The 57088-nt window shown below is 66.2% G+C and carries 57 protein-coding genes and 3 pseudogenes (1 of these 60 cut by a window edge); 36 read left to right on the top strand and 24 right to left on the bottom strand.

The window, feature by feature from the left end; translation table 11 throughout:
• Both R4P95_RS29365 and R4P95_RS29360 read left to right on the top strand, forming a co-directional pair.
• Positions 1-34, top strand: partial view of an MFS transporter gene (locus R4P95_RS29365; protein WP_213577654.1) — the 3' portion only. It extends 1487 nt beyond the left edge of the window; only the last 34 of its 1521 coding nucleotides appear in the window; its start codon lies beyond the left edge, outside the window; the stop codon is at positions 32-34.
• 100 nt (positions 35-134) lie between these two features.
• Positions 135-1031, top strand: coding sequence for an AurF N-oxygenase family protein (locus R4P95_RS29360; protein WP_109333487.1), 897 nt, complete (start codon positions 135-137; stop codon positions 1029-1031).
• 1 nt (position 1032) lies between these two features.
• On the opposite strand, the gene R4P95_RS29355 is transcribed toward R4P95_RS29360, so the two are convergent.
• Positions 1033-3318 carry a bifunctional SulP family inorganic anion transporter/carbonic anhydrase gene (locus tag R4P95_RS29355; RefSeq protein ID WP_317747332.1) on the bottom strand — a complete coding sequence of 762 codons (2286 nt, stop codon included), beginning with the start codon at positions 3316-3318 and terminating at the stop codon, positions 1033-1035.
• 266 nt (positions 3319-3584) lie between these two features.
• On the opposite strand from R4P95_RS29355, the gene R4P95_RS29350 reads away from it, so the two are divergent.
• Positions 3585-3992, top strand: coding sequence for a DUF302 domain-containing protein (locus tag R4P95_RS29350; RefSeq protein WP_213576297.1), 408 nt, complete (start codon positions 3585-3587; stop codon positions 3990-3992).
• A gap of 17 nt (positions 3993-4009) precedes the next feature.
• On the opposite strand, the gene R4P95_RS29345 is transcribed toward R4P95_RS29350, so the two are convergent.
• The gene (locus tag R4P95_RS29345) at positions 4010-4468 is read right to left on the bottom strand and encodes a carboxymuconolactone decarboxylase family protein (RefSeq protein WP_317747333.1); all 459 of its coding nucleotides are present in this window, start codon (positions 4466-4468) and stop codon (positions 4010-4012) included.
• Positions 4469-4517: 49 nt separating this feature from the next.
• Here R4P95_RS29345 and R4P95_RS29340 point away from each other — a divergent pair, with 49 nt between their 5' ends.
• The 3 genes from R4P95_RS29340 (at position 4518) to R4P95_RS29330 (ending at position 8033) form a co-directional block, all read left to right on the top strand.
• Positions 4518-5927, top strand: a complete 1410-nt coding sequence (locus R4P95_RS29340) for a PLP-dependent aminotransferase family protein (RefSeq protein WP_317747334.1) — start codon at positions 4518-4520, stop codon at positions 5925-5927.
• 227 nt (positions 5928-6154) lie between these two features.
• Positions 6155-6691, top strand: a complete 537-nt coding sequence (locus R4P95_RS29335; protein ID WP_317747335.1) for an OsmC family protein — start codon at positions 6155-6157, stop codon at positions 6689-6691.
• 40 nt (positions 6692-6731) lie between these two features.
• Complete coding sequence (locus R4P95_RS29330) at positions 6732-8033, top strand: bifunctional o-acetylhomoserine/o-acetylserine sulfhydrylase (protein WP_213576293.1); 1302 nt, start codon at positions 6732-6734, stop codon at positions 8031-8033.
• 75 nt (positions 8034-8108) lie between these two features.
• On the opposite strand, the gene R4P95_RS29325 is transcribed toward R4P95_RS29330, so the two are convergent.
• Both R4P95_RS29325 and R4P95_RS29320 read right to left on the bottom strand, forming a co-directional pair.
• Complete coding sequence (locus tag R4P95_RS29325; RefSeq protein WP_317756820.1) at positions 8109-10385, bottom strand: serine/threonine-protein kinase; 2277 nt, start codon at positions 10383-10385, stop codon at positions 8109-8111.
• Positions 10386-10501: 116 nt separating this feature from the next.
• Positions 10502-11197, bottom strand: coding sequence for a TetR/AcrR family transcriptional regulator (locus R4P95_RS29320; RefSeq protein ID WP_213576292.1), 696 nt, complete (start codon positions 11195-11197; stop codon positions 10502-10504).
• A gap of 95 nt (positions 11198-11292) precedes the next feature.
• Between R4P95_RS29320 and R4P95_RS29315 the strand changes: the two genes are divergently transcribed.
• The 6 genes from R4P95_RS29315 to R4P95_RS29290 are packed head-to-tail and all read left to right on the top strand — an operon-like array spanning position 11293 to position 18077.
• The gene (locus R4P95_RS29315; protein WP_317747336.1) at positions 11293-12477 is read left to right on the top strand and encodes a lipid-transfer protein; all 1185 of its coding nucleotides are present in this window, start codon (positions 11293-11295) and stop codon (positions 12475-12477) included.
• Between the two features lie 40 nt (positions 12478-12517).
• Positions 12518-12949 (top strand): SRPBCC family protein, encoded by a 432-nt coding sequence (locus R4P95_RS29310; protein WP_109333505.1) that lies wholly within the window; start codon positions 12518-12520, stop codon positions 12947-12949.
• Positions 12950-12954: 5 nt separating this feature from the next.
• The gene (locus R4P95_RS29305) at positions 12955-13830 is read left to right on the top strand and encodes a MaoC/PaaZ C-terminal domain-containing protein (RefSeq protein ID WP_317747337.1); all 876 of its coding nucleotides are present in this window, start codon (positions 12955-12957) and stop codon (positions 13828-13830) included.
• A 12-nt stretch (positions 13831-13842) separates the two neighbouring features.
• Positions 13843-14712, top strand: coding sequence for an SDR family oxidoreductase (locus R4P95_RS29300; RefSeq protein ID WP_317747338.1), 870 nt, complete (start codon positions 13843-13845; stop codon positions 14710-14712).
• Between the two features lie 12 nt (positions 14713-14724).
• Positions 14725-16938, top strand: a complete 2214-nt coding sequence (locus R4P95_RS29295; RefSeq protein ID WP_317747339.1) for an acyl-CoA dehydrogenase — start codon at positions 14725-14727, stop codon at positions 16936-16938.
• The gene (locus tag R4P95_RS29290; RefSeq protein WP_317747340.1) at positions 16935-18077 is read left to right on the top strand and encodes a CaiB/BaiF CoA-transferase family protein; all 1143 of its coding nucleotides are present in this window, start codon (positions 16935-16937) and stop codon (positions 18075-18077) included. The genes R4P95_RS29295 and R4P95_RS29290 overlap by 4 nt, the downstream gene beginning before the upstream one ends.
• A gap of 11 nt (positions 18078-18088) precedes the next feature.
• Here the strand turns inward: R4P95_RS29290 and R4P95_RS29285 are convergent, their stop codons facing one another.
• Entirely contained in the window at positions 18089-18550 is a 462-nt protein-coding gene (locus tag R4P95_RS29285) for a PPOX class F420-dependent oxidoreductase (protein ID WP_213576286.1), read from the bottom strand.
• Positions 18551-18615: 65 nt separating this feature from the next.
• Complete coding sequence (locus tag R4P95_RS29280; protein WP_213576285.1) at positions 18616-19056, bottom strand: Lrp/AsnC family transcriptional regulator; 441 nt, start codon at positions 19054-19056, stop codon at positions 18616-18618.
• An 80-nt stretch (positions 19057-19136) separates the two neighbouring features.
• Between R4P95_RS29280 and R4P95_RS29275 the strand changes: the two genes are divergently transcribed.
• The gene (locus R4P95_RS29275) at positions 19137-19877 is read left to right on the top strand and encodes an AzlC family ABC transporter permease (RefSeq protein ID WP_213576284.1); all 741 of its coding nucleotides are present in this window, start codon (positions 19137-19139) and stop codon (positions 19875-19877) included.
• Entirely contained in the window at positions 19870-20199 is a 330-nt protein-coding gene (locus R4P95_RS29270) for a branched-chain amino acid transporter permease (RefSeq protein ID WP_249354348.1), read from the top strand. Before R4P95_RS29275 ends, R4P95_RS29270 begins: the two co-directional genes overlap by 8 nt.
• Here the strand turns inward: R4P95_RS29270 and R4P95_RS29265 are convergent.
• Positions 20200-21597: pseudogene (locus tag R4P95_RS29265) on the bottom strand (diguanylate cyclase domain-containing protein); the annotation flags it as partial.
• A 136-nt stretch (positions 21598-21733) separates the two neighbouring features.
• Here R4P95_RS29265 and R4P95_RS29260 point away from each other — a divergent pair.
• Entirely contained in the window at positions 21734-22621 is an 888-nt protein-coding gene (locus tag R4P95_RS29260; protein ID WP_213576282.1) for a DUF4436 family protein, read from the top strand.
• A 5-nt stretch (positions 22622-22626) separates the two neighbouring features.
• On the opposite strand, the gene R4P95_RS29255 is transcribed toward R4P95_RS29260, so the two are convergent.
• Positions 22627-22986 (bottom strand): Rv2640c family ArsR-like transcriptional regulator, encoded by a 360-nt coding sequence (locus R4P95_RS29255; RefSeq protein ID WP_109333523.1) that lies wholly within the window; start codon positions 22984-22986, stop codon positions 22627-22629.
• Positions 22987-23078: 92 nt separating this feature from the next.
• Here R4P95_RS29255 and R4P95_RS29250 point away from each other — a divergent pair, with 92 nt between their 5' ends.
• On the top strand, positions 23079-23504 hold the full coding sequence (locus R4P95_RS29250) for an ArsI/CadI family heavy metal resistance metalloenzyme (RefSeq protein ID WP_213576281.1): 426 nt from the start codon (positions 23079-23081) through the stop codon (positions 23502-23504).
• A gap of 64 nt (positions 23505-23568) precedes the next feature.
• Here the strand turns inward: R4P95_RS29250 and R4P95_RS29245 are convergent, their stop codons facing one another.
• Both R4P95_RS29245 and R4P95_RS29240 read right to left on the bottom strand, forming a co-directional pair.
• Positions 23569-24444: an amidohydrolase family protein gene (locus R4P95_RS29245; protein WP_317747341.1), complete on the bottom strand. Its 876-nt coding sequence runs from the start codon at positions 24442-24444 to the stop codon at positions 23569-23571.
• A gap of 49 nt (positions 24445-24493) precedes the next feature.
• The gene (locus tag R4P95_RS29240) at positions 24494-25012 is read right to left on the bottom strand and encodes a ribonuclease H (RefSeq protein WP_213576279.1); all 519 of its coding nucleotides are present in this window, start codon (positions 25010-25012) and stop codon (positions 24494-24496) included.
• Positions 25013-25094: 82 nt separating this feature from the next.
• Here R4P95_RS29240 and R4P95_RS29235 point away from each other — a divergent pair, with 82 nt between their 5' ends.
• The 9 genes from R4P95_RS29235 to R4P95_RS29195 all read left to right on the top strand — a co-directional run bounded on the left by R4P95_RS29235 (position 25095) and on the right by R4P95_RS29195 (position 31635).
• The gene (locus R4P95_RS29235; protein ID WP_317747342.1) at positions 25095-26021 is read left to right on the top strand and encodes a DNA-3-methyladenine glycosylase 2 family protein; all 927 of its coding nucleotides are present in this window, start codon (positions 25095-25097) and stop codon (positions 26019-26021) included.
• A gap of 113 nt (positions 26022-26134) precedes the next feature.
• On the top strand, positions 26135-26842 hold the full coding sequence (locus tag R4P95_RS29230; protein ID WP_317747343.1) for an energy-coupling factor ABC transporter permease: 708 nt from the start codon (positions 26135-26137) through the stop codon (positions 26840-26842).
• The gene (locus R4P95_RS29225; RefSeq protein WP_317747344.1) at positions 26839-27198 is read left to right on the top strand and encodes a PDGLE domain-containing protein; all 360 of its coding nucleotides are present in this window, start codon (positions 26839-26841) and stop codon (positions 27196-27198) included. The genes R4P95_RS29230 and R4P95_RS29225 overlap by 4 nt, the downstream gene beginning before the upstream one ends.
• 2 nt (positions 27199-27200) lie before the next feature.
• Entirely contained in the window at positions 27201-27965 is a 765-nt protein-coding gene (gene cbiQ / locus R4P95_RS29220; RefSeq protein ID WP_317747345.1) for a cobalt ECF transporter T component CbiQ, read from the top strand.
• Positions 27962-28774 (top strand): ABC transporter ATP-binding protein, encoded by an 813-nt coding sequence (locus tag R4P95_RS29215; RefSeq protein ID WP_317747346.1) that lies wholly within the window; start codon positions 27962-27964, stop codon positions 28772-28774. Before cbiQ ends, R4P95_RS29215 begins: the two co-directional genes overlap by 4 nt.
• A 37-nt stretch (positions 28775-28811) precedes the next feature.
• On the top strand, positions 28812-29876 hold the full coding sequence (locus tag R4P95_RS29210; protein WP_213576273.1) for a class I SAM-dependent methyltransferase: 1065 nt from the start codon (positions 28812-28814) through the stop codon (positions 29874-29876).
• A gap of 359 nt (positions 29877-30235) precedes the next feature.
• On the top strand, positions 30236-30661 hold the full coding sequence (locus tag R4P95_RS29205) for a hypothetical protein (protein ID WP_317747347.1): 426 nt from the start codon (positions 30236-30238) through the stop codon (positions 30659-30661).
• Between the two features lie 111 nt (positions 30662-30772).
• Complete coding sequence (locus R4P95_RS29200; RefSeq protein WP_213576271.1) at positions 30773-31243, top strand: MarR family winged helix-turn-helix transcriptional regulator; 471 nt, start codon at positions 30773-30775, stop codon at positions 31241-31243.
• Entirely contained in the window at positions 31240-31635 is a 396-nt protein-coding gene (locus R4P95_RS29195; protein ID WP_159923894.1) for a DUF5313 family protein, read from the top strand. The genes R4P95_RS29200 and R4P95_RS29195 overlap by 4 nt, the downstream gene beginning before the upstream one ends.
• A gap of 297 nt (positions 31636-31932) precedes the next feature.
• Here R4P95_RS29195 and R4P95_RS29190 read toward each other — a convergent pair whose 3' ends face one another.
• The 4 genes from R4P95_RS29190 to R4P95_RS29175 form a co-directional block, all read right to left on the bottom strand.
• Positions 31933-32304 carry a type II toxin-antitoxin system VapC family toxin gene (locus R4P95_RS29190; RefSeq protein WP_397517824.1) on the bottom strand — a complete coding sequence of 124 codons (372 nt, stop codon included), beginning with the start codon at positions 32302-32304 and terminating at the stop codon, positions 31933-31935.
• 5 nt (positions 32305-32309) lie between these two features.
• Complete coding sequence (locus tag R4P95_RS29185; protein WP_317747349.1) at positions 32310-32558, bottom strand: type II toxin-antitoxin system prevent-host-death family antitoxin; 249 nt, start codon at positions 32556-32558, stop codon at positions 32310-32312.
• Positions 32559-32646: 88 nt separating this feature from the next.
• Entirely contained in the window at positions 32647-33843 is a 1197-nt protein-coding gene (locus R4P95_RS29180; RefSeq protein WP_317747350.1) for a CaiB/BaiF CoA-transferase family protein, read from the bottom strand.
• 8 nt (positions 33844-33851) lie between these two features.
• On the bottom strand, positions 33852-34217 hold the full coding sequence (locus R4P95_RS29175; protein ID WP_213576268.1) for an ArsR/SmtB family transcription factor: 366 nt from the start codon (positions 34215-34217) through the stop codon (positions 33852-33854).
• Positions 34218-34379: 162 nt separating this feature from the next.
• On the opposite strand from R4P95_RS29175, the gene R4P95_RS29170 reads away from it, so the two are divergent.
• The 6 genes from R4P95_RS29170 to R4P95_RS29145 are packed head-to-tail and all read left to right on the top strand — an operon-like array spanning position 34380 to position 40344.
• Entirely contained in the window at positions 34380-35948 is a 1569-nt protein-coding gene (locus R4P95_RS29170; RefSeq protein ID WP_317747351.1) for a long-chain-fatty-acid--CoA ligase, read from the top strand.
• Positions 35945-37000 carry an MBL fold metallo-hydrolase gene (locus tag R4P95_RS29165; protein ID WP_317747352.1) on the top strand — a complete coding sequence of 352 codons (1056 nt, stop codon included), beginning with the start codon at positions 35945-35947 and terminating at the stop codon, positions 36998-37000. Before R4P95_RS29170 ends, R4P95_RS29165 begins: the two co-directional genes overlap by 4 nt.
• Before the next feature lie 10 nt (positions 37001-37010).
• Positions 37011-37772 carry a crotonase/enoyl-CoA hydratase family protein gene (locus R4P95_RS29160; RefSeq protein WP_317747353.1) on the top strand — a complete coding sequence of 254 codons (762 nt, stop codon included), beginning with the start codon at positions 37011-37013 and terminating at the stop codon, positions 37770-37772.
• On the top strand, positions 37769-38572 hold the full coding sequence (locus R4P95_RS29155) for an enoyl-CoA hydratase/isomerase family protein (RefSeq protein ID WP_317747354.1): 804 nt from the start codon (positions 37769-37771) through the stop codon (positions 38570-38572). Before R4P95_RS29160 ends, R4P95_RS29155 begins: the two co-directional genes overlap by 4 nt.
• A 4-nt stretch (positions 38573-38576) precedes the next feature.
• Positions 38577-39452 carry a LysR family transcriptional regulator gene (locus tag R4P95_RS29150; protein WP_213576263.1) on the top strand — a complete coding sequence of 292 codons (876 nt, stop codon included), beginning with the start codon at positions 38577-38579 and terminating at the stop codon, positions 39450-39452.
• Between the two features lie 4 nt (positions 39453-39456).
• Complete coding sequence (locus R4P95_RS29145; protein ID WP_213576262.1) at positions 39457-40344, top strand: LysR family transcriptional regulator; 888 nt, start codon at positions 39457-39459, stop codon at positions 40342-40344.
• A gap of 4 nt (positions 40345-40348) precedes the next feature.
• Here the strand turns inward: R4P95_RS29145 and R4P95_RS29140 are convergent, their stop codons facing one another.
• Positions 40349-41560: an acetyl-CoA C-acetyltransferase gene (locus tag R4P95_RS29140; RefSeq protein WP_317747355.1), complete on the bottom strand. Its 1212-nt coding sequence runs from the start codon at positions 41558-41560 to the stop codon at positions 40349-40351.
• 40 nt (positions 41561-41600) lie between these two features.
• Positions 41601-42341: a 3-oxoacyl-ACP reductase FabG gene (gene fabG / locus R4P95_RS29135; RefSeq protein ID WP_208960314.1), complete on the bottom strand. Its 741-nt coding sequence runs from the start codon at positions 42339-42341 to the stop codon at positions 41601-41603.
• 198 nt (positions 42342-42539) lie between these two features.
• Between fabG and R4P95_RS29130 the strand changes: the two genes are divergently transcribed.
• A complete protein-coding gene (locus R4P95_RS29130; RefSeq protein WP_317747363.1) occupies positions 42540-43703 on the top strand; it encodes an acyl-CoA dehydrogenase family protein in 1164 nt (387 codons plus the stop codon).
• 60 nt (positions 43704-43763) lie between these two features.
• Here the strand turns inward: R4P95_RS29130 and R4P95_RS29125 are convergent, their stop codons facing one another.
• Genes R4P95_RS29125 through R4P95_RS29110 form a run of 4 tightly spaced genes read right to left on the bottom strand, consistent with a single transcriptional unit; the run spans position 43764 to position 48675 of the window.
• The gene (locus R4P95_RS29125) at positions 43764-45371 is read right to left on the bottom strand and encodes a class I adenylate-forming enzyme family protein (protein ID WP_317747364.1); all 1608 of its coding nucleotides are present in this window, start codon (positions 45369-45371) and stop codon (positions 43764-43766) included.
• Between the two features lie 51 nt (positions 45372-45422).
• Positions 45423-46187 (bottom strand): SDR family NAD(P)-dependent oxidoreductase, encoded by a 765-nt coding sequence (locus R4P95_RS29120; RefSeq protein WP_109333685.1) that lies wholly within the window; start codon positions 46185-46187, stop codon positions 45423-45425.
• Between the two features lie 32 nt (positions 46188-46219).
• Positions 46220-47353, bottom strand: a complete 1134-nt coding sequence (locus R4P95_RS29115) for a thiolase family protein (RefSeq protein WP_317747356.1) — start codon at positions 47351-47353, stop codon at positions 46220-46222.
• On the bottom strand, positions 47350-48675 hold the full coding sequence (locus R4P95_RS29110) for an MFS transporter (protein ID WP_213576259.1): 1326 nt from the start codon (positions 48673-48675) through the stop codon (positions 47350-47352). Before R4P95_RS29110 ends, R4P95_RS29115 begins: the two co-directional genes overlap by 4 nt.
• Before the next feature lie 310 nt (positions 48676-48985).
• On the opposite strand from R4P95_RS29110, the gene R4P95_RS29105 reads away from it, so the two are divergent.
• From R4P95_RS29105 to R4P95_RS29095, 3 genes are read left to right on the top strand one after another with little or no spacing between them, the layout of a single operon-like run.
• A complete protein-coding gene (locus R4P95_RS29105; protein ID WP_109333691.1) occupies positions 48986-50179 on the top strand; it encodes an acyl-CoA dehydrogenase family protein in 1194 nt (397 codons plus the stop codon).
• 16 nt (positions 50180-50195) lie between these two features.
• Positions 50196-51353: an acyl-CoA dehydrogenase family protein gene (locus R4P95_RS29100; protein WP_317747357.1), complete on the top strand. Its 1158-nt coding sequence runs from the start codon at positions 50196-50198 to the stop codon at positions 51351-51353.
• 40 nt (positions 51354-51393) lie between these two features.
• The gene (locus R4P95_RS29095; RefSeq protein WP_317747358.1) at positions 51394-52158 is read left to right on the top strand and encodes a trans-aconitate 2-methyltransferase; all 765 of its coding nucleotides are present in this window, start codon (positions 51394-51396) and stop codon (positions 52156-52158) included.
• 60 nt (positions 52159-52218) lie between these two features.
• Here R4P95_RS29095 and R4P95_RS29090 read toward each other — a convergent pair.
• The 4 genes and pseudogenes from R4P95_RS29090 to R4P95_RS29075 form a co-directional block, all read right to left on the bottom strand.
• Positions 52219-53206 (bottom strand): annotated as a pseudogene (locus tag R4P95_RS29090) (TAXI family TRAP transporter solute-binding subunit).
• On the bottom strand, positions 53203-54621 hold the full coding sequence (locus R4P95_RS29085; RefSeq protein WP_317747359.1) for a HAMP domain-containing sensor histidine kinase: 1419 nt from the start codon (positions 54619-54621) through the stop codon (positions 53203-53205). Before R4P95_RS29085 ends, R4P95_RS29090 begins: the two are co-directional and overlap by 4 nt.
• A gap of 1 nt (position 54622) precedes the next feature.
• Entirely contained in the window at positions 54623-55282 is a 660-nt protein-coding gene (locus R4P95_RS29080; RefSeq protein ID WP_159923734.1) for a response regulator transcription factor, read from the bottom strand.
• A 16-nt stretch (positions 55283-55298) separates the two neighbouring features.
• The gene (locus R4P95_RS29075; RefSeq protein ID WP_317747360.1) at positions 55299-56666 is read right to left on the bottom strand and encodes an MFS transporter; all 1368 of its coding nucleotides are present in this window, start codon (positions 56664-56666) and stop codon (positions 55299-55301) included.
• Between the two features lie 242 nt (positions 56667-56908).
• Between R4P95_RS29075 and R4P95_RS29070 the strand changes: the two are divergent.
• Positions 56909-57088, top strand: a pseudogene (locus R4P95_RS29070) (hypothetical protein); the annotation flags it as partial.

Below are 57088 nucleotides of genomic sequence, written 5' to 3'. Positions count from 1 at the left end.
GGATGCCGCCGAGAGAACGGCCGACATCGACTGAATGAACGTTGCCCTTGTGACCCCAGTCATTGTATCGTTCAGTATCAGTAACACGCTGTCACACTTAATTGACCGCACCGGCCACTGATCAAGGGGTAGTCATGACCGCATCGATTGTCGTCTCCGACCGCGAAGAGACCGCTCAGCGCCTGCTGGCGTCCTCGGCCCGGAAGTCCTACGACCCGATGGTGGAGGTCGACTGGGAAGCACCCATTCCCGACGACAAGTTCGGGCTCACGCCCGAGTGGAGCACCCTGTACGGCACCGCGCTGTGGGACGAGATGACCGACGCGCAGAAAATCGAGCTCACCAAGCACGAGGCGGCGAGCGTCTCGAGCGTCGGGTTGTGGTTCGAGATCCTGTTGATGCAGATGCTGCTCCGCGACGTGTACGGGCGCGACAAGCACTCCCGGCACGTCCAGTTCGCTCTCACCGAGGTGGCCGACGAGTGCCGCCACTCGGTGATGTTCGCTCGCGCCGGCGAACGCCTCGACATGCCGAGTTACGGCCCGCACCCCGTGATCCACAAGCTCGGACGTATCTGGGGTGGCTTCTTCAAGGGCGCCAATGCGTACGCCAGCGTGATGGCCGCCGAGGAGATCCTCGACATGATGCAGCGCGACTTCATGAAGGACGAGCGGGTCCAGCCCGTCACTCGGACGGTGAGCAAGATCCACGTCCTCGAGGAAGCTCGACACATCCGCTTCGCACGTGAGGAAGTCGGACGACGCATCGAGGGCGCCAGCTGGGCACGACTGCAGCTGGAGCGCCTCAACACGGCCGTCGTCGTCTACTTCGTCATGAAGAGCATGATCCGCAAAGAGGTGTACTCGAATGCCGGCCTCGATCCGGAGCGCGCCATCGCGGAGGCCAAGCGGAACCAGCATTACAAGGACACCGTCCGCACGTCCGGTTCAAAGCTGATGCAGTTCCTCGACAGCGTCGGCCTCGTCGGCGGCCCGTCCAAGCGGCTATACAAGAAGGTCCACCTGCTCTGAGTCAGCTGGGCACAGTGTCCAGATAGGACACACCGGTCGAGGTGATTTCGAGTACGCGTGCAGAAGGGATGTCGAAGAACATTCCCGCCACGCGCACTCGTCCCTCGGCCGCTGCTGCGCCGACCACCGGATGCCGTTGCAGGGTCTGTAGCTGTACCGCGACGTTGACCATGCCCAACCGGTCCACTTCGTCGAAGCCGAGTTCCTCAGCCGCACGTGCCACCGGATGACCACTGAGGAGCGCCTTGTGGCTCGGCTGCGCGAACGTCAGCCACTGCTCGACGGGCCCCTGCTCGGTGAGGGAGTGATCGTCTCGTTGTCCTCCCTGTCCGAGTACAGCTTTCATGGCGCCGCAACCCGAGTGGCCGCACACGATGACGGAGCTGACGCCCAGTTCCTCCAATGCGAACGTCAGCCCGGCTTCGACCGACACGTCCTGTCGGCCCACCGGGACGAGATTGCCGACATTGCGCACCGTGAAGAGATCGCCCGGACCGCTGCTGGTGATCACGTTGGGCACGATGCGGGAATCGGAACAGGTGAGGAACAGCGAATCGGGGCTCTGACCGTCCTTCAGGTCATCGAGGTGCGACTGTAGGTGCGCGGCGTTGCGCCGGTGGTACTCGGCCACTCCCGCCAGCAGTGGGCGCAGGGCGACCGGCGTGGAGTCGTCTGCCCGAGAGTGCCGCGGCTGCCAGCTTTTCCAGGGGGCAAACCTCCGGGCGCTCGCCACTCCGACCCCGCGCTGTGGAGGCGCGTCACCGACGGAGTCCATGTCGACGGTGCCGAGAGCATCGATCACCACAATTCCACCCGACCGCTCATGGTGCCGCTTCCACTCGTCGATCGCCTCGAACATGGCGTGGTCCAGAAAGTCGACAGCCAATTCCACGGTGACGTGCGCACCGTCGGGCACCTTCGCGAGCAGCCCGGTCAATGCGGGCATGGACAGGAAGCTGCATGACCCCTCGACGGTCACGCGCCACCGACCGGAGTCCTCGGATTCGGAACCACCGATGGGCTCCGCGCGCATCTTCGGGTGGATGACCCGCCACAGCAGCAGGAGCACGGCGAGAGCCAGGCCCAGGAGCACTCCCTCGAGCAGGTTGAGGAAGACGACACCCGCCACGGTGACCCCGTACACCCAGAGGTCGCCGGTGCGCCGGGCCGTGCGCAGGTCGGCGAGCTTGACGAGTTGGATGCCGATCACAATGAGCAGTCCGGCGAGCGCGGCCATCGGGATCTGCTGGACCAGCGCGGTCAGCAGCGCAGCGAAGACGAGAATCCACACTCCGTGCAGTACCGCGGACGCCCGGGTTCGGGCACCCGCCGCGACGTTGGTGGAACTCCGCACGATCACACCGGTGACCGGCAATCCGCCGATCAGCCCCGAAACCATGTTGGCCGATCCCTGACCGACGAGTTCCCGGTTGAATTCGGTTCTTTCGCCGACGTGCATCTTGTCCACCGCGACTGCGGAGAGCAGGCTCTCGACACTGGCGATCAGCGCCACCGTGAGCACACCGGTTGCCACCGCCAGCCACGGGCCTTGTGGCATCGCAGGGCGCGACAGCGCGTCGAACAACGAGCCGTCCAACGTGATTCGATCGACGTCGAGCGGAAGAACCAGTGAGGCAAGGGTGGCCACCGCAACCGCGACGAGCGGTCCGGGGAGCATGCCGAACTTGCGTGGCACCTTCTTCCACAGCAACAGGATGGCGATCACGGCCGATCCGATGAGAACCTCGCCGTATCGTGCGGATGCGAGCTGAGACGGAAGCTGCGTGATGTTGGCCCACGTCGAGCTGTGTGATCCACCTCCGAGGAGAACGTGAATCTGCTGAAAAGCGATGGTGATTCCGATCCCGGCCAGCATTGCATGAACCACGACGGGGGCGATCGCCAAGGCAGCTCGCGCAATTCGACTGAGCCCGAAAATGATCTGCAGGAATCCGGCCGCGACGGTGATGGCACAGGTGGCGCGCCACCCGAAGGTACCTACCAATTCTGCTACTACGACAGTCAATCCGGCCGCCGGACCGCTGACCTGAAGGGGTGATCCGCCGATCGATCCGGCCACCACGCCGCCGACGATCGCGGCGATGAGGCCCGCCATGACCGGGGCATCGGATGCGATGGCGATTCCGAGCGACAGCGGCAGGGCGACAAGGAAGACGACGAGCGACGCAGGCACGTCGTACCGGGCGTTGCGTCGCAACCTCTCACCGAGGGTCGGTCCGGGGACGGCAGCGGATGGGGGCGCTTTCTCATTCTCGAGGATCGACATGTCGACACCTTACGGTGACGACCGGGCGAAACGCCCGAATCGGATGTCGCCCTGTGGCATGTGTCACCGACACTGAAGGTTTCGCGCGAACACAATGAAAACAACTGGACAACAGGCATATACATCGGGACCCTGTCGTCAGGCCCTCCGGCCGAGGCGGGACGTTCGCTCCGCCCACAACGTCTCACGGCGCCTCGTGCACCATATGCTTCGCCTACCGCGCGGGGTATCGTGGGAGAGGAAAGCAGCCCCGAGGGAGCACCATCATGAAGCTCGCACTGTCGACGACTTTGCACACCTCGTTCGATGACGCCGTCGAGCGCACCCGCCAGGCTCTGGCCGAGCAGGGGTTCGGAGTGCTCACCGAGATCGATATGAAAGCCACCCTGAAGGCGAAGCTCGGTGAGGATATGGAGGACTATCTGATCCTCGGAGCCTGTAATCCGCCGCTCGCGCACCGCGCGGTCGACGTGAACCGGCAGATCGGCTTGCTCCTGCCCTGCAACGTGGTGGTGCGCGCCGATACGTCCGCCGAGAACACGATCATCATCGACGCGATGAATCCGGCGCTGATGGTGTCCGTGGCCGAGGAGCAGGGCCTCTGTGAGGTCGCGGACGAGGCCACCACCAAGCTGCAGGCAGCCATCGACGCCCTCACCGCGCAGAACGTCTGACCACGCCGCCGACGAAGTCAGCGCACCTTCGGCGTCTTCCTCGTGCTCACAGCGATCCGATTCCAGGCATTGATCGTGAGAATCAGGGAGATGAGCTGGGCCAGCTCGGCCTCGTCGAAATGCTCCTCGGCCTGCTCATACACCGAGTCGGGGACGAATCCGTCGGTCAACACCGTGATCGACTCGGCCAAGGCGAACGCCGCCCGCTCTTTCTCGGTGTACAGGCCGTGCGCCTCCTCCCAGGCGTTGAGGAGAAACAGCTTCTGTTCACTCACCCCCATCTTCCTGGCGTCGGCAGTGTGCATGTCGATGCACCACGCGCAGTGGTTGATCTGGGAACACCGGGTGAGTACCAGCTCGACCAGCTCGGGGTCGAGTCCCTGACGAGCCGCGGCGTCGAGGGCGATCATTGCCTTGTATACGGCGGGCGCCTTCTTCGCGATGTCGACCCGCGTCTTACGTTCCGTTGTGGTCATAGGACAAGACTATGCGGCCAGTAGCCCAGGTTCGTGGTTCAATCCGGTCATGGAAAGTTGGGCCAATTCGGGCGTGGGACGGGATCTCCACCTCGACATGGTGTCCTCCTCCGGCACACCGTCGACCACGCCGCGCGCCGACCTGGTCGCGGCGCTGCGCACGGCCATCCGTTCCGGCCGACTCCTGCCCGGCACCGTCCTGCCACCGTCGCGCACCCTCGCGGCCGACCTCGGTCTCGCACGCAACACGGTGGCAGGCGCGTACGCCGAGCTCGTCGCCGAAGGCTGGCTCACTGCACGCCAGGGTTCGGGCACCCGGGTGGCGGACCGCGCCCGGGAGCCGCACCAAACCTCCCACAAGCGTCGGGGCGTCCCGCCTCCACCACCGATGAGTCTGATGCCCGGCTCCCCCGATGTCGCAGAGTTCCCGCGAACCGCCTGGACAACCGCGGTGCGACGCGCCCTGACAGCGGCACCCCATGACGCGTTCGGCCCCGGCGACCCACGTGGACGGATCGAATTACGCCGCGCGGTAGCCGAATACGTCACCCGCACGCGAGGCGTCCGCGCCGACCCGGAGTCGGTGGTGGTGAGCGCGAGTTCCGGACACGGATTGTGGCTGCTCGCCCGTGCTCTCGGCGGCCCGATCGGAGTGGAGAGTTACGGGTTACATCTGCACCGCGCACTCCTCGGTGATGCCGGGGTGGCCACCGTTCCGTTGGAACTCGACGATCGGGGCGCGCACCCTCCCGATGTGACAGGCCACTCTCTCACCGCGGCACTCGTCACGCCGGCGCACCAGTTCCCGACCGGTGGCCCGCTTCACCCCAGTCGGAGAACCGCTTTCGTGGACTGGGCGAGCAGTACGGGCGCGGTGGTGATCGAAGACGATTACGACGGCGAATTCCGCTACGACCGACAGCCCGTCGGTGCGCTCCAAGGTCTGGCGCCCGAACACGTGGTGTATCTCGGCACGGTGAGCAAAAGCCTGTCTCCCGCGGTGCGCGTGGGCTGGATGGTGCTCCCCGATCGGCTGATCGACGACGTGCTCGCGGTCAAGGGTGACTACGAAAGGTGGGTCAGCGCTACGGAACAGCTCACCCTCGCCGAGTTCATCGGGTGCGGCGGGCTCGATCGGCACGTCCGTCGGATGCGCACCCTGTACCGCCGACGCCGCGACACCCTGGTTGCCACCCTGGCATCTCGCGCACCGCACGTGCACGTCACCGGCATCGCGGCCGGATTGCACGTCGTACTCGAACTTCCAGCAGGAACGGAAGAGGCCACGATCGCACGCGCCGAGGCGCTGGGTCTGGCCGTCATCGGTCTGCGCACGTTCCGCCATCCGGATGCAGAAGACGATCGGCCGGACGGTCTCGTCGTCGGCTACAGCACACCGTCGTCCGCGCGCTTCGCCGCCACACTCGACGCGCTGTGCCGGGCGCTGCCCACCCGCTGAGCGCATTTCCTATAGGACTAGTCGGAATGCGTGTCTTCCGGTTACAGTCTGTTCCGTGACCGACTTCCGCGCGATCGATTCCGGCGAGCTGCTGACGCGGCGACGCCATGTCGATTTCGCGTTGGTGTGTACCTCAGGGTGTCCGAGTCTCTGATCGGACTCATCCCGGCGTGACGTTTTTCCTCCGCCGGGCCAATCCCGTACACCCTCCGTTCGAAGGATTCGTCATGTCTGCCACCGATACCGCGTCACTGTCACACCTGTCGTCCGTCATCGCCGCCACCTCCGACGCCGTTGCCCAGAATCCCGCCAACGCCCAGGTCGTGTTCCGCGCGTCCGCCCAGGCGCACGACGCTGTGGCCAGCACCGTCACCCTCGGCAAGTACAGCGTCGAGGTGGACGAACCGCCCGCACTCGGTGGTGACAACGCCGCCGCCAACCCTGTCGAGTACTACCTCGCGTCGCTGCTGTCCTGCCAGGTGGTCACCTACCGCTTCTGGGCCGACAAGCTCGGAATCCGAGTGGACGACATCTCCGCCCGGGCCGAGGGAGATCTCGACGTGCGTGGGTTCTTCGGCTTCGACGAGTCCGTCCGTGCCGGGTTCGGCGAAGTGCGCGTCGTCGTGACACTGACCGGCCCGGAATCGCGCGAGCGCTACCGCGAGCTGCAGGAAGCGGTGGATGCACACTGCCCCGTCCTCGATCTCACTCGCAATTCGACCCCGGTCCACACCGTGGTCGAAACACTTACCAGCGAAAACTGATTCACCACATCCACCTCACCGAATTCGGAGTACATCACTCGTGACCGAGAGCACCGACCCCAGCATCAACTGGTCGTTCGAGACGAAGCAGATCCACGCAGGGCAGACATCCGACGCCACCACGAAGGCGCGGGCACTGCCGATCTACCAGACCACCTCGTACACCTTCGACAACACCGATCATGCTGCCGCACTGTTCGGCCTGGCCGAGCCGGGCAACATCTACACCCGCATCATGAACCCCACCCAGGACGCCGTCGAGCAGCGCATCGCCGCACTCGAAGGGGGCGTCGCCGCGCTGCTGCTGTCCTCCGGGCAGGCCGCGGAGACCTTCGCGATCCTCAACCTCGCCGAGGCCGGGGACCACATCGTCTCCAGCCCATACCTCTACGGCGGCACCTACAATCTCTTCCACTACACGTTGCCCAAGCTCGGCATCGAGGTGTCGTTCGTCGAGGATCCCGACGACCTCGGGCAGTGGGCGTCGGCCGTCCGGCCGAACACCAGGGCGTTCTACGGCGAGACCATCGCCAACCCCAAGAATCACATCCTCGATCTGCCCGGGATCTCGAAGGTCGCGCACGACAACGGCCTTCCGCTGATCGTCGACAACACGGTGGCCACGCCGTACCTGCTCCAGCCGTTGAAGCACGGAGCCGACATCGTCGTGCATTCGGCCACCAAATACCTCGGCGGGCACGGCACGGCGATCGCCGGTGTGATCGTCGACGGCGGCACCTTCGACTGGACCCAGGGCCGGCACCCGAACTTCACCACCCCCGACCCCAGTTACCACGGTGTCGTCTTCGCCGATCTGGGTGCTCCCGCATTTGCACTGAAGGCGCGCGTGCAGTTGCTGCGCGACCTCGGTTCCGCGGTGGCCCCGTTCAACGCATTCCTCATCGCTCAGGGCATCGAAACGCTGAGCCTGCGTCTCGAACGGCACGTTGCCAACGCCCAGAAGGTCGCCGAATACCTCGAAGCCCGCAGCGAGGTGACGACGGTGGCCTACGCCGGTCTCGCGTCTTCACCCTGGCACGAGCGCGCACAGCAGCTGACCCCCAAGGGAGCCGGCGCCATCGTGACGTTCGAACTCGCCGGGGGCGTCGACGCCGGTAAGAAATTCGTCAATGCGCTCACCCTGCACAGCCATGTCGCCAACATCGGTGACGTGCGCTCCCTGGTGATCCATCCCGCGTCCACCACCCATTCGCAGTTGACTCCGGAGGAGCAGCTCGCCGCCGGGGTCACGCCCGGGCTGGTCCGCCTGGCCGTGGGCATCGAAGGGATCGACGACATCCTCGCCGACCTCGACGCCGGGTTTGCCGCAGCGAGCGTCTGATTCGGAAGACGAGAGGGTGCGGGTCGCTCGGCCCCGCACCCTCTCGCGTCGGATCGTCCGCGCTCGTGCGGACGCTCACTCGTGCCGGGGTACGCCCGACACCACGCGGGAAAGTGCGTGTAAGTCTTCCGTCAGCAGGCGAAACAGCCAGTACGCCGCGACGAACGCGAAGACACTTCCGACGCACAGCACACGTAGCGCGACCACCACGTGCGGTAGGTCTTCCGGGGGAATGAACGTTGCACCCGCGACACCGAGCAACGGCACCGCGGCGGCCGCGGCCAGGAAGAACATGCTGCGCCGACCCAGCCGGTGCAGCATGCGGGCGTCGGCAGCACTGATCTCCCCGTGCGGCAGGAAGACCGGGTACAGGCAGCGGACGGCATAGAAGTTGACGAAGAAGAACGGATAGACGACGGCGATGGCGCCGCAGACCAGTTGTGCGGCCGTGAAGTGGACGACCGTGTTCCACGGCACCTCACTTCCACTGATCTGCAGCGTGGCCGGGACGATGATGCCGGTCACCGCCCACAGTCCGAGACACAGTAGGGCGCATCGCTGTCCGAGCAGCAGGGTGTCTTTGCGGGCGCGGGCGAGGTGGCCGCCGTCATACGCCTTTCCCTTCCGTAGGCCGCCGGCAACCGTGGTCAGATACAGAGTCATCGAGACGGTGCCCACCACCCCGATCACAAATGCCGTGGCGTAGTCGATTCGCGTGATGCGCTCGAAACTGTTCTGCGCGGTGGGCGGTAGCTTGCTGATGATCAGCGTGGTGTTGTGTTGATAGCTGTACAGAATTGCCAGGAGATTCGGTACGGCGATGGCGAGGAACATGATCGGGTGCGTCCACCGTCGCATCCGCAACCGCCAACTTCCCGGTGGTGGATCGACGAGATCGCGGGCGTGAGCATCGAGACACACGTCGAACTGTTGGGACATTTCGGCGCCGGTGGAGAACCGATCCGTCGGCTCGGGCTCGAGCGACTTCAGCAGCACTCGCCGCAGCGCGCTCGGGCAGTCGTCCGGCAGGTCCGCGATCGCGGGTTCGTGACGGCCGCGGCGTCGTTCGAGCATCGCGTCGAGGGTGGTGCGATCTCCGGGCGGGTGCGTTGCCAGTTCCGCGTCGGTGCCGGTGTCACCGGAGGGCGTGTCGTCGAAAGGCTTTCTCCCGGTAAGCAGTTCCCACAGCACCACGGCAAGCGAGTACAAATCACTTCGGGTGTCGAGGTCTGCCGCGGTCCCCGGCCGATCTGGATGGATCGCCTCGAGCTGCTCCGGCGACATGTACGCGAGTGAACCACCGAAGTACGCGACCGGACTGGTTCCGGGAAGAGTCTCGCTGAAGCTGATGTTGAAATCGGCCAGCTTGGGGACGCCCTCTGCCGTCAGCAGCACGTTGGCGGGTTTGATGTCGCGGTGTAGAACACCGTGTGTGCCGGCGTAGTCGAGGGCCTCGGCCAATCGGCGGCCCAGCCACGCCACGGTCTCCGGCCACGACAGGGCTGCGACTTCCTGGCGTACCCGGGATTCACTGGGCCGTATCTCGCCCTTGCTGACCAACTCCCGATCGACTGCCTCGAGCAGCAGAAGTCCGGTACGCATGCCGGGCGCCGTCTCGCGCACTCGCGCGACCACCCCGAGCAACGTGCCACCCGGCACATACTGCATGTACAGCAATCGCAGCATTCGATCGGCGAGGAGGCGCTGATCGAAGACCCGGACGATGTAGTCGTGATCGAACTGGGCGAGGGTTTGCGGCTCGGTTCCGTGGTCCTCGGAAATCTTCACCGCGACCAGTCGTTGCATCGACCGCTGACGGGCGAGGAAGACCCGGGCAAACGCTCCCCGCCCCAGGACCGTCATCAAGTCGAAGTCGTCGACCCGCTGCCCGACGTCGAGATCGCCGAGTTCCATACTCCTCGGGGGCGGCGCCGCGGAGGTGTGTTCGCGGTGGTGGATCGACGTGCTGTGGTACTCGCCGGTGCTCAGCAATTCTTCGAGTTCGTCGGCCTGCGCCGGAAACGTCCGCGTGTATTCCGAGGCGTCGACCGGCTGACCGCTACGCCTGCGTAGATGGAATTCCTCGTAGATCAGGTCTGGCGGTAGTGGCCACCTGCCGAGCTCGGGAAGCTCGTCGCGATACTCGGCCAGCCGCTTCGGGTGGTCGCCGCGGCGCCACCGCTTTTCCAGATCGACCTTGATCAACTCGATCAGCGACACCCTGCGCAGCGCCGGATCAGCGGGCAGGTAATCGGTGAGGTCCGGAGCGGAGTCGGACGACTCCCACGCAGCCGCGAATCGCCCGACGATGTCTCCGACCGCGGTCGACTGTGGCGGCGGGCCGCTGGACACCGTCGCTTCCGGTGTCGGTCGGACCAAGCGCGTCACAAGCTTCTCGGACGCTAGCGGTCGTTCCGTGAACCTCGCCCGGAGAACATGCAGACCATCGTAGCCCGACGATCCCCGCGCTACTGCAGTTCGGATACGGGGGTGGTGAGGTCGATGTGAACGCCGATGCCCTGCAGGTTTCCCTGCAGCACCTGCCAGATCGAGACCTCGAGAAACTGCGCCACCTCGTCACTGCCCAGTGTCGACTGCGGATTGCTCAGCCATCGGTTGACGCTCGCATCCACCAGCCCCACCAATCCGAAGGCCAGCGGCTCCGCAAGATCTGCGTTGTCCGCCACCTTCTCCAGCACGGCCGCCAGCAGGCCGGCGAGCTGGAGTGCGATGGCGGTCTTCGTCCCGGTCACGACACGCGAACCGGTAGTGCGCCTGCTCGGCGACCCGGTGCCGAGGAATTGGTGCAGACGGGGGAATTCGACGATCCACGCCAGGTACGTCTCCACGGCCCGCGCGATGGCTTCACCTACCGTCCCCTCCGGGGTCAGCGTCGGCGCGAGGTCTGCCATCAGACGTTCGATGATGCGTCCGCGGAGCTGCTCGTCGAGGTCGCCCCGGTCGGTGAAGATGCGGTAGACCACCGATCGTGGGACGTCGGCGCGCTGCGCGATCTGCTGCACCCCGACGTCGGGGCCGTCCTCGTTGATGGCGTCCATCGCGGCATCGAGAATCCGGCTTCGGCGTTCCGCCTTGTGATCCTCCCAGCGGGTGGCGCGACCGTCCCCGAGGGGCGAGGTGGCGGTGTCGACTTTGTCCGGCATCCGCCATACGTTACTCACCACGTAGTTGACTGGACAGCACGTCTCACATACTTTTGGTGGACAGCGTGTCACACACACATTTCTCAGGAGCCGCAATGGGTAACAGGGTGTTCGTGGTCGGAGTCGGGATGACAAAGTTCGAGAAGCCCGGCGCACGCGAATGGGACTATCCGGACATGGCGCGGGAGGCCGGCGGCAAGGCCCTGGCCGATGCCGGAATCGACTATCCGCTCGTCGAGCAGGCGTACGTGGGGTATGTGTACGGCGAGTCGACGTCGGGGCAGCGCGCCGTCTACGAACTCGGCCTCACCGGCATCCCGATCATCAACGTCAACAACAACTGCTCGACGGGGTCGACCGCCCTGTTCCTCGCCACGTCGGCGATCCGAAGCGGTCAGGTCGACTGCGCACTGGCACTCGGCTTCGAGAAGATGCAGGCCGGTTCGCTCGGGTCCACGTACGACGATCGCGAACAGCCGATGATGCGCCACCTCCTCGCGCTCGCGGAACTGCAGGAGTTCGCGATGCCGCCCGCGCCGTACATGTTCGGCGCAGCCGGTAAGGAGCACATGGAGCGATACGGCACCACCGCGGAACAGTTCGCCAGAATCGGCGTCAAGAACCACCGCCACTCACAGAACAACCCCTACGCCCAGTTCCAGGACGAGTACACGCTCGACCAGATCCTCGACTCGAAGCAGATCTACGGTCCCCTCACCAAGTTGCAGTGCTCCCCGACGTCCGACGGCTCCGGCGCGGTGATCGTGGCCAGTGAAGACTTCGTCGAGAAGCACGACCTCGCCGGCCAGGCGGTCGAGATCGTCGGGCAATCGATGGTGACCGATCTCCCCAGCACGTTCGAGGACAGGAGTGCGATCAGCCTGGTCGGTGCAGACATGACCCGCACGGCCGCCGCTCGCGTCTACGAACAGGCCGGGATCGGTCCCGAAGACATCCACGTCATCGAACTGCACGACTGCTTCTCCACCAACGAATTGCTCACCTACGAGGCGCTCGGTCTCTGCGCCGAGGGCGAGGGCGGCAAACTCGTCGACAACGACGACACCACGTATGGCGGACGCTGGGTAGTCAACCCGTCCGGCGGTCTGATTTCCAAGGGACACCCGCTGGGCGCCACCGGACTCGCCCAATGCAGCGAACTTACCTGGCAGCTCAGGGGAACCGCAGACGCACGGCAGGTCGACGGCGCGAGCGTCGCCCTCCAGCACAACATCGGCCTCGGGGGCGCAGTAGTCGTCACCGCGTACCGCACTCTCTGAAATTCTTCCCACCCACCTCGAACACACCTAGGAGTAACTCATGGCTTCCGTTTCCGTCTCCGCTGCGCTTCCCGCCTCCCCCGACAAGGTGTGGGACGAGCTGTCCAACCTGTCCCGCTGGGAAGAGTGGCTCACGATCCACCAGTCGTGGAAGAGCGAGGTCCCCGCCGAGGTGGCACTCGGATCGAAGTTCACCGAGGTGGTCTCCGTGATGGGCATGGCCAACAAGATCGAGTGGACCGTCACCGAGGTGCAGGTGCCCGAAATGGTGAAGATCTCCGGCACCGGCATGGCCGGTGTCACCGTCGAATTCACGCTGAAAGTCGAGCCGGACGGCGCCGGATCCAAGGCGATCATCGACGCAAGCTTCACCGGCACGATGATCGTCGGCCCCATCGGGAAGGCCGTCGCCAAGAACGCGAAAGCGGATCTGGAGGCGTCCCTGGCCGGGTTCGCCGACATGGTGGGCTGATCCGCATGACCACCCCCACAGTCGAATTCGACACGAGTGGTCTCGGCGAGTGGACGGATCCGGAGCGGTTCGAGGTCACCGCCGAGCGCATCGCCGAGTACGCCGCGGCCACCAACGATCCCATCGAACGCCACCTCGCCGGAGAGGTCGCACCACCGGTGTTCGCCGTGGTACCGGCGTTCACCTCGATGGCGCCGGCCGCACTGTCCGTCGCCCCGGTCGAACTGCTCATGAAGCTCGTGCACGGGGAACAGGATTTCTCCTTCCACCGTCCGATCCGCCCCGGCGACAACCTCGTGGTCCGCGCGAAGCCGATCGGATTCGAGGGGCGGGCGAACGGTTCCACCGTCGTCGTGTACGTCGAAACCCGCACAGAGCAAGGCGAACTCGTCAACGAGCAGTGGATGACCGCATTCTTCCGGAAGGTCGATGCGGGAGCCGGACTCGGCGCGCAGGCACCTGTACACCGGTTCGACGAATCCCTTCGCGGGCAGGCGCCGGTAGCGTCGATCACCCAGCACATCGACGACGACCAGACGTTCCGGTACTCGCCTGCCTCCGGTGATCCGATGCCGATCCACCTGGACGACGAGATCGCGCGGATGTCCGGGCTCCCCGGAATCATCAACCACGGTCTGTGCACCATGGCGTTCACCTCGTGGGCGGCGCTCACCGAACTTGCCGACGGCCGGGTCGAACGTCTCCGCAGGCTCGCGGTGCGGTTCGCCAAGCCAGTCCTGCCCGGCCAGGACATCACCACGCAGTTCCGGCAGGTCGCCGAGTCCACAGGCGGGACAACGTCGTACGCCTACGAGACGACCGTCGGCGACGAACTCGTCATCAAGGACGGCCTCGCCGTCATCGCGGACACCGAGTCTTAGGAGTACGTACACATGGGAACACTCGACGGACGGGTAGCCATCGTCACCGGCGCCGGGCGCGGGATCGGGCGGGAGCACGCCCTGCTCTTCGCCCGGGAGGGGGCCGCCGTGGTCGTCAACGACCTCGGCGGTGCGAACGACGGTACCGGCGAGGACGCAGGCCCGGCCCAGCAGGTGGTCGACGAGATCGTCTCCGGCGGCGGCACTGCCGTGGCGAACACCGACAACGTGGCGTCCTGGGACGGTGCCGAAGCGCTCGTCAATCAGGCGGTCAGGGAGTTCGGCCGGCTCGACGTCCTGGTGAACAACGCGGGCATCCTGCGCGACGCCTTCATCGCGGGAATGTCCGAAAGCCAATGGGACGCCGTCATAGCCGTGCACCTCAAGGGACATGCCGCGACGCTGCATCATGCAGCGGTGTACTGGAAAGCGCAGACCAAGGCGGGCAAGACGGTGAACGCCTCCGTGATCAACACCGCGTCCGCGTCCGGCACGTTCATGCCCAACGCCGGGCAGGGCAACTACGGCGCCGCGAAGGCGGGTATCGCCGCGCTGACGCTCGTCGCAGCCGACGAGCTCGAGCGGTACGGCGTCCGGGTCAACGCGATCGCGCCGATCGCCCGCACCCGGCTGACGCTGGCCACTCCCGGTATGGGCGCATTGTTCGCCGAAGAGGTGCCGGAAGGTGAGTTCGACGCATTCAGTCCGGCCAACATCTCCCCGCTCGTCGCCCGGCTCGCGGATGCGGACTGCAAGATCACGGGCAAGGTGTTCGCGGTGCAGGGCGGAGCCATCTCCGAACTGGCCGGCTGGCACGACGTGAAGACCATCGAGAGCGACGGCCCGTGGACCGTCGCAGACCTCGCCGACCGGCTTGGCTGAAGGGTTTCGGACATGGCCAAGAATACGTATGAACTGGGCCTCGGGCTCACCGAGGAGCATCGCGCCCTCGCCGATTCCGTTCGGGCCTTCGCCGAACGCGCCATCACGTCCGAGCAGGTGCGTGCCGCGGTCGAGTCGAAAGGCGAGGACAAGTTCCCGCCGTTCTGGGACGCACTCGTCGGCCAGGACCTGTTGGGCCTGCATATCCCCGAGGACAAGGGCGGCCACGGTGCCGGGCTGCTTACCCTGGCCGTCACGCTGGAGGCGCTCGGCCGCACGGTGGCCCCCGGCCCGTTCGTTCCGACCGCACTGTCCGCCGCCCTCGTCGCGGCCGCGGATTCCAAGGTCGGAATCGAGCTGATCCCCGCCCTTCTCGATGGATCACGCACCGCCGCGGTCGCCTTGGGCACCGCGCTCCACGCGCAGGTGCACGACGGCGGATACCGGATCGTGGGAAGCACAGACGCCGTCCTCGGCGGCGAGCACGCCGACATCCTGCTCCTGCCGATCACCGTCGGCAACGACGTCCGCTGGGTCGTCGTCGAGTCGGCAGACGTCACCGTCACCGCGCAGGACAGCATCGACATACTGCGAGGCTCGGCAAGAATCACGGCAGACGTCGTTCACGTCGGCGCCGATCGGATCCTCGACGGACTGAGTGAACGACGCGTCCGATCGATCGCCGCCGTCGTGCTGGGCGCCGAAGCGATCGGCGTGATGTCGTGGTGTGTCTCCACTGCGGCCGAATACGCGAAGACCCGAGTGCAATTCGGGCGTCCCATCGGGCAGTTCCAGGGCGTCAAGCACAAGTGCGCCCACATGGGCATCGCCCTGGAGAAGGCCCGCGCCGTGTTGTGGGATGCCGCGTCCGCCCTCGACAACGGCGACGACACCGCAGATTTCGCCGCGGACATCGCCGCCGTCATCGTTCCCGATGCCGCGGTGCAGTGCGCGCAAGACTGTATCCAGGTCCACGGCGGCATCGGATTCACCTGGGAACATGACGCGCACCTGTATTACCGGCGGGCACTGGCCATCCGGGGGCTCCTCGGTACCCGCGAGGAGCGGGCTACCCGCGTCGCCGAACAGTCGCTCGCCGGCACCGCCCGCTCCTCCGAACTGGAACTGCCGGACGAGGCCGAGGCGATTCGGACGCAGGTACGGGCGGAACTCGCCCCGCTCGTCGACCTCGGCGAGGACGACCAGTTGATTGCCCTCGGCGACGGCGGCTGGGTGCAGCCGCACCTGCCGAAGCCGTACGGCCGCAGCGCATCCCCACTCGAACAGATCGTCATCGCCCAGGAGATCAAGGCGGCCGGAATTCCGATGCCGCAGCTGCTGATGGGCGGCTGGGCCGTGCAGGCCGTCGTCGCCCACGGCACCGAGTCGCAGAAGCAGGACCTCGCCGTCCCCACCCTGCGCGGAGATCTGGTGTGGTGCCAACTGTTCAGCGAACCGGGCGCCGGCTCCGACCTCGCGTCGCTGACCACGAAGGCGGAGAAGGTCGACGGCGGCTGGAAGGTGACCGGCCAGAAGATCTGGACCACCGTGGCACAGTTCTCCGACTGGGCCATGCTGATCGCCCGCACCGACCCGTCGAAGCCGAAGCACGAGGGCATCACCTACTTCGTCCTCGACATGTCGACACCGGGGGTCACCGTCCGGCCGCTGCGCGAGATGACCGGGTCGGCGCTGTTCAACGAAGTCTTCCTCGACGACGTGTTCATCCCGGACGAGAACGTGGTCGGGAACGTGAACGACGGCTGGAACGTGGCCCGCACGACCCTCGCGGGCGAGCGGGTGGCACTCAGCCAGAAGATGGAGGCCTACGCCACCGACAAGGACCTGCTCCACTTCGCCCGCGGGCGCAACCTCGGACCGTTGGCACGGTACCGCGTCGGCGAACTGGTGGCCGAAAGCCAGGCCATCGATTTGATCGGCTCCCGGATTGTGCTGAAGCAGTTGTCGGGGGCGGACGTGAGCACCACGTCGAGCGTCGGCAAGTTACTCGGCATGGGCCTCGGGCAGGCGATCGCCGAGTTCGTCGTCGCCGAATTGGGACCGGCCGGTGCCGTGAGCATTCCGGGTGAGCCGAGCGACAAGGCGATGGAGCAGTTGATCGCCGGCCGGGCCACCACCATCTACGGTGGCACGACCGAGGTGCAGCTCAACGTGATCGGGGAGCGCATGCTCGGACTGCCTCGCGACGCGCAGGGGGTGTCGTGACCGGCGGGCCGCTGAGCGGGCTGACCGTCGTCGAGATCGCGAGCCTCGCGCCCGCCCCGTTCGGCTGCATGATCCTCGCCGACCTCGGCGCGGACGTGATCCGCGTCGAACGGGCCGGTGACGGCGGCAGCGGGCTGATGGCACCCTCGGGTGTACTCGACCGCGGACGACGATCGATCGCCGTGAACCTGCGCACCCCGGAGGGGCTGGAAGCCGTTCTGGCACTACTCGAGTCAGCCGACATCCTCGTCGAGGGTTTCCGTCCCGGCGTCGCGGAACGGCTGGGCATCGGCCCCGACGACTGCCTGTCCCGCAACCCCGGCCTGATCTACGGGCGCATGACCGGCTGGGGTCAGGAGGGACCCCTCGCGGCGCGAGCCGGGCACGACATCAACTACATCGCGCTCGCGGGCGCGCTCGAACCCATCGGGCGCGCCGGCGAGCGGCCGGTGCCGCCGTTGAACCTGTTGGGCGACTTCGGCGGTGGCGGCCTGATGTTGACGATGGGGATCCTGGCCGCGCTGCACGAGCGTTCCCGGTCGGGCCGCGGACAGGTGGTGGACGCGTCGATGGTCGACGGGGCGGCGCTGCTGACGGCGTTCGTCCACGGCATGAACGCCGCCGGGCTGTGGCAGGAGGGCCGCGGGCGGAACGTCCTCGACGGCGCAGCCGCGTTCTACGACACCTACGAGTGCGCCGACGGTCTGCACGTGGCGGTCGGGTGCGTCGAACCGCACTTCTATGGTGAACTCCTCGACGTGCTGGGGTTGAGCGGCGAGGAACTGCCGTTGCAGTACGACCTCGATGCGGCGCCGGAACTGAAGAAGCGCCTCGCCGAGGTGTTCGCGACCCGACCGCGGGACGAATGGGCGGCACTGTTCGCCGATTCCGACGCGTGCGTGTCGCCCGTCCTCTCGCCGTGGGAAGCGCACGAACACCCCCACAACAAGGAACGGGAGACGTTCGTCGAGGTGGGTGGCATCCGCCAGCCCGCACCGGCACCGCGTTTCAGCCGCACCCCGGCGCCCGTTCCCCGGCCGGCGCCGCGGCCCGGGCAGGACACCGATGCGATCCTCGCGCAGGCCGGCTACGACGCGGCGGGCATCGAGCGCCTGCGCTCGGCGGGTGCCGTCGAGTAGGTGACGGGGACCTATCCGCGATCGGTATCCGGTGGGAAGCCACCGGTCGCGATGGGTCCCCACTCGTCGATGGTGATCCGGATGAGGGTTTTGTTCTGCTTCCGCATGGCGTCGCGGTACTCGTCCCAGTCGGGATGCTCGCCGGAGATTCCGCGGAAGTACTCGACCAGAGGTTCGAGCGCATCGGGCATGTCCAGTACCTCGGCCGTGCCGTCGATCTGCACGTAGGCACCGTTGAACTCGTCGGACAGTACGCACACGCTCACGGCGGGGTCGTGCCGCACGTTCGCGGCCTTGGCGCGCTGCGGGTAGGTGGAGACGACGATACGTCCCTCCGCGTCGAGTCCCGACGTGACCGGGGAAATCTGCAGGCCCCCGGACCTCTTGCGGGTGATCAGCACGCTCCGGTGCCGGGGACGGACGAAGTCGAGCAACTCCTCACGCGACACGTGCTGTGCGGTAGCGACGGCCATGGTGCACCTTCTCTTCTCGACGGGTCAGTGCCATCACCCTAGGCGGACCTGGTGACGGGAACTGATCAGTCGACGCTCTTGATCGTCTTCATCGTGATCAGCGAGGTGACCCGCGATACCGCCGGAAGTCCCCCGAGTTTCGTCACCATGAACCGCTCGTAGGTGGCAAGGTCGCGTACGGCAACGCGGATGAAGTAGTCGGGGATCCCGAACAGACGCCGACATTCGATCACCTCGTCGAACGCAGCCACACGCGACTCGAACTGCTCGATGGTGGCCTGGTCGTTCACCCCGATCTCGGCCGTGACGATCACCTGGAAACCACGATCGAGCGCTTCTTGACTGACGACCGCGCGGTAGCCGGTGATGATTCCGTCCGCCTCGAGCTTCTTGACGCGCCGCAGACACGGCGACGGAGTCAGGCCGACGAGATCGGCCAGCTCGGTGTTGGTCAGACTCGAGTCCCGGCGCAGATGCGACAAGATTGCGTGATCGATGGCGTCCATTGATCAATTATTGCGCACAAGCCACTGTATAAGCATTTGTTCGCAATCGCTCACCTCGACGATCGCTATACCTTTGCGTAGTGACCGAATCAGCACCCCACTCGACGGCCGTCGTTGCCGGCGCCGAGGCTCCGCCTTCCTCGGAAATACGCGGCGCACTCCGAGCCTCACTCCCCGTCGGAATCGGGCTGTTTCCCCTCGGTATCGCCCTCGGGGTCCTCGTCGTGCAACAAGGGCTGAGCCCGTGGTGGGCACTGGTCTTCACGTCACTGATCTATGCCGGTTCACTCGAATTCGTCGCCGTGGGACTGGTGACCGCGATGACGCCACTGCCCTACATCGCACTGACAGCACTGCTCGTGAATTTTCGGCACGTCTTCTACGCGCTCAGCTTTCCGCTCGAGACGATCAAGGGCAGGCCGGCACGCCTCTACAGCATGTTCGCGCTCACCGACGAGGCCTACGCCATGGCGGTCACCAGCGACCGCAAAACGGTGTCCGGGCGGATGATCGTGTACACACAGCTGTACCTCCACGCCTATTGGATCGGCGGCGCCGGGCTCGGTGCCGTTGCCGCGCAATGGATCCCGGACAATATCGTCGGCATGGAATTCGCGCTGACCGCGTTGTTCGTCGTACTGTCCATCGAGGCCGTCCGAGCGCAGCGTGGCCTCGCAGTTCCCCTGTTGGGCGTCACCTGCGCTGTGGTCGCGCGCCTGGTCGACGTCGATCACATGCTGCCGCTGGCAATGGGGGCATTCGTGAGTCTTCTCGTCCTTCGATACGTCCTCACTCCACAGAAGGGTGCCGCAGATGCCTGAGTCGGGTTACCTACTCGCCGCCGTGGCCATCATGGCGATTGTCACCTTCGCCCTCCGCGCCGTCCCGTTCGCGGTTCTCCACCCACTGCGTTCCTCGGCGCTGGTCGGATATCTCGGCGTGTTCATGCCGGCCGGAATCATGTCGATCCTGGTGGTCTACTCGCTGAAGAACGTGTCGATCAACGTCCCGGCGCACGGATTACCCGAACTGCTCGCCGTGGCAGCAACGGCTGTGGTGCACCTGTGGCGGAAGAATGCGGTGCTCTCGATCGTGGTCGGGACCGGACTGTACGTGATCCTGATGAACTGGGTGTTCGGCTGAGTAGAGGGCGTACCCGCCGGCACCTCCTGCCTTCGCCCGATACATCGCCGAGTCCGCGCGGCGAACCAACTCTTCCCGCGTGCAATCCGGATCCGAGAGGGCGATTCCGACGCTGCCACTGATCGGCAACTGGAGGTGTGCAACCTGGTTCAGCATCGTGAGGCTGTCGGTGATGCCCTTGGCGACGGCAATTGCCTCGTCGGCATCCGCCAGGTGCTCGCACACGACGACGAATTCGTCGCCCCCGATCCGCGCGACAGTGTCGTTCGGACGCACTGCCGAGCGCAGATGCTCGGCGAGGACGACGAGTACGTCGTCACCACCGGCATGGCCGAGGCTGTCGTTCTGGATTTTGAAGTCGTCGAGGTCGATGAGCAGCAGAGCCATGACCGTACTCTCGCGACGTGCCGCGTCGAGCGCCGAATCGATGCGTCTGCGAGCCAGCGTCAGGTTCGGCAATCCCGTGAGGGGGTCGTGCAAACTTTGATGCAGCAGTTGCGCTTCCGCCTCGATACGGCGGATCGCCGCCGACAGCACACCCGTCACCGAGCGGAGAAAGGACAGATCCCGGTCGGTGTAGTCGCGGGGGCGATGACTGTGCGCGGTGAGAACTCCCCACACGGGGTCGGCACCGATCGGTACACACACCCCGCTCTGTAGTGCACGCCTGGTCATCGCTGTGGTGGAGAAGCGGGTCTCCTGGGTTCTGTCGCGGCACACCACCACCGATTCGGCCGCGGCCGCATATCCAGGCTGTGAGCCCGTACCGGGTGCAAAGCTCGCCGGTCCCGGCGCCGGACCCCGGTACGCGAGAACGGTCAGTTCTTCCCCTCCGCCAGAGATCCGGGCAATGGAGGTACAGCGCACACCCATCAGCGCCGTAGCTGCCCTGGTCGCCGCGTCGAGAAGTTCGTCGAGGTTACCGTCGACGGCGAGTTGGCTCAGCTCGGCGATCGCCTGTTGCTCGCGGGCCCGGTACGCGGCCGCTTCGAGCGCGCTGTGCAGCCGGCGTTCTTCGATCTGCGCACTGCGGCGATCGTGCGCAATCGAGGCAATCACCGCCGGACCGGAGTTGTCGGATTCCACCACGAACGTCGAGATCAGCATGGGGATCGGCTCCCCGGTCACGAAGTGGCGGAGCTCAGTGAGCCCGGACCACTCCCCCCGTTCCACGAGTGCCGACTCCACTTCGGGCGCCTGCACGAGACCGACATCGGTGAAGAACTCCGCCGTCGTCCTCGAGTAGGCGTCGGCGGCGGTGGTGAAGCCCATGAGGCGGGCGCCCGCCGGATTGAGGAAGACGATCCGGCCGGAGACGAATTCCGACAGCACTACCAGCGTCGGGGCCTGCTCGAGGACTGCGAGAAGCATCTGTGAGTTCTGCAGTCGCGATTCCATTGCGGCTCCTCCCTAGCCAGTGGTGCCGTCCACGATATGTCGCAGGTACCCGCGCGTGACGACCGAGCCTGCTTCCGCATCGATCGAGACCACCGATCGACGAACCCGCCCACCCCAACGGCGGTATGTTGCGACGGTGGCAGCCGAGTCACCACTCCTCCTGCGTCACCGGCTCCAATGGGTCGCGGCGGCGCTTCTCCTCGCGCTCGTCTACGCCGCGTCCCTCACCGTCTACGGGTTGAGCAGCAACGCGATCGAGGACGACGCGCCATTCACCATCGACGACGACGTGATCATGGTGCTCGTCACCGCGAAGTCGCTGCAGCCGACGGTCGACCGGATGCAGGCAGAGGTGACGATCGCCGCCGGTCAGGATTACCTCCATGCCAACGGCGACACCCTCAACCGAGATATCACTCTCCTGCTCGTCCCCAGCACCAGCCACGAGCAGATCGTTTTCCGCGAAGGCACCGCGCCCACCACGTTCGACACCGAGTTCATCGCGAACGGCAACGCCGCCACGTGGCCCTTCGACCGGTTCGAGGTGAATCCGATGGTGGTCGAGGCCTACGAGGGCCTCGGCGCCCAACGCGAATTGGTACCCACGGGTGTTCTCCTGGACGGGCGGGTCGACGGATGGAAGGCGAAGGCCGAACCGGTCGCGGTCGACACCGACATCTCCCGGAACGGCATCGGCGTCGACGTGCGGTTGGCGCGCACAGGCGGAAACCTCATCTACGCCGGAATTCTCCTCCTGATGATGACGACCCTCGCCGTTCTCGCCGCCTTCGTCGCATTGCAGACGTTCCGGCGCAAGCGGGCAGTCGACACCGACATGCTCGGCTGGATGGCTGCAATGCTGTTCGCCGTCGTACCCCTGCGCGGGATCCTGCCGGGCAGCCCGCCGATCGGGTCGTGGGTCGACATTGCGCTCACGGTCTGGGTGGTGTCCACGCTGGTCGCGTCACTCGCACTGTTCGTGTTCTGCTGGTGGCGCGACAGCGAGCCCGCGAAAGGAACGTGACCGCGCTACGAGCAGCAGTTCGGATCCAGCACGAAGCGCAGCGCCTCGAGCGCGTCGCGTTGTGGACGGTAATAGACGTTCATTCCGCGCCGGGTGGGGACCACCATGCCTGCCTTCTTCAGTTGCCCCAGGTGATGACTGACGGTCGATTCGGATACACCGACACCGTCGGCGAGGTCGCACGTACAGACCTCACCCTCGCTGGCGGACAACAGGATCGACATCAGCTTGATGCGCACCGGATCGGCAAGAGCCTTGAGCCGCACAGCCACCTCGAGCGCCCCATCGTCCGAGATGGGCCCCGACGCGACCGGGGCGCAGCAGAGTGGTGACGTCGCATCGATCAGGGGCAAGGCCTTGGGCATGAATCCATTGTGCCCACCTTCTTGACATACGTCAAAAAGGTGGCGCATAGTGGAGAAGTAATTCGATATACATCGAAAAGGTGGAGGATCTCATGTCCCGCGTACAGCTCGCCCTCAACGTCGACGACCTCGGTCAGGCCGTCTCGTTCTACTCCAAGCTCTTCGGCACAGCGCCCGCGAAACTAAAGGAGGGGTACGCCAATTTCGCCATCACCGAGCCCCCACTCAAGCTCGTGTTGTTCGAAAACCCCGGTGCGGGCGGCACCATCAATCACCTTGGCGTCGAGGTGGAATCGAGTGATGCCGTGCACTCGGAAATCGCCAGGCTGACCGAGGAAGGGCTGTTCACCGAGGAAGAACTCGGGACCACCTGTTGCTTCGCCAGCCAGGACAAGGTGTGGGTCACCGGGCCCGCCGGCGAGAAATGGGAGGTGTATACGGTGCTCGCCGACAGCGACACGTTCGGCAATGCGCCCGCCCTCGAGCAGGACGCCCCGACCGCGTGCTGTGGGTCGTAATCCTTCAGCCTCCTCAGGGGTCTCCGATCCGCCGGCGCGAGCTCACCAACTCCCCGCCGGCGGATCAGGCGAGCGCGAACAGCGCCGCAGCGTTGTCGTGACACACCGAGCGAAGCCAGTCCTCACCGAGATCGAACCGGGTCAGACCCTCGAGTGCGTCCAGGTACGGATACGGGATGTTGGGATAGTCGCTTCCGAACAGGATGCGTTCCTGCAGGTCGGACAGCCGGTGTACAGCGTCACGCGGAAACGGGGTCGCCTCCTCGGTGTAATCGGTGAACGCCATCGTGGTGTCGAGGTACACACCGGAATAGCGTCCCGCGAGCTCGAGGAACTCCCGATACTCGGGCAAGCCCATGTGGGCGATGATCAGGCGGAGTCGGGGGTACCGCGCCAGCAATTCGCCGATCGGCTCGGGGCCGGTGTACTTGCCCGGCGCGGGACCGGATCCGCAATGGATGACCACCGGCACACCCGCGTCCTGCAACGCTGCCCACACCGGGTCGAGCAACGGGTCGCCCGGTGAATAGTCGCCCACCTGAATGTGGGATTTGAACACCCGGGTGCCCGACTCGATTGCCTCGGGCACGTACGCGGCCGCGGATTCTTCCGGATAGAACGTCGCCGTCCGGAGGCAGTCGGGCGTGTGGTGGGCGAAGTCGGCCGCCCACTGATTCAGCCACGCGGCCATCTCCGGCTTGTGCGGATAGATCATGGACGTGAACCGTCGAACCCCGAACGCACGAAGTTGCTCGACGCGCACGTCCTCCTCGTGCCGGTAGCGGATCGGCCACGCTCGCCCGGTGAGGGGGCCCACCGCGTCGAAGTACCGCCAGACCTTCTCCATCACGTTGGCGGGCATGAAGTGGGTGTGGACGTCGACGATGCCGGGCAACCCCAGCGCCCGCCAGAACTCCCGCACCCGCAGATCCTCGGTCACGACTTCTCCTCGATACAGACTTCTCCCGGTACCGGGTGAACCGACAGGATCAGAACAGGGTGAACGCTTCTTCGGCCTCCGCAGGGGCCGCGACCACGGGTGTAGCGGGAGCCGGAGGGGGCGCAGCTACCGGCTCACCGGATGCGACGGCCCGTGCCGCCTCACCGGCGAGTACGTCGGCCATCTCGTTGTAGTGGTTGCCGACGTGACCGCGTACCCAACGGAACCGCACGGGTCCGGAACGCTCGATGATGGCCTGGTCGATGGCCTGGACCAAAGGAAGATTCTTCACGGGGGCACCGGCCGCCGTCTTCCAGCCCTTCCGCTTCCAACCGGGCAGCCATTCCGATGCGCACTTGATGGCGTACTGGGAATCCGACTCGATCAGGAGCGGATCGGGTCCGGGATGCGCGGTGATCGCCTCGAGCAGCGCCCGCAGCTCGGCGATCTGGTTGGTTCCCGAGGGTTCACCACCGGATCGGCTGGGACCTTCGTGATTGACCCATGCCCAGCCGATCGCCCCACCGGGGTTACGCAGACAGGATCCGTCGGTACTCACGATGATCATGGCTGGGACTTTACGTGCGCGCCCCGACAACCGCCGGTAGCGGTGGCCGACATGTCGCCGGAGGGCGGATACGCTGCTTGCGATGACGGCTTCGCTGGAGGTGGTCGAGACCACCGTGACCGCGCGGCGTCCACTGGACGTCGCGATGACGTTGCACCCCCTTCAGCGCGGTAAGGGCGACCCCTGTCACCGGCGTGCGGTCGACGGCTCCATCTGGCGGACGTCGGTGCAACCGTCCGGTCCGGTCACCTATCGCCTCACGCAAAGCGACCGGCACACCGTCCACTGTCAGGCCTGGGGCGAGGGTGCCCGCGAGTTGGCGGATGGGCTGAACCGTCTCGTCGGCGAGCAGGACGAGTGCGAAGACTTCGCGCCGGAGCACCCGATCCTCGCCGAGGCCCACCGCCGCTTCCCGCACCTGCGTCTGGGGCGCACCGACCGGGTGATGGAAGCCCTTGTCCCGGCCATCCTCGAGCAGCGGGTCCACGGCATCGCCGCGTTCGCGTCGTGGCGGCGTCTGGTGTGGAAATTCGGCACACCCGCCCCCGGCCCGGCGCCCGACGGAATGCGGGTGCCTCCCACCGCGCACGTGTGGCGGCGAGTCCCGTCGTGGGAGTTCCACCGCGCGAACGTGGACCCCGGCCGTGCCCGCACCATCGTGCGTTGCGCCCAGGTCGCGGACCGCCTGGAGAAGATCGTCGACCTGTCCCCCGAGGAAGCGACCCGCCGCTTGATGTCCGTCCCAGGGGTCGGCATCTGGACCGCGGCCGAGGTGTCGCAACGTGCGCTCGGTGATGCGGATGCGCTGTCCGTCGGCGACTACCACCTGGCGTCGATGGTCGGGTGGTCGTTACTCGGCAAGCCCCTCGACGACGCCGAGATGGTGACGTACCTGGAACCGGTTCGCCCGCATCGTTATCGCGCCGTGCGGTTACTGCTGGTCAGTGGCAACGCGATCAAACCCAAGTTCGGACCGCGAACCCCCGTCGTGGACCACAGCTGGCACTGAGAGTTCGGTGGTGGCAGAACACAGCTGTCGCGGGACCCATGAACAGCTGTTCAAGTGTTCACACGAGAATCTAGACTGCAGAGACAGGACAGCTGCCGGCTGAGGAGGGTGACATGGAGTCCGTAGCCATGCACATGAGCGACGGGCTGATCAATGCCCCGACGTCGGTCCTCTTCCTCGCCGTCGCGGCGGTGGGGCTCGCGGTCGCCGCGTGGCGGGCCCGCTCCGAACTCGACGATCGCACCGCCCCCATGGCCGGTCTCGTAGCCGCCTTCATCTTCGCGGTGCAGATGGTGAACTTTCCCGTCCTTCCCGGTGTCAGCGGACATCTCCTCGGTGGTGCACTCGCAGCCATTCTCGTGGGGCCCTACACGGGTGCGCTGTGCATCGCGATCGTCCTGATCGTGCAGGCGCTGCTCTTCGCGGACGGCGGGCTGACAGCCTTGGGTGCGAACATCACGAACATGGCGATCATCGGGGTGACGGTCGGCTACGTCGTCGCGCTAGTCCTGCGCCGACTCGCGCGCCCCGAGGATCTTCGTCTCCGCGTGCTCGGCGCTCTCGCGTTCACCGCTGCGCTGGGCGGAACCGTCGCGGCGTCGATGGGCTTCGTCCTCGAGTACGCCATCGGCGGTCAGCCCGCTGCCGACGGCGCCACTGCGCTCGGCTCGGTGGCGGCCTACGTTCTCGGCGCCCACATCCTGATCGGAATCGGCGAAGGAATTATCACCGCCGTCACGGTCACGGCGGTTGCCCGGGCCCGACCCGACCTCGTGTACCTGCTCCGGACCGCGCCGCGCCACGTGGCGGTGGGCGCATGAGCGTGTCGACACGGTCGTTCCGCCGCTTCCTTCTCGGTTTCGCGCTGGCGGTACTGCTCATTGCCGGGGTGCTGTCCTCTCTGGCGAGCTCGAGTCCGGACGGCCTCGACGCTGCCACGACACGCGGATGCGACACCGTCGAGACCGACACCGGCGCGGCACTGGTCGGGGACTGCATTGCGAAGAACGCCGAGGACCACCACTTGTCGGCCTCCCCGCTCGCCGACTACACGGTGAGCGGACGATCGGGTTTCACCGGGGTGGCCGGAATCATCGGTGCGGCCGCGACCTTCGTCGTCGCAGCCACCGCTTTTCGGCTCCTCGCCCGCGGACGGCGTCACCGAGCCGGGCCCTGATCATGAGTTCCGGTCACGCGCAGCCGCTTTATCTCCACGGCACATCCGCAGTTCACCGTCTCCCCGTCGAGGTGAAGATCGTGTGTGCGGTGGTGACGGTGTTCGCGGTGGTGGCCACGCCCCGCGAGGCGTTCTGGGCCTTCGCCGTGTACCTCGCAGTCCTGGCGGTGGTATGGCACATCGCCGGAATCGCCCTGACCTGGCTCGCCCCGCGCATGCTGATCGAACTGCCCTTCGTCACATTGGCCCTGTTGTTGCCCTTCGCGGAGGGCGGCGAGCAGACGACGGTCCTCGGATTGTCGCTGTCGGTGGCCGGACTGCACGCCGCGTGGGGGATCCTGGTGAAAGGCACTCTCGGGGTGCTGGTGTCACTCACGCTCGCCGCCACCACCCCCGCCCGCGATCTGCCGGTGGGACTTGCCCATCTGCACGTGCCCGCCATGTTCACCACGATCGTGGTCCTCATGCTGCGGTACCTCGATCTACTCACCTCGGAGGTCGCCCGGATGCGCACCGCACGCTTGTCCCGGGGTGAAGATCCGCGGACACTTCGCCAGATCGGCGCCACCGCGCAGGGTGTGGGCGGATTGTTCGTCCGTTCCTACGAGCGGGGCGAGCGCGTACACCTGGCCATGCTGTCGCGCGGGTTCACGGGGACTGTTCCCACAGTCGGTGCTCCTCCGGCGTCCGCCGCGGCGTGGTCGGCCGGCCTCGTCCCCGCCGTCTGTTCGGCGGGTATCTGCCTCGCGGCCTGGACCCTCCGATGACGGCCGCCGTGCACCTCGAGGGTGTGTCGTATTCCTACCCGGATGGCAGGAAGGCACTCGACCGAATCGACCTCACCGTGAGCCCGGGCGAACGGGTAGCGGTTCTCGGCCCGAACGGTGCCGGCAAGACCACTCTGATGCTGCACCTCAACGGGATTCTGACCGCCTCGGACGGTCGAGTCACCATCGGTGGGGTACCGGTGTCGCGCAACACCGACCGGAACACGCTGCGCGAGGTGCGGCGGCGGGTCGGCATCGTCTTCCAGGACCCTGACGATCAGCTCTTCATGCCCTCCGTCGCGCAGGACGTCGCCTTCGGCCCGGCAAATTTCGGTGTCACCGGTGCGGCACTCGACGACCGGGTGCGCATCGCGTTGGCCGCCGTCGACATGATGTCGCATGCCGATCGCAATCCCGTTCATCTGTCGGTGGGGCAACGGCGCCGGGTCGCCCTGGCCACCGTCCTCGCGTGCGCTCCGGACGTGCTGGTACTGGACGAGCCGTCGAGCAACCTCGATCCGGTTGCCCGGCGTGAACTGGCCGAAGTCCTGCTCGGGGTGGACACCACCCAACTGCTGGTAACCCATGACCTTCCGTACGCTGCGCAGTTGTGCACGCGCGCGGTGATTCTCGACGAAGGCCAGGTAGTGGCGGACGGACCGATCCAAGACCTGCTCGCCGACACAGACCTGCTCGCTCGCCACCGCCTCGAGTTGCCGTGGGGTTTCCAGCTTCCCGGACGCTCGACCGACTCCGGCGCGAATGTGCACTGGGAGCAACCGAAACGGGGACATCGGCTACCGCGGTAGGTCACCATGAGGGGACCACCCACACCGGAGGTCAGCGATGCCCACACCCGGAGCCGACGCAGTGGCGCAACGCGTCTTCGACGCCTCCCTCGGCGCAATCGACATACTCTCCATTCATCTGGGAGATCGACTCGGCTGGTATCGAAGTCTCGCACATCAGGGCCCCGCAACAGCGGACGAACTGGCCGAACGCACCTCGACCCATCCGCGGTACGCACAGGAGTGGCTCGAACAACAGGCGGTGACAGGGCTGCTCACCGCAGACGGCGGCAGCCCCCGGAGATTCACGTTGGAGCCCGGTGCGGCCGAAGTGTTCACCGATGAGAAAAGCCTGGCCTACCTGGCGCCGCTGGCCCGGATTTTCGTCGCCGCCACCACACAGATGCCCGCGCTGATCGAGGCGTATCGCACGGGAGGCGGTGTGGGATGGGCACAGTACGGTGTCGATGCAAGGGAATCGCAGGCGGATATGAATCGGCCGTGGTACGAGCAGGTTCTGCCGGGAGCGCTCGCATCGGTACCCGAGGTCGACGCACTTCTGCGCACCCCCGGTGCCGCCATCGCCGATGTCGGATGTGGGGGCGCGTGGTCCACGATCGCCCTGGCGCGCGCCTATCCCGATGCCCGGCTGGATGGTTACGACATCGACGGCGCCACTGTCGAACTCGCGAAACACAACGTCCGCGATCAAGGGGATGTTGCCGACCGGATCACAATCACCGAGTCGGATGCAGCGGGCATTCCGGAGGGCGCCTATACCGCTGCATTCGCCTTCGAGTGCATTCACGACATGCCTGCACCTGTCGCCGTATTGACGGCGATACGCAAGGCTCTGGCACCCGGTGGAGTCATGATCGTCATGGACGAGGCGGTGGACGACGAGTTCTCGGCACCGGGAAGCGACATCGAGCGGTTGATGTACGGATTCAGCCTGACCGTGTGCCTGCCGGACGGAATGAGTTCCAGTCCGAGTGCCGCCACCGGAACGGTCATGCGTCCGAACACCTTGCGAAAGTACGCCGAAGCTGCCGGTTTCGGCTCGATGGACATCCTTCCCATCGAAGACTTCGGGTTCTGGCGTTTCTACCGGCTGACCGTGTGACACCTCGTGCCGGTGAGGCGTATGTAACGAATTTTGCGTAAACGCCGAAAAGTGGGATACCCGAAGGGGGAAGATGTTCAGCAAGCGACTAGGCATGGGAAGCACCATGACACTGCAGGATTGCACAGGGTTGGACACGCTCCTCATAGCCACGACGCGCGTGCCCTGCCCCCTTCGCCCCTCCACGCCGAGAGATGAATTCGGGAGGGCTATGGAGTAGGCGACTCACCGGGGAGCATCACCGCGCACCCACATATGCATGTAGCCGTTCGGTACTTCCAGCGAATATGGTCCACGCACAACAATGTTCGGTGCTCAGGTGGAGTCCGTGTTCGACCTACGACATGGTGGGAATTCTCATGAAACTTCTCAGAACTCTGGCATTGTCCATTTTCGTCGTCGCTGCGATGACAGTCGGCGCCGGGACGGCCTACGCCGATCCCGGCACGCAGGGAATCGACTGGAGCCAGCCCTTGATGACCCCGACCGCCGAAGGCAGTAGCCAGGTGGCTGAACAGTTCTTTCCGGAAAATGACGCCAAACAGGCAGCCTTCGACAACATGACCAGCGAGATCAACACCGGTTGGAACAACGCGGGCCTGCAGGGCATGGCCATCGGTTCCAATGTGGGCATGGCAATCGGGTGCGTCTCGATCTTCCCCAACTTCATCGCCGGATGCATCATCGGCGCCGTCGTCGGCACGATTGCAGGAGCCGTGATCGGTGTCGGTGTGGGAAATCCGAACGCCCAGCCCGCGGTGGAGCAGTTCTTCGCCACACCCTGAGCGAAGAGCGAACCGCAGCCCGGCCCTACACAGGCCGGGCTGCGGTGTTTTACCTCACCTTTAGTTAGTGGGCGATTGGTTAGTGCACTAACTATCGGTTACCCTGAGCTGGTGACCACGAACGTTGCCGAAGACCCCCTCGCACTCGACAGGCAGGTGTGTTTCGCACTGGCGGTCGCCAATCGAGCAGTCCTGGGCGTCTATCGGCCGATCCTCGAACCGTTGGGACTCACTCATCCGCAGTACCTGGTGATGCTGGCCCTGTGGGGTACCTCCCCCATGTCGGTCAAGGAGATCGGCAACGCCCTGCAACTCGACTCCCCCACGCTGTCGCCGCTGCTGAAGCGACTCGAATCGTCCGGGCTTCTCACCCGTACCCGCAGCGCGGACGACGAACGCCAGCTCGTCGTCGAATTGACCGACGCGGGCAAGGCGCTGCGCGCACAAGCCGAAAAAGTGCCACCCGCCGTAGTCGAAGCACTCGGAGTGGAACTGTCCGAACTGATGGAACTGCACAGCGTGCTGACCCGCATCAACGCCGCGGCCGTCAAGGCAGGCGCACTCGGAGGAGTGGACAAGTGACCAATCGAAGCCGCGGCGCCCGGAGCCGGCCGACGCCGTTTCAATGGCTCGGCTACGCGTTCGGACGCAGATTGCCCGACTCGATGCAGGACTGGGTTCGGAACGATCTGATCGGTGACTGGGCCGTGCCGCGACACCTCGTCCGCAGCATGGTGCCGTTCATCCCGGTGTTCGCGGCCTTCTTCCTCTTCCCCGGTCCCGTGTGGTTACGCGGTTCCATGGTGCTGCTCGGGGTGTTTCTCGCACTCTTCTACAGCGTCGCCTACATGGCGCAAAACCGATCACGCCGCCTCGAAAAGCACGGACTTCCGCCAGACTTGGAAAACCCGAAAGCCAGACGCCGGCATGACGCCGAACGGGCCGCGTACTACCGGGCCCACCCCCGGGCGTGAGAGCTGAGATCCTTCGGGGTGTCCTGATCGACGCCCCGCTTCCGGAGACGTGCCGATCAGCTCGAAGCTGTCACATAGCGCGCCCTGACAGCGCCCGATCGTCAACCGGTGAGGGATCGTCTACCGGCGACGGGCTCACTGCAGCGGTCGGTTTCAGAGTCGTGATCGCCGCGCCGATACGGCCAGGTTCGGTACAGGTATGCGAGGCAGTGTGGCGATGCCGCCAGCCCGCGACATCAACTTTTACGAGCCCGTCTGTACAAAATACGAATTCGCTTTACCGGTCACACGGTGTCGTCAGAGTGTGGCGACATCCAGCAGGTGTTCGATGCCGCGAAGGTCGTCGGCGTTGCGTGTCACGAGTCGGGCGTTGTTCGCGTGCGCGGTGGCGGCGATCATCAGATCGAGGGCTCGGGGCGGAGGTTTGCGGCCGTATGCTCGCACCGCTGCGGCCAACTGCCCGTAGCTTCGAGCGACACCGGCGTCGACGGGTAGGGGTTCGAATTTGCGTTCCACGGCGATCAGTCGCTGCAACCTCTGAGCACGCTGCAGCGCGGTGGTCGCGACCAGGAGTCCGAAGTGCAATTCGGCCAGGCTCACGGCACTGATCGCGACCTCCCCGTCAATGGGCGGGACATCGTTCACGATGAGGATGCTCGTATCGAGCACAGTCCTCACCGGGATGCCCAGGGGTCCGCGATCGGATCGTCGATCAGATTGAGGTCGGCTTCCCACGTCGGATCGGTATCCGTCTGGAAGATGTCGGCGACCTCGTCGAAGGCACACCACGTCTTCCGCCCGGCCGGGCCGAGGATTGCGCTCGGCCTGCCGGCGACCGTGATCAGCATCGTCTCCCCGGCTTCGGCACGTTTGACGTAGTCACTGGCGTGCTGGCGCAGTTCCTTCAACCCGAGACTCTCCACAGCCTCATGGTAGCACTAATGCTACTTTGACTTACCGGGTTGATCAGCGACTCATCGCCGATAGTCAGGACTCGGAGGCCCTACCACGTCAGCCGACGACGCCTGCCTTCCGCATCGCTGCGATATCCGCAGCCGAGCACCCCAGCTCACCGAGGACGTGATCGGTGTGCTCGCCGAGAGCCGGGATGTCACCCATCCGCATCTCCACGTCGGCGAATGTCATCGGTGGCAGCACTGCGCTGATCTGTCCCACCTCGCTGCCGACCTGACGCCAGCGGTCACGTTCCTTCAACTGCGGATGGTCTATCAATCCGCTCATATCGTTCAGCTCCGCTGCCGGAATTCCTGCATCCGCCAGTGCCTGATCGAGGGCCGCGCGGGTGAACTTCTTCGTCTCCTCGGCGACGAGGGCGTCCACCTCTTCGCGATGCTGGACCCGCAGCATGTTGGTCGCATAGCGGGGATGATCGGCGAGTTCGGGTCGCGCGAAGACCTCGGTGACCAACTGCCGCCACCCCCGATCGTTCTGGACCCCGATCAAGATGTTGCCGTCAAGGGTGGGGTACGCGTCGTACGGAACGATGGCGGCGTGTCCGAGTCCGACACGAGGGATCTGCCGGTCGGCGTACATCTTCATGTACATCGGGTGGCCCAGCCACTCCGCGGTCGCGTCGAACATCGACACGTCGATTTGCGCGCCCACCCCGGTTCGTTCACGTCGGAACAGCGCACTCAGGATCGACGTCAGCGCATACATTCCCGCCGCGATGTCGGACACCGGCACTCCGGTCTTGGTGGCCGTCTCGGGTGTTCCGGTCACGGAGATCATGCCGGTTTCGGCCTGCACCAGCATGTCGTACGCCTTGCGTTCCCGCCTCGGTCCCGCTGTCCCGTAACCCGACATGTTCGCCACGATCAGCGCGGTGTGTTCCGCGCGCAACGCCTCGGTCCCGAAACCGAGTCTGCTCGCCGCATCGGGCGCCAGGTTCTGCACGAACACGTCGGCACTCGCGATCAACCTCAGGACAGCATCCCGCCCCACCTCGGATTTGAGGTCGACACAGAACGATTCCTTCCCTCGGTTCAACCAGACGAAATGTGAGGCCTCGCCGAAGACGGCGTCGTCGTAGTTGCGTGCGAAGTCGCCTTCCCCGACGCGCTCCACCTTGATCACCCGCGCGCCCATGTCCGCCAGATGACGGGTGGCGAGGGGAGCGGCCACAGCTTGCTCGAGAGCGACGACGGTGATTCCGTCGAGTGGCAGCGTTCCGGGGTCGTTCTCCATGTGGGACTTCACCGTTCCGATTTCGATTCCGGGTGATCGTGATAGTGCGTGGCGCCGATCGCGTGCAGCAACTGGTGCACGGTGTCGTCCGAGAGCCGATAGCGCATCGAGCGGCCGTCGCGCGTGGCCGATACCCAGCCTTGGTGGCGCAGCAGCCGCAGTGCGTGCGAGACGGCGGTACCGCTCATCTCGAGCGCTGCCGCGAGGTCACCGACACAGATCCCCGGCGCGTGGTGCAGGCACAGCAGCAACCGGAGGCGGTTGCCGTCCGACAACAATTCGAAGCGGTTCGCCCACCCCTCGATGTCGGGGCTGTGCAGCGCCGCCGCAGCGCGCTGAACGTCCTCGGGGTTCAGCGCAGGAGTGGGAGCCACTCGGCCAGTCTACAAACGGCCTGACCGCGCCCATGTGCGCATACATAGGCGATCGCTAAGTGTCCGTGCGGTCACGCGTCTTTGTCACCGGCTCGGCGGGGTGGTCGACTGGCGGGACGTGGTACCGGGCGTCGGGTCCCCCAGTCTTCGAGGAGAGCATTTGTGAATGGGCTGCATCTTCCCCAACGCGTCCGGCACCATGCCGCCGAACGCCCCGACGCGCCGGCGGTGACGTGGGGAAACACCACCCTCACGTTCGCGGAGTTCGACCGGCGGACGACTCGCATCGCGGCAGCGCTGTCGTCGTTGGCATCCGGTACCGGTGCACGTGTCGGGGCGTTGCTGCGGATGCGCCTCGAGGGCGCGGAGTGCTTCGTCGCCGCCGCCAAGTCCGGGCTCGTGTTCGTGCCGCTGAATTGGCGCCTGCCCGCCGCCGAGGCTGCCGCGATCGCCGTCGACGCGGCGCTCGAGGTGCTGATCGTCGAGGCCGAGTTCGCGGAGACGGCCGAAGTAGTACGCGAAGCACTCCCCGGTCTGGTCGTCGTACTCGTCGACGACGTGTCGGAGGGAATCCTGCCCGGGGTGTGGACGTGGGATCGGCTCGCCGCTTCGGGCAGCGACACCGACCCGGGGCTGGGCGACGATCCGGACGCGGAGTTGCTTCAGCTGTATACGTCGGGCACCACCGGCGCACCGAAAGGTGTGGTCGCGACGCACCGTAATCTCCACAACGAGCCCGAGGCGCTGCGGATCTACCGGTGGCGCACCGACTCGGTGGCCCTCGACGCCCTCCCGTTGTTCCACATCGCCGGGGCCGGGTGGCTGAGCACCAGCCTGTCCGCGGGAGTGCACGTGGTTCTCCTCGGCGCCTTCGACGCGCGCCACGTCGCCGAACTCGTCGAACGACACCGCATCACCCATGCGTTCCTGGTCCCCTCGGCGATTCAGATGCTGCTGGACCTGCCGGGGCTGAGCGAGCGCGACCTGTCCAGTCTCCAACTGATCGCGTACGGTTCGGCGCCGATCACCCCCACCCTGTTGCGCCGCGCCATCGACCGGTTCGGCTGTGCCTTCGTGCAGCGGTACGGGATGACGGAGACGACGGGATCGGTCACGGCACTCACCGCCGAGGACCACGATCCGGCCGGTGACCGTGCCTACCTGCTGCGTTCCGCCGGCACGCCGATGCCGGGCGTCGAGCTGGCGATCCGGGACATCGCCACCGGCGCCGATCTCCCTGCCGGGGTGTCCGGCGAAATAGTGTGCCGCTCCCGCAACAACGTCGCCGGGTATTGGCACCGCCCGGACGAGACAGCGCGACTCTTCACTCCCGACGGTTTCTTGCGCACCGGCGACATCGGGCATCTCGACGCCGACGGATATCTGTTCGTCACCGACCGGGTGAAAGACATGATCATTACCGGGGGTGAGAACGTGTATCCGATCGAGGTCGAGTCGGTGCTGGCCGAGCATCCCGCGGTGGCGGAGGTCGCCGTGATCGGTGTTCCCGACCGGACGTGGGGTGAAGCCGTCACCGCCGTGATCCGGGTAGCCGAGGATGCGGACCCGACCGTCGCCGAACTTCTCGCCTTCAGCGCCGGGCGGCTCGCGTCGTACAAGAAACCGCGGCACATCCACTTCGTGACGGCGCTGCCACGCAACGCCGGCGGCAAGGTACTCAAGCGCACGTTACGCGAAAACCTCAGTACGGCGGAGGTGGTGCCGTCGTGATCGTCACCGAAGAGGTCGGCACCGTTCAGCGCGAGGCGTGGGCCCGCGGGGTGCTGCCACCGGTCGAGAGCGTGCGCCCGGGGTTGTGGTCGATTCCGGTGCCGATGCCCCGGAACCCGTTGCGCTACGTACTGATCTATGCGCTGGCTCTCCCCGACGGTCTCGCGCTGATCGACGTCGGCTGGGACTCCGAGGAGTCCTGGCTGGCTCTCTGCGACGGTATCGCACAGACGGGTCACCACGTCACCGACGTCCGGTATGCCGCCGTCACCCATCTGCACCCCGATCACTTCGGTCTCGCACCGAGACTGCGGGAGGTGAGCGGCGCCGCCCTCGCGATGCACGCTGCGGACGCCACACTGCTCGGCCACCGCACCCCGGACGACGACACCGCCGACGAACGGACGTGGGAACTTCAGCTCGACCGACTCGGTGCCCCCGTCGAGGTTCGCTCCGCCGCCCGTGTCGATCTGGTCCGATTCGGTCCCGGCGAGTACATCGACGTGGTGCTCGACGACGGCGCTCCGCTGAACCTGCCCGGCTGGGATCTGCAGGCGGTCTGGACACCGGGCCACACTCCGGGCCATCTGACCTTCGTGGACGAACGCCACGGACTGCTGTTCAGCGGCGACCACATGCTTCCCCGCATCAGCCCCAACATCTCGACAATCCCCGGCGAGCTGGACAACCCGTTGCACCGCTACCTGCTCTCGCTGCACGCCACCACCACCATGCCGGACGGACTGGTGCTCCCGGCCCACGAGTACCGGTTCCGCGGCATCGCCGACCGGGCGCAGCAGCTGATGAGTCACCACGAGGAGCGGTTCGCGGAAATTGTCGCCGCCCTCCGTGACCGCCCCGAGTCGACGGCGTGGGAGATCTCGACGAACGTGTCGTGGTCGCGCCCGTTCGATTCCATGTCCGACCGTCTCCTGCGTCTCGCGGTTCGCGAAACGCATGCCCACCTGCTGGTACTCGCCGACCGCGGACACATCCGCTCGCTCGGCGGCCATCCGGAACGCTGGACACTTCCCATTACCCCGACACCGTAGAAGGACACCCATGAACGTGGTTCTCACCGATTTCGCCGACGGCGTCGCCGTCATCACCCTCAACCGCCCGGAAGCGAAGAACGCCGTCGACCTCGAGGTCGCCAAGGCCCTCGCCGCCGCCGTCGACGAGTTCGAAGCGCGCCCCGACCTCACCATCGCCATTCTCACCGGCGCCGGCGGGACATTTTGCGCCGGAATGGATCTCAAGGCCTTCTCCCGCGGCGAACGCCCGTCGCTGCCCGGGCGGGGCTTCGGTGGGCTCACCGAAGCCCCGCCGACGAAGCCACTGATCGCCGCCGTGGAGGGTTGGGCTCTGGCCGGCGGGTGCGAGCTGGCGTTATCGGCCGACATCATCGTCGCGGCGAGGGACGCCAAGTTCGGAATTCCCGAGGTGAAGCGCGGATTGGCCGCAGCCGCAGGCGGATTGCTGCGCCTACCCAAGGTGCTGCCCTACCCGATCGCCATGGAGATGGCAATCACCGGCGACCCGCTCACGGCGGAAGCGGCCCACGCGCACGGCCTCGTCAACCACCTCACCGAACCCGGCGACGCACTTCCCACCGCACGCGCGCTGGCCGCCCGCGTCGCCGCCAACGGTCCCCTGGCGGTCCGGGCCACCAAGCAGGTAGTCGCGATGGCTGCCCGATACACCGACCCCGACGCGTTTGTCGCGCAGCGGCAGTACCTCGACCCGGTGTTCGCATCCGAGGATGCGCAGGAAGGTGCGCGGGCGTTCGCCGAGAAGCGGTCACCCGTGTGGTCCGGCCGATGAGCGGGGACACGGTATCGGTGACCCGCGACGGCGCTGTGGCCACCGTGACCCTGAATCGGCCTGCCCGCATGAACGCTCTGACGCTGGACGCGTTCGTCGAGTTCGAGGACGCTCTGCGTGTGCTCGAAGCGGAGCGCCAGATACGTGCCGTCATCGTCACCGGTGCGGGCGGCAACTTCTGCACGGGCGCCGACGTCGAACGACGGACCGGGCAGCATCCTCTCGACCGGATGCGGACGATCAATTCGGTCGCCGCGACCCTTGCCGAATTTCCGAAGCCGGTGATCGCCCAGGTGGAGGGTTACGCCGTGGGTGCCGGGTGGAATCTCGCCCTGCTCTGCGACCTCGTGGTGGCCTCCACGACGGCGAAGTTCAGTCAAATCTTCGCGAAACGGGGACTGTCGGTCGACTTCGGCGGGTCGTGGGTGCTTCCCCGGCTCGTGGGGCTACACCAGGCCAAGCGCCTGGTCATGCTCGCCGAGATGGTCGACGCCGCAGAGGCCCACGCTCTCGGACTGGTATCGGTGCTGGCGGAGCCAGCCGAACTCGAAACGGTCACGCAGGACCTCGCGCGCAGGCTCGCCGCCGGACCGCCCGTCGCGGTGACCCAGTCGGCCCGGCTCCTCGAACAGGGGTCGTCCTCGTCGCTGCGCGAGGCGCTGGAGAACGAGGCGCGAGCGCAGGCCGTCAACTTCGCAACCGATGCGCCGGACGCCTTCCGGGCGTTCGCCCTGAAACGCCCTCCCGCGTTCACCGGTGAATGGGTGGTGCCGGGCGCGACCACGGCTTCCGTACGATGACCGGGTGGACCTGCATCTCGTCACCTATTTCGTCGCGGTAGTCGATCACGGCGGAATCACCAGGGCGGCGCAGTCCCTGTACATTTCCCAACCGTCGCTGTCGCAGGCCATTCGCACTCTCGAACGTCGCCTCGGGGTAACCCTGTTCGATCGCACGGGCCGACGGCTCGAGCTGACCGAGGCGGGCCGGACACTGGACGTGGCGGCGCGGCGCATTCTCACCGATGTCGAACGGGCGAAGGCGAAGGTGGCGGCGGTCCGTGAACTCGAATCCGGCCGGGTCGACGTGGTCACGTACTCGGCGTTCTCGATCGACCCGATCGTCGGACTGGTCCGCCGATTCCGCCGGCAGTATCCGCGGATCACGGTCCGCATCATCGACAGCGACGGCCCTACCGGCGTCCTCGGGGCGTTGCGACGCGGTGAGGCGGAGCTCGGGGTGATCGACCTGTCCGTGGATCACAGTGCTCTGCTGTCGGTCCCGATCGGCGAGCAGGAGCTGGTGCTTGCCGTGCCCGACCAGCTCGCAGCCGCCCTTCCCGACCCCGTACCCCGCTCTGCCCTGCGCCAGGTCCCGTTGATTCAGGATCTGGGTGACAAGAGTGACGCGGCGCTGATTTTCGAACTTCTCGGGGAAAACACGGACAACGTCGTCGTCGACTGCTCGCATCCGAGCGCCACCTGGGACCTGGTCCAGCGCGGGGCCGGCGCGACCGTCCTTCCCCGTGTCGTCGCCGAACAGGAACTGCGCGGTGTGACGATCCGGTCGTTGTCACCGCGGTTGACCCGCCCCGTCGGCCTGGTGCAGCGCTCCGGACCGAGTTCGCCGGCGGCCGCAGCGTTCGTCGCGAGCGCACACGACACGTCGGCAAGGGGCTGAGCACATGGAGTTACGTCAGGTCGAGTACTTCCTCGCCGTCGTCGAGCACGAGGGCATAGGCGGTGCCGCCGCATCGCTGGGCGTCGCCCAGCCGACTATCTCCCAGGCATTGCGGGGTCTCGAGCGGGAACTGGGCGTGCAACTGTTCCATCGCATCGGCCGGGGCATGGTTCTCAGCGCCGCCGGACGAAGCATGGTGGGCCCGAGCCGCCAGATCCTGCGCGACGTCACCGCCGTCGAGGATCTACTGGCCACCGCCGACGGAGAACTCGCCGGCCGCCTCGACATGATGGCGTTTCCCGCCCTGGTCCTCGGCCCGCTCGTCGACCTGGTCGCCGAGTTCCGGCGGGCCTACCCGAAAGTGGCGGTGCGGTTCGGTGAGCTGAAATCCGAAGCACAGGCCGCCTCCCTGATCGAGGACGGGCACTGCGAGTTCGTCGTCGCACATCTGCCCCTCGACGAAGACGGCCTCGACGTGGTGGAGCTGGGTGAGCAGGAGTACTGGCTCGTGTATCCCGCCGACACCGAGGTCCCGGACGGACCGGTCCCGCTGTCCGCACTTCCCAAGGTACCCATGGTGTTCGTGCCCCGCGGTCACTCCCTCGCCGACGAAATCGAAGAAGCGATTCGTCACGCAGGGGCACGGCCGCCCCTGGCCGTGTTGTCCGATCACCGGGAGGCGCGGCTTCCCTTGGTACTGGCCGGAATCGGCGGCACCCTGGTGGAGAGGTCGATCGCGGAGTCAGCCCGCGACCGCGCGATCGTGCGCGAAGTGGAACCGAGATTCGCCCGGAGATTCGGGATCGCCTTCGATCCGGAAACGCTGTCGCCCGTGGGACGCGCGTTCGTCGAACTCATCCGCGCGCGTGCCACCGGCCCACAGAGCGATTAGCCTTCTACGCCACTCGTTCGAACACTGCGGCCAGGCCCTGCCCACCACCGATGCACATCGTCTCGAGCCCGTACCGCGCGTCACGGCGATCGAGCTCCCGGGCCAGGCTCGCCAGCATCCGTACCCCCGTGGCACCGACAGGATGACCGAGGGAGATTCCGGAACCGTGGACATTGGTGCGATCCAGATCCGCGGCGCCGAAATCCCATTCGCGCATCACGGCCAGCGCTTGCGCCGCGAACGCCTCGTTGAGTTCGATCAGGTCGATGTCGGAGAGGGTGAGCCCGGCCTTGCGCAGCGCGACCTCGGTGGCCGGGACCGGGCCGATGCCCATGATTTTCGGTGCGACACCGGCCGCGCCCCAGGACACCATGCGCACGAGCGGACGCAGACCGAGCCGTTCCGCGGTCTGCATCGTGGTGACGAGACACATTGCTGCAGCGTCATTCTGTCCGCTGGCGTTGCCCGCGGTGACAGTGGATTCCGGATCGGTGTTGCCCAGAATCGGTTTCAGGGCAGCCAGCGATTCGAGTGAGATGTCGGGACGAGGATGCTCGTCGGTGTCGATCACCTGCTCACCGGCGCGGCTGCGCACGGTGACCGGCACAATTTCTTCGGCGAGGATGCCGTTCTTCTGCGCCGTGACGGCTCTGGTGTGCGAAGACACCGCGAGCTCGTCCTGCTCGGTGCGTGAGATGCCGTATTCGCGACGGAGGTTCTCCGCCGTCTCGATCATGCCCCCGGGAACCGGGTAGAAGCGGCCGCCCGCGGTGGACCGGGCGCGCACGAGACTGTCGTGCATCTGCACACCGGATCGTGCTCCACCCCAACGTATATCGGTGGAATAGAAGGACGCGTTGCTCATCGATTCGGTGCCCCCGGCTACCACGAGCTCGTTGTCACCGGCCGCCACTTGCATTGCCGCCTGGATGACGGCCTGCAGACCGGATCCGCATCTGCGGTCGATGTGCATGCCGGGCACTGTGATCGGCAGCCCCGAATCCAGGGCTATCACACGGCCGATCGCAGGCGCCTCACTGTTCGCGTTGCAGTGGCCGAGGACGACGTCTTCGATGTCGGACGGCTCGACGCCGGTGCGGTCGAGTAGTCCTTTCAGGGCAGCGACACCGAGATCGACGGCGGTGAGGGACTGGAACATGCCGCCGTACCGTCCGATGGGAGTGCGGACGGGTTCGCAGATGACGACTTCACGCATGATGGCCTTTCGGGGAAATGTCGGGAGGGTTCGGTGCGCGTCACATGAAGCGTCCACCGGTGACTTCGAGGACCGTGCCGGTCATGTACGACGAGAGGTCGGAGGCGAGGAACAGGGCAACGTTCGCTACCTCGCCGGCCTCGCCCGCACGCCCCATCGGGATTTCGCTCATCTTCTGGTCCCACGCCTTCTGCGGCATGGCCTCGGTCATGGCCGACCTGATGAGTCCCGGCGCGATCGCATTGACCCGGACACCGTGATGGGCCAGCTCCTTGGCCGCAGCTTTGCTGAGCCCGACGATGCCCGCCTTTGCCGCCGAGTAGTTCGTCTGCCCCACCATGCCGACCTTGCCGGACAGCGAGGAGATATTGACGATGGCGCCGCGCTTGGCCTCCCGCATGATGGCGGCCGCCTTGCGCGTCCCGTTCCAGGTGCCCTTCAGGTGCACGTCGATGACCAGGTCGAAGTCGTTTTCGGTCATGGTGCGCATGGTCGCGTCGCGAGTGATGCCGGCGTTGTTGACCATCACGTCGAGCGAGCCGAAGCGTTGGACCGCTGCGCCCAGCATCTCGTCGACCTGCTCGGCGTGCACCACGTTGCATCGGACGGCGTGGGCGACGTCCGCGCCACCGAGCTTGTCGGCCGCTGCCGTGGCGGCGTCGAGGTCGAGGTCACCGATCACCACGCGGGCGCCGGCCTCGACGAAGGTCCGGGCAATTTCGAAGCCGATACCCTGGGCGCCTCCGGTGACGACGGCGGTGCGGTTGGCGAGCAGTTCCATGGAAGTCCTTTCGACATGACGAGTGCCCTCCCGCCACTCGGGGGTTTCCGGCACCAGCCGAATATATCGGCGCAGAACCCTCCTGGACGGGTCGAAATCATCGGGATCTCCTATGGCGGCGTGGTCCGATTCGTATTGGACATGCGGCGACTACCATCCGACAGTGACTTCATGACAACTTTGCAGGCCGGTGATTCCATGACCACATCTCAGGTCGGCGACGACGATTTTCAGGACATCCTCGCCCAGACGCGCAGTTTCGTTCGCTCCGCTGTGGTTCCCCGCGAGCAGGAGATCATGGATGCCGACGCGATCCCCGACGACATTCGCGAGGCCGCCAAAGCGATGGGACTGTTCGGGTACGCGATCCCACAGGAGTGGGGCGGACTCGGCTTGGACCTGACGCAGGATGTGGAACTGGCGATGGAGTTCGGTTACACGTCGCTGTCCCTGCGCTCGATGTTCGGTACCAACAACGGCATCGCGGGGCAGGTGCTGGTGGCGTTCGGCACGGACGAGCAGAAAAAGACGTGGCTCGAGCGCATCGCGTCGGGCGAGGTGGTGGCGTCGTTCGCGCTCACCGAACCGGGCGCAGGCTCGGACCCCGCGGGACTGCGCACCAAATCGACGCGGACCGGCGACGGCTGGATCATCAACGGCGAGAAGCGATTCATCACCAATGCGCCACTCGCGGACCTGTTCGTCGTGTTCGCCCGCACCCGCCCCGCAGACGCGGACGGCACCGGCATCGCCGTGTTCCTCGTTCCCGCCGACGCCGACGGAGTGCAGGTAGGCGCTAAGGACCGCAAGATGGGCCAGGAAGGTGCCTGGACCGCGGACGTGCATTTCACCGATGTGCGCGTGCCTGACTCAGCTCTCGTCGGGGGAAGCGAGGACGTCGGCTACCGTGCCGCGATGACGTCGCTGGCGCGCGGCCGGGTGCACATCGCCGCGCTGTCGGTGGGGGCGGCCCAGCGCGCACTCGACGAGTCGGTGGCGTACGCCGCCACCGCTACCCAGGGCGGCAGCGCGATCGGCGACTTTCAGCTGGTGCAGGCCATGATCGCCGATCAGCAGACCGGTGTGATGGCGGGGCGGGCACTCGTCCGGGACGCCGCCCGGGCGTGGGTGTCCGGTGAGGACCGGCGCATCGCGCCGTCGGTCGCCAAGCTTTTCTGCACGGAAATGGTGGGTAAGGTCGCCGACCTGGCGGTGCAGATCCACGGTGGCACCGGGTACATGCGGGACGTCCCCGTCGAACGCATATACCGTGACGTCCGTCTCCTGCGCCTCTACGAGGGCACCAGCGAGATCCAGCGGCTCATCATCGGACGAGGCCTGGTCAAGCGCGCGCAACACTGAAGGAATAGCAACCGGCCCCCACCGCTGAGAGCGTTGGGGGCCGGTAGCTTTCGTGGTTCTCTAGGTAGCTGCGACCTCGAGCAACTTCCGCAGAGTCGTCTTGAGGATCTTTCCCGCCGCCGACGTCGGCAACTGTTCCACAACCACCACGTCACGCACCTTCTTGTACGGCAGCACCCGCTCGGCCACGAACGCCGACACCGCATCCGGATCGACCGCCGCCCCCGGCATCGGGACGACGAACGCCACCGGCTCCTGACCGACGCTGCCGGCCTCTCTGCCGACGACGGCAGCGGAGGAGACGTCCGGGTGGGAGACCAAAATCTCCTCGAGCTCACGCGGATACACGTTGTAGCCCTTGTAGATCAGCATGTCCTTGGTGCGGTCGCAGATGAACAGGTAACCGTCCTCGTCGACGTACGCGATGTCACCGGTATCGAGCCAGCCGTCGACGTATTGCTGAGCGGTGATCTCGGGCTGATTCAGGTAACCGTCGGTGACCTGCGGGCCGCGGACCCACAGCTTGCCGCGGGTATGGGCATCGAGTACGGCCCCGGAATCGTCGGCTGCACGGATCTGCACTTCGGTGTCGAACACCGGCAGACCCACACTCCCGAGCTTGTAGGCGTCGGCTCCGGTCAGCGGCGCGGACGCGACGAGACAGGTGCCTTCGGTCAACCCGTACCCTTCGACCACTTTCGCCGACGGAAACGCGCGGCCGAGTGCCTCGAGTGTGACGTGGTCGATCGGGGCCGCACCGGAGGAGACGACGCGCACCGAATCGGTGTTCCGGGTCGCTGCGTCGGGATGAGTGGCGACCGCATGCCACATTGCCGGGCTTCCCGTGATGTAGGTTGCACGGTGCTGCTCGATCAGTTCCAGCATCCTGCCGGGTTCGAACCGGCCGGCGAACACCTGAGTCGCCCCGCAGAGCAGCAGGAACGACATGTTGATCAGGGCGTGGGCATGGAACAGCGGCGACACGACGACCGTCGCCCCTACCCCGGGTTCCACACCGCGATCCCCCAGTTCCTCGAGAGGCCGCAACTCGATCCCACCGTCAGCGGTGGCACGCACCGCGTGTCCCGCTCGCCAGGCGACCATCTGGATCACGTTGGCGAGGACGTTGCGGTGCAGTACCCGAACACCTTTCGACAGGCCGGTGGTGCCGCCCGTGTAGGCGAGGTGGGCCACGTCGTCTCCGGTCACCGTCGAAGGGAACGGTGCGGCGACGTACCCGCGGACGAACTCGTCGAATCCGAGCTGTCCGCGACCTTGCCCGGCGGGCAGTCCAGCCACCACGATCGTGCGGACGGTGGTGCCGTCGGCAGCCGCGATGAGGTTGTCCAGTTGCCCGGGCTGGGTCACGGCCGCGACCGCACCCGTGTCCACGATCTGTGTGCGGAGTCCCGGCACGGGTTGCAGCGGGTTGACCAGGGTGACGGTTGCGCCGGCCCGCAGGGCGCCGTAGTACGCGACCACGAACTCGATGCAGTTGCCGAGGTGCAGGAGCACCACGTCACGTTCGGTCACGCCCGCGTCCCGCAACGCGGACGCGAATGCACCCGATCGCTGGTCGAGTTCACGGTAGGTGCACACCGTGTCGCCGTCGACCACCGCGGCCCGGTCTCCGTATAGGCCCGCCATGCTGGGAGGAAAGGCCGCCATGGTCAGTTCCGGGTAGTGCAGTACCGGCTTGTTCACGTGGGTCCTCACTGGTCAGCGGGGTGCCATGCGGATGGCACCGTCGAGGCGGATGGTCTCACCGTTGAGGTAGCCGTTCTCGAGGATCGAGCAGGCGAGTTGCCCGAACTCACTCGGCTTGCCCAGCCGCGACGGGCTGGGTACGGATTTCTCGAGTGACGCCCGCACGTCTTCGCGCAGGCGCGCGAGGAGCGGGGTGTCCATGATTCCCGGGGCGATGGTGCACACCCGGATGTTTCGGCTGGCCAGATCCCGCGCCGCCGTGACGGTCATTCCGACGATTCCGGCCTTCGACGCCGTGTAGTTGATCTGGCCGATCTGACCTTCGAATGCCGCCACGGAGGCAGTCAGCACGATCGCGCCGCGTTCGCCGTCGATCTCGTCGTGGCGGGCGATTCGTTCCGCTCCCAACCGCAGAGCGTTGAACGAGCCGACGAGGTTGAGGCGAATCACGAACTCGAAATCCTCGAGTGAGCCGGCCTTGCCGTCGTTGTCCAGGATCCGCATTCGTCGTCCCGCGCCGGCGCAGTGCACGATGCCGCGCAGTCCACCTCGTTCGTCGGCGACGTCGAGGGCCGCGGCGAATTGTTCGGGGTCGGTGATGTCGGCCGCGGCGAATTGCGCTGCGCTGCCGAGTTCTTTCGCCGCCGCCGCACCCTCGGAGTGGGGAAGGTCGATGAGCGTCACCTGAGCCCCGGCGTCCACCAGTCGGCGGGCGGTGGCGAGTCCGAGTCCCGACGCGCCGCCGGTCACCGCGGTGGAGATGCCTTTGAGTTCCATTGCCTGTGGGGTCCCTTCGGAAAAGTGGTGGTTCAGAGAAGTTCGAGAATGGTGGCGTTGGCGAGTCCGCCTGCCTCACACATGGTCTGGAGGCCGTATCGGATGCCGTTGTCGCGCATGTGATGGACCAGCCGGGTCATCAGGATCGCTCCCGATCCACCGAGCGGGTGCCCGACGGCGATGGCGCCGCCGACCGGGTTCAGCCGGTCCATGACGGCACCGGTCTCCGCCTGCCAGGCCAGCGGAACCGGAGCGAAGGCCTCGTTGACCTCGAACGCGCCGATGTCCTCGATGGTCAGTCCTGCCCGCGAGAGGGCTTTGTCCGTGGCTGCGATGGGACCGGTGAGCATGATGACGGGGTCGTCACCGACCACCGCGCTGGTGTGTATCCGGGCCATCGGACGCAGTCCCAGTTGCGCAGCCTTGTCGCTCGTGGTGATCAACAACGCCCCGGCACCGTCGGAAATCTGCGACGAGTTGCCCGCGTGGATCACGCCGTCGTCCTTGAACACGGTCTTCAGTTTCGCGAGGGACTCGAGCGAACCACCGCGGCGGATTCCCTCATCTCCCTCGAGCACGCCGGGTATCGGTGCGAGTTGCCCGTCGAAGGCGCCGCGGTCAGCGGCACGCGCCGCGAGTTCGTGAGAGCGGAGTGCGTATTCGTCGAGCACCCGACGAGTCAATCCCCATTTCGCTGCCACCATTTCTGCACCGGTGCCCTGGCTGAAGCCGTCGACGCCGTACCGGTCGAGAACGGTTGCCGGGAAGTGCTCGCCGTTCTTGCTGGCACTGCCCATCGGAACGCGGCTCATCGATTCGACACCGCCGGCGACGACGATGTCCTCGTGGCCGGCGATCACGGTAGCGGCGGCGAAGCTCACCGCCTGCTGGCTCGATCCACACGCCCGGGTGAGCGTGGTGCCGGGCACCTTCTCGGGCCAGCCGGCGGCGAGCACCGCGGTCCGGGCGACGTTGCCCGCCTGCTCGCCTGCCTGGCTGACGCAACCCCAGATGACGTCGCCGACCTCGTCCGGGGAAAGACCGGTACGGGCAACGAGGGCTTCGAGCACGTGGGCCGACACATCGGCCGGATGAATATCCGAAAGGGACCCTCCGCGCCGGCCGATAGGTGTGCGGACTGCGTCGATAATTACTGCATCATTCATCGCGTGCTCCTCACACTGTCGCCTCGAACCAATTTCTTGTCGCGTTCAGGGTTGGCCAGGATCAACGCGAGGACGGCGCATACCGCGGCGACCAGACCGAGCGCTTGGAACGCGGTCGCGTAGCCCGCGGCGGGCGAACTGGCGGCGTCGACGATCAGGCCGGTCGCATACGGGGCGACGAGGCCGCCGACCGCCATGATCGCGAGGAACACCCCGAGCGTGCCGGCCGTCTGACGCGGCGGGCAGATCTCGGAGATCGCGGAGTTGAGCAGCGGGAACACCGAGGCGGCGAAACCGTACCCGACCGACACGACGAGCACGGCCAGGGCGGGGGTGTCGATGGACGGCAGGGCAAGAAGGATCGCTCCGCAGATGAGCACCCCGACGGCCGGGACGATGATCCGCACGATTCGGGACGTCGAGCCGCGCACCAGGAGGCGGTCGCCGATCACGGAGGTGAGGAGCATCAGGATCAGTCCCGCGATGCTCGGGAAGGCGAACATCGATCCGGCCTGCAGGCGGCTGTAGCCGAGGCCTACCTCGAAGTAGGAGGGCAGCCAGGTGAGCACCACTGCGACCAGTGCGTACACGCTCATGACGAGGAGGGCGCCGCTGATGAACGTGCGTGTCCGGAAGATACGACTCCACGGTACGGCGGGCTCACCGGCGTCACCGTCGGGAGCGGTGGTCGCGCTCTTGCCGCTGCGAATGTAGGGACCCTCGGACCACGCGGTCAGCCAGACGGCACACCAGACGACTCCGATCACCGACAGCGCGATCAGGGCGTAGCGCCAGCCGAACGTGACGGTGACGAATGCGAGTGCCGGAGCAACAGCGATCTTCGCGATGGATGCCGCGCCGGCCAGCAGCGCGCTGGGCAGTCCGCGTTTTGCGGGCGCGTGCCAGGAGTACGCCCCGGTGTGCAGCAGCGCCGAGCTCGGGCCCTCGGCGAGGCCGAGGAGTAGTCGGCTGCCGAGTAGCACCACGAAGCTTGCGGCGACGACGAGCGGCAGCATGGCCACCGACCAGGCCAGCGCGAGTAGCACGAGCGCCCACCGCAGGGACATCCATCGGTTGAGCACGCCTGCGAAGAATCCGCCGATCGTGAAGGTCAGGAAGAACAAGCTCCCGACCAGACCGATCTGGGAGGAGCTCAGTCCCAGCTCCTGGGCGAGCGGTTGAGCGATGATGCCGAGTACAGCCTTGTCGGCATAGTTGACGACGTAGAGCAACACGAGGAGGGCGGTCAAGCCCCACGCACGGCGGCGGGACTCGGAGCCGATGTCGACGGGTGCGTCGAGGGTGGCGGTGGAGTGGGTCACCTGGTGATCCCTTCGGAGAATGGGTGGTGCAGGTCACAGCGTCAAGCCCATTCAACGGATGCGGGCCCACCCGATCAATACGCACTCGGCGAACGCACCGGCTGCCACTACCTATGGGTCAGGGCCCCCGCAGGTCACAGGCAGATGCAAGAAGCATTGGAGTGCGCTATCCGACCGATAGCCGAAGGCCTCTAGCCGCTCCACGGGAAGTCGGGCAAGCTGAAATCCGACCTCGCGGCTCCCGAGGCGCTCGTCCGCGCCCCGGTTCCGCACTCCCCTGCTCGGTACAACTCGTACTCGAAGGACCCCTATGAGCCGCCTCGCCCAGACTCTCGGCCTCACCGAGTTCCAGACCGAGATCATCGACACCGTGCGAACCTTCGTCGATCGCGACGTCATCCCCGTCGCACAGGAACTCGAGCATTCCGACACCTACCCGCAGGCCATCGTCGACAAGATGCGCGACATGGGCCTGTTCGGGCTGATGATCCCGGAGGAGTACGGCGGCCTCGGCGAATCCCTCCTCACCTATGCCCTGTGCGTCGAGGAACTCGCGCGGGGCTGGATGAGCGTCTCCGGGGTGATCAACACTCACTTCATCGTCGCCTACATGCTGCGTCAGCACGGCACCGATGCCCAGAAGGAGCATTACCTGCCCCGGATGGCGACGGGTGAGGTTCGCGGGGCCTTCTCGATGTCCGAGCCGGAACTCGGCTCCGACGTCGCCGCCATCCGCACCAAGGCCAAGCGCGGCGCCGACGGAAACTACGTCATCAACGGCCAGAAGATGTGGCTGACCAACGGTGGCAGCTCCACCCTCGTCGCCGCCCTGGTTCGTACCGAGGAAGGTGCCGCCAAGAAGCACGACAATCTGACCGCATTCCTCATCGAGAAGCCCGCCGGATTCGGTGAGGTCGTCCCGGGCATCACCATCCCCGGGAAGATCGACAAAATGGGGTACAAGGGCATCGACACCACCGAGCTCCTGTTCGACAACTACACCGCCGCGGCCGATGACATCCTCGGTGGCACACCGGGTCGAGGCTTCTTCCAGATGATGGACGGGATCGAGGTCGGACGGGTCAACGTGTCCGCGCGCGCGTGCGGTGTGGCGATTCGCGCGTTCGAGTTGGCGGCCCGATATGCGCAGCAGCGCAGTACGTTCGGTAAGCCGATCGCGCAGCATCAGGCGATCGCGTTCAGCCTCGCCGAGATGGCGACGAAGGTCGAAGCGGCGCATCTGATGATGGTCAATGCCGCACGACTGAAGGACTCCGGCGAGCGCAACGACGTGGCCGCCGGCATGGCCAAGTACCTCACCAGCGAGTATTGCTCGGAGGTCACCCAGGCCAGCTTCCGTATCCACGGCGGTTACGGTTACTCGAAGGAGTACGAGATCGAGCGGCTCATGCGTGAGGCACCGTTCCTGCTCATCGGCGAAGGCACCAGCGAGATTCAGAAGACGATCATCAGCAAGGGCGTACTGCGTAGTTACGCACTGTAAATCGAAGGAGAGATCCGTGCAGCGTACGGTGTTCAACGAAGATCACGAGGCGTTCCGGAAGACGATCCGCGACTTCATCGCCAAGGAAGTGGCTCCCGTCCACCATGATTGGGAGGTACAGGGACATCCCCCGCGTGATTTCTATCGTCGGCTCGGCGAGCTCGGGGTGCTGGGGATCCAGGTGCCGGAGGAGTACGGCGGGGGCGGCGAGAAGAGTTTCAAGTTCTCCGCGGTGGTCGGTGAGGAGACGGCGGCGGCCGGTGTCACGTTCGGCAGCTTCTCGGTGCACACCAATCTGATTCTGCCGTACCTGCTCGAATACGCGAACGATGAGCAGAAGCAGCGCTGGCTCCCGGGATTCGCTTCGGGCGACATCATGTTCGCCATCGCAATGACCGAACCCGGTACCGGTTCCGATCTCGCCAACATCGCGACTTCTGCCAAGCTGTCCGAGGACGGCAGCCATTACGTGCTGAATGGCGCCAAGACGTTCATCACCGGCGGCGCGCTCGCCGACCGCATTCTCGTGGTGTGCCGCACCGCTCCCAGCACGCAAGAGAACCGCCGGGCGGGGCTGTCCATTCTCGTCGTCGACACCGCCGCCGAGGGTTTCGCGGTGGGCCGAAAGATCGAGAAGATCGGCCTCAAGGCGTCCGATACCGCCGAGTTGTCGTTCACGGACGTCAAGGTTCCGGTCGAGGATCGGCTCGGTGAGGAGGGTGCCGGATTCAGCTACCTCACCCACAACCTGGCGCAGGAGCGGCTGACCATCGCGCTCGGCGCGTCGGCCACCGCCGCGGCCGCGTTGCAACACGCCCTCGCCTACGTCAAGGAACGCAACGTCTTCGGAAAACCGGTGGCAGCATTCCAAAACACCAAATTCGTGCTCGCCGAGTGCGCCACCGAGGTCGAAGCAATCCAGCTGATGGCCGATCGCGCGCTCGAACTCCACGACGCCGGTGAACTGTCCGTGCCCGACGCGGCGAAGGTCAAACTTTTCTGCACCGAGGCCGCGGGCCGGGTGATCGACAAGTGCCTGCAACTGCACGGCGGATACGGTTACGTCCTCGAGTACCCCATCGCGCGCCTCTACGCCGACACCCGGGTATCCCGCATCTACGGCGGCACCAGCGAAGTCATGAAGACGATCATTGCCAAGGATCTGGGCCTCTGACCAACAGTATGGGCGTACTGTCCCGGGCGAGGAGGACTACATGTGGGATCCGAACAAGTACCTCGCCTTCGCGGACCATCGCGGGCGCCCATTCTACGAATTGCTGTCCCGAGTCGACGCGCGGTCACCGCGCCGCGTCGTCGACCTCGGCTGCGGTCCGGGAAACCTGACCGTCAGCCTCGCCGAACGATGGCCAGACGCCGTCCTCGAGGCCTCCGACAGCTCACCCGAGATGGTCGAGGCCGCGCGTGAACGCGGCCTCGACGCGAACAGGCAGGACGTGCGCGACTGGACGCCGAAGCCCGACACCGACGTCGTCGTCTCCAACGCCGCCCTGCAGTGGGTGCCCGAACACCGGCAGCTGCTGCGTCGCTGGGCGACCCAACTGACGTCGGGGGCGTGGATCGCAGTGCAGGTTCCCGGCAACTTCGACGCGCCCTCGCATACCGTCGTCCGAGACCTCGCGTCGAGCGGCCGATGGCCCCGGTTGCTGCCGGACGCGCCGTTCCGGGAAAACAAGGTCGTCGACGATCCCACCGACTACGCCTGTTTACTCGCCGACGCCGGGTGCACCGTCGACGCCTGGGAGACCACGTACGTGCAACAGCTGACCGGGGAGAACCCGGTTCTGGAATGGATCACCGGCACTGCGCTCCGCCCGGTCAAGGACGCCCTCGCGGCGCCGGAGTGGGACCGCTTCCGCGACGAGCTCGTCCCGCTGCTCGACGCGGCGTACCCTCGGCAACCGGACGGGAGCACGTTCTTCCCGTTCCGGCGCATCTTCGTCGTCGCCCAGGTGCAGTGACCGACCAGGTGCAGTGACCGACCAGGTGCAGTGATCGACCAGGTGCAGTGATCGACCGGCTCAGCCGTGATGTCTCCGGTACGCCGCGGCGGCACCAGGGTGCAACGGCACTCCGGCGGTGACGATCAGCGACTGCCGATCGAGGAACTGGCTGCCCGTCGCCTGTTCCGGCACCAGTTCCGCGGCATGGTCGATCAACACTTCCACGAGTGCACCGGCAGCGTTGTCGGTCACCGCGGGGCCGGCGAGGAGAAGGTTGGCCAAACCGATTGTCGCGACCGGTGTCTGACTTCCGTACGTGCCCGGTGGAATGAGCACGGACTCGTAGCGGGGGCCGAACCGTTGTCGCAGCAACTCTAGTTCTGCGGACAGATCGAGGAGTCGCAGCGCGATACCCAGGTTCGCAAACGATGGTGTGGGCACTCCGCCTGCCCACAGGACGGCGTCGACGCTGCCGTCGCGCAGAGCGTGGCCCGCGTCCGTCATCGACAGGTGCAGGCGCGTGACGTCGCCGGGACGGCCGAGGCCCAGCACCTCGAGAATCCGCTCAGCGGTGAGTTCGGCACCTGATCCTCGCGCTCCCAAACTTATTCGCGCTCCGGCAAGTTGGGACGTGTTCCCGATCCCGGAATCGGCGCGCACCGCGAGCTGCATGTAGTTCTCGTACACCCTGCCGATGGCGGTGAAATCGGCGACGGCATCTCTGGCCGACACCGCGGCAGTGTCCATGGCCGTCACCGCGGCAGTGTCCATGGCCGTCACCGCGGCGTCGGCGAGGCTCAGGGCGAGCTTCTGCTTCCCCGGACCCCAGCGCCGCGAGGTTGTCGACGGACCCGGCAGTCCGCAGCGGGACGATCGTCACACCCAGGTCGGCACGTGCCGCGGCAGCAGCGGTCAGCTGTGCGAACTCCCAGAAGAATCCACCTTCCTCACCGGCGGCGAGTCGCAGCTGTTCACGGCTGCCACCGGAACAGGCGACGCCCGAGCCGGCCACCGCGGCCACTGAGGCGGCCGCGAGAGCGCGGAACAGTTCGCGCCGGGAGATCACATCGCCTCCCCGGGGCCGTCGGGCGATTCCGGCAGCGTCACGGTTACCTCGAGACCGTGCGGCTGCACGGACGCCACCGTGAGGGAACCACCACCGTTGTCAGCGAGAGCGGTGGCGATGGACAACCCCAGCCCGGTGCCCGGCCCGCCGGATCCGGACCCGCGAAAGAAGCGCGAGCACAACTTGTCGACCTCGTCTTCGGACACCCCGACGCCGTCATCGCTCACCCGGATACGGATGCCGGACTCCGTCTTCCGCGTGTCGATTCGCACCGTCGACCCGGAACCCGCGTAGGTGTGCGCGTTGCTGAGCAGCACGTCGAGGATCTGAGCGAGCTGGCTGGACCGGAAGTCGGCGAACAAGGGTTCGTCGGGACCGTCCGATGTCGCGACCATCCCCGACTCCGCCAGCGCCTCCGCCCACGCGTCGAGCCGGTCGGCGACCACTGCGCCGACGTCGCAGCCGCCGTGTGGGTTCTCGGCGGGTGACTCGGCGACTGCCAATGCCAGCAGTCCGTCGAGGATTCCGCCGAGGCGGTCCACTTCCATAGTCGTCCGGCGATAGGTTTCCGCCCCCGCCTCGCGGATGTGCGGGGCGAGGGAATCCAATCGAATATGCAATGCCGCCAGGGGGTTCCGAAGTTGATGCGCGGTATCGGCGATGAGTCGGCGCTGCGCGTGGGCGGAAGCCTGAACGGCACCCGCCATGGTGTCGAAGGCCCGGGCGAGTTCCTGCACCTCCGGCGGTCCGGTGTAGCGGCCCCCCGAGTTGGCGGCAGCGCGACGGGTCCACGGCTTCGGCGACGGGACTGTGTCCGCGAGGGCACCGACGCGGGCGGTCAGTGCGCCGAGTGGACGAACGGTCCAGCGCGACAGCGCGATGGCCACAGCGGTCACCGCCACCAGCGCCGCGAGCGCCCCGGCGGTGATCACCAGCCACGACGTCCGGATCGACTCGCGCGCCGCTCGGGTGGACACCTCGAGGACGACGGCGCCGTCGACCTGCGCTCCGGTGCCGACGGGGACAGCCGAGAGGACACGGTCCGCCGACCACGGTGCCAGCGAACCGCCGATGCCCTGCTTCTGATTTCGGAGTCCGGCTGTGATCGCCTCGCCCACGCCCGGGTCGGCCGGCGACAGCCCCGCTCCGGCGCGGACACCACCCCGAGCGTCCACGATGAGAACTCCCTCGCCGTACAACTCGTGGTAGCGCGCCACCTCCTCCCGCAACAACGCAGCGCTGCCGGTGGCCTGCGTCTGTCCGGCGAGGCTGGCGAAGTGTGTCGCATCCGCTTCCCGGCTCAACCGGAGGGCCTGCGTTCTCCCGGCACCGGTGGCCAGAGCGAGGGGAACCGCGAACGCCACCACCGCGAGGGTCGCGAACACCAGCAGGACGGCGAGGACCCGTCGCCGCACGTCAGGTACCCCAGCGGTAACCGTACCCGCGGATAGTCGAAATGAGGCCGGGCCGAGCCAGTTTCGCTCGCAGTCCGGTCATGTGCACGTCGAGGGTGCGTGAGATCGCCACATAGGCGTCGCCCCACACGGCGTCCATCAGCTGCTGGCGGCTCACGGCGGCGCCGGGCCGGGTGACGAGCACCTCGAGAAGCTCGAACTCTTTGGTCGTCAGCGCGATCGGTTCGCCTGCGACCTCCACTTCGCGTGCCGCCAGGTCGACCACTACGTCGCCTTCGGTGATCTGCTGCGAGGCCGGCCGTTCTGCGGCTCGGCGGCGCTGGGTCACCACGTCGAGCCTGGCCAGCAACTCCGCGAGACGCGCCGGCTTGACGAGGTAGTCGTCCGCTCCGCCGCGCAACCCGCGGACCACCGAACGCTCGTCGTCGCGGGCGGTGAGGATGACGACCGGAACGTCGCTGACGGCCCGCAGCTGCCGAAGCACCTGCAGGCCGTCCGCATCGGGGAGACCGAGATCGAGGATCACCGCGTCCATACCGCGATGGCCGAGGAGGAGGTCGGACCCGCGTCGCATGCGCACCGTGTCGTGGCCGTGGTTCGCCAGCGCCTCCACGAGTGCGTCGCCGACTCCGTCGTCGTCCTCGACCACCGCGATCTGCACTGTCCGTTCCCTTCGATCAGCCCCGCGAGTGGACCAGCTCGACATCGTCGTCCGGGCTGTCGGCCCGGCTGCTCGCCCGGTCGAGCGGCGAACCTTCCGACGTCTCCCGCATGAAGACGTAGACGACGAGCGAGATCGCGATGCATCCGGTCACATAGTAGAAGAAGAGCGATTCGTGACCGGCCCGTTTCAGGGCGAGGGCGACGGTCTCGACCGTGCCGCCGAAAATCGCCAGCGTGAGGGCGTACGGCAGTCCGACTCCGAGCGCGCGGACTTTGGTCGGGAACAGCTCGGTCTTCACGATCGCGTTGACCGACGTGTATCCGGTGACGACGGTGAGACCCAGCATCATCAGCCCGAAGGCAACCAGCGGATTCGACGTGTTTCCCAGCACGGTCATGAGCGGAACCGTCAGCAGGGTTCCACCGACACCGAAGAAGATGAGCAGCTTGCGGCGGCCGATGCGGTCCGACAGGGCTCCGCCGAGCGGCTGCAACACGATGAAGACCAACAGGGCCGCAAAGTTGATCCATGCGACCGTGTCCTTGGAGATACCGGAGGTGTTGATCATGAACTTCTGCATGTACGTGGTGTACGTGTAGAACGCCACACACCCACCGAGTGTGAGGGCACAGACCAGCAGGCACTCGCGTGGATACTGCAGCAGCATCCGGAGCGAACCTTCCTTCGGCCCGTCGTCCGTGGTGTCTGTGTCACGCTTCGACTCCACCTCGTCGGTGAAAGCCTCGGACTCGTCCATCGTGCGACGCAGCCACATCACCGCGACGGCACCTGCCGCACCGATGACGAACGGAATTCGCCAGCCCCACGACTGCATGGCCTCGGCAGGCAACAGCAGTTGCAGGACGATCTGCACACCCAGCGCGAACAGCTGTCCGGCGACGAGGGTGACGTACTGGAAGCTCGAATAGAACCCGCGCCGACCCGGTGAGGCGACCTCGGCGAGGTAGGTTGCGCTGGTGGCGTATTCACCGCCGACCGACAATCCCTGGAGCATGCGGGCGAGCACGAGGAGCACCGGAGCCACCAGTCCGACGCTGTCGTACGACGGCGTGAGTGCGATGACGAGCGAGCCCGCCGCCATCACGGTCACCGACAAGGTGAGCGCCGAGCGGCGGCCGTGCCGGTCGGCGTACCGCCCCATGACCCAGCCGCCGATCGGCCGCATCAGGAAGCCGACTGCGAAAACAGCTGCTGTCGAGAGCAACTGGGCCGTGGTGTCGCCCTCGGGGAAGAACTCCTTCGCGAAGTACACACTGAACGCCGCGTAGACGTACCAGTCATACCACTCGATCAGATTGCCGACCGAACCTTTCAAGACGTTGCCGATCACTCGGCGCTCACCAGTCTGTGTGGTGCTCACGCGGACTCCTTCCGATGTCCTGAATCTCTCCGTTCCCACCACAGTGGGGCAGGTCACAGACATTCGGAAGGGTCCGCGGGGGTTCCTAACACTCTCTTAGGAAAGTCCCCCTGTGAGTACTTCTTAACCGCGAGGGGTTTGTTGAGTCTGGGGACATGTGAGACAGATGATGTCCACCCAGATGTGAGACACGCTGCTGTCGATTGAGGTGTGAGGCACCTGACTGGTCGTGGACTTGGTTCATGACCGGAACGGAAGCCGTCATGGAACTGCTACACGCCCTGCTGGTGGTCTCCCAGACCACCGGCGCCGACATGTTCGACGGGAACTTCGCCCGCTGGTGCACCGACCACGGGATCTCCCGCGCCACCGCCTACCGGCACAAGAAACGGATCGAGGAGGACGGCCGGTGGACCGCCCGG

The organism is Rhodococcus sp. IEGM 27 (assembly GCF_033142305.1).
Classification (GTDB): Bacteria; Actinomycetota; Actinomycetes; order Mycobacteriales; family Mycobacteriaceae; genus Rhodococcus_F; species Rhodococcus_F oxybenzonivorans.
The sequence above is the reverse complement of the archived record's forward strand: the minus strand, read 5'-3'. Positions and strand labels throughout refer to the sequence as shown.

Bases quoted from the DNA above. Each gene is read 5' to 3' on its own strand.
- R4P95_RS29250 (WP_213576281.1), top strand. From the start codon at position 23,079: ATGTCCCGCGTACAGCTCGCCCTCAACGTCGACGACCTCGGTCAGGCC.
- R4P95_RS29225 (WP_317747344.1), top strand. From the start codon at position 26,839: ATGAGCGTGTCGACACGGTCGTTCCGCCGCTTCCTTCTCGGTTTCGCG.
- R4P95_RS29125 (WP_317747364.1), bottom strand. From the start codon at position 45,371: ATGGCGGCCTTTCCTCCCAGCATGGCGGGCCTATACGGAGACCGGGCC.
- R4P95_RS29340 (WP_317747334.1), top strand. From the start codon at position 4,518: ATGGAAAGTTGGGCCAATTCGGGCGTGGGACGGGATCTCCACCTCGAC.
- R4P95_RS29240 (WP_213576279.1), bottom strand. From the start codon at position 25,012: ATGATCATCGTGAGTACCGACGGATCCTGTCTGCGTAACCCCGGTGGG.
- R4P95_RS29285 (WP_213576286.1), bottom strand. From the start codon at position 18,550: ATGGCCGTCGCTACCGCACAGCACGTGTCGCGTGAGGAGTTGCTCGAC.
- R4P95_RS29255 (WP_109333523.1), bottom strand. From the start codon at position 22,986: ATGCCCAAGGCCTTGCCCCTGATCGATGCGACGTCACCACTCTGCTGC.
- fabG (WP_208960314.1), bottom strand. From the start codon at position 42,341: ATGGAACTGCTCGCCAACCGCACCGCCGTCGTCACCGGAGGCGCCCAG.
- R4P95_RS29155 (WP_317747354.1), top strand. From the start codon at position 37,769: ATGAGCGGGGACACGGTATCGGTGACCCGCGACGGCGCTGTGGCCACC.
- R4P95_RS29160 (WP_317747353.1), top strand. From the start codon at position 37,011: ATGAACGTGGTTCTCACCGATTTCGCCGACGGCGTCGCCGTCATCACC.
- R4P95_RS29300 (WP_317747338.1), top strand. From the start codon at position 13,843: ATGGGAACACTCGACGGACGGGTAGCCATCGTCACCGGCGCCGGGCGC.
- R4P95_RS29120 (WP_109333685.1), bottom strand. From the start codon at position 46,187: ATGGAACTCAAAGGCATCTCCACCGCGGTGACCGGCGGCGCGTCGGGA.
- R4P95_RS29345 (WP_317747333.1), bottom strand. From the start codon at position 4,468: ATGACCACAACGGAACGTAAGACGCGGGTCGACATCGCGAAGAAGGCG.
- R4P95_RS29320 (WP_213576292.1), bottom strand. From the start codon at position 11,197: ATGCCGGACAAAGTCGACACCGCCACCTCGCCCCTCGGGGACGGTCGC.
- R4P95_RS29180 (WP_317747350.1), bottom strand. From the start codon at position 33,843: ATGGAGAACGACCCCGGAACGCTGCCACTCGACGGAATCACCGTCGTC.
- R4P95_RS29105 (WP_109333691.1), top strand. From the start codon at position 48,986: ATGAGCCGCCTCGCCCAGACTCTCGGCCTCACCGAGTTCCAGACCGAG.
- R4P95_RS29115 (WP_317747356.1), bottom strand. From the start codon at position 47,353: ATGAATGATGCAGTAATTATCGACGCAGTCCGCACACCTATCGGCCGG.
- R4P95_RS29335 (WP_317747335.1), top strand. From the start codon at position 6,155: ATGTCTGCCACCGATACCGCGTCACTGTCACACCTGTCGTCCGTCATC.
- R4P95_RS29360 (WP_109333487.1), top strand. From the start codon at position 135: ATGACCGCATCGATTGTCGTCTCCGACCGCGAAGAGACCGCTCAGCGC.
- R4P95_RS29140 (WP_317747355.1), bottom strand. From the start codon at position 41,560: ATGCGTGAAGTCGTCATCTGCGAACCCGTCCGCACTCCCATCGGACGG.
- R4P95_RS29095 (WP_317747358.1), top strand. From the start codon at position 51,394: ATGTGGGATCCGAACAAGTACCTCGCCTTCGCGGACCATCGCGGGCGC.
- R4P95_RS29230 (WP_317747343.1), top strand. From the start codon at position 26,135: ATGGAGTCCGTAGCCATGCACATGAGCGACGGGCTGATCAATGCCCCG.
- R4P95_RS29310 (WP_109333505.1), top strand. From the start codon at position 12,518: ATGGCTTCCGTTTCCGTCTCCGCTGCGCTTCCCGCCTCCCCCGACAAG.
- R4P95_RS29355 (WP_317747332.1), bottom strand. From the start codon at position 3,318: ATGTCGATCCTCGAGAATGAGAAAGCGCCCCCATCCGCTGCCGTCCCC.
- R4P95_RS29280 (WP_213576285.1), bottom strand. From the start codon at position 19,056: ATGGACGCCATCGATCACGCAATCTTGTCGCATCTGCGCCGGGACTCG.
- R4P95_RS29205 (WP_317747347.1), top strand. From the start codon at position 30,236: ATGAAACTTCTCAGAACTCTGGCATTGTCCATTTTCGTCGTCGCTGCG.
- cbiQ (WP_317747345.1), top strand. From the start codon at position 27,201: ATGAGTTCCGGTCACGCGCAGCCGCTTTATCTCCACGGCACATCCGCA.
- R4P95_RS29210 (WP_213576273.1), top strand. From the start codon at position 28,812: ATGCCCACACCCGGAGCCGACGCAGTGGCGCAACGCGTCTTCGACGCC.
- R4P95_RS29215 (WP_317747346.1), top strand. From the start codon at position 27,962: ATGACGGCCGCCGTGCACCTCGAGGGTGTGTCGTATTCCTACCCGGAT.
- R4P95_RS29350 (WP_213576297.1), top strand. From the start codon at position 3,585: ATGAAGCTCGCACTGTCGACGACTTTGCACACCTCGTTCGATGACGCC.
- R4P95_RS29305 (WP_317747337.1), top strand. From the start codon at position 12,955: ATGACCACCCCCACAGTCGAATTCGACACGAGTGGTCTCGGCGAGTGG.
- R4P95_RS29270 (WP_249354348.1), top strand. From the start codon at position 19,870: ATGCCTGAGTCGGGTTACCTACTCGCCGCCGTGGCCATCATGGCGATT.
- R4P95_RS29295 (WP_317747339.1), top strand. From the start codon at position 14,725: ATGGCCAAGAATACGTATGAACTGGGCCTCGGGCTCACCGAGGAGCAT.
- R4P95_RS29130 (WP_317747363.1), top strand. From the start codon at position 42,540: ATGACCACATCTCAGGTCGGCGACGACGATTTTCAGGACATCCTCGCC.
- R4P95_RS29235 (WP_317747342.1), top strand. From the start codon at position 25,095: ATGACGGCTTCGCTGGAGGTGGTCGAGACCACCGTGACCGCGCGGCGT.
- R4P95_RS29315 (WP_317747336.1), top strand. From the start codon at position 11,293: ATGGGTAACAGGGTGTTCGTGGTCGGAGTCGGGATGACAAAGTTCGAG.
- R4P95_RS29145 (WP_213576262.1), top strand. From the start codon at position 39,457: ATGGAGTTACGTCAGGTCGAGTACTTCCTCGCCGTCGTCGAGCACGAG.